Here is a 55,689-nt window from a genome sequence, read left to right on the forward strand (position 1 = left end):
GCGAGGCGATCCAGGCGCGGCCGGCCTCCCCGTTGCACTCGGACTGCGTCGTGGCCAGTTCGGAGGGCACCTCGATCTCAGGCATGATCAACACGCTAGCCGAGCGGATTTGCTAGCTGAGCCGGACGGAGCTCAGTGCCAGCAGGGCCACGTGCAGGGAGGCGCAGGACTCGACGTCGTCCAGGTCGGCGTCCAGGACCCGCTCGATGCGGCGCAGGCGTTCGTAGAAGGCGGGGCGTGACAGGTGTGCCTGCTGGGCGGCGACGGCCTTGTTGCGGCCCGACTCGAGATAGAGCTCCAGGATGCGGGTGAGATCGGAGCCGCGCTGCGCGTCGTACTCCAGCAGCGGCCCGAGCTCGCGTTCGACGAACGTCTGCAGCCGGGCGTCGTCGCGCAGCAGGTGCAGCAGGCCGCGCAGGCGCAGGTCGGGCAGCCGGTAGAAGAGCCGCCCGCCGGAGCCGCGGCACGCGACGTCGGCGACCTGCTCGGCCTCCAGGAACGAGCGCCGCACATCGCGGATCGACTCCACGACCGAACCGGTGGCCATCACGGTGTCGCCGCCGGACTGCTTGCGGATGCGGGTGGCCACCTCGTTCAGCGCGGTCTCGACGTCGGCACGGACGGGCAACGACGCGAGCACGCCGACGCGGGCCTGCGCGCCGCTCTCGTCGAGCACGCCGACCAGGGCGGCGAGCCGGGCGTCCTTGCAGGCGGTGGCGGCCGCCTCGGCGAGCTCGCTCAGCTCGGCCGGAGGGGCGGCGGTGCCGCTGCGCGGCCGGAGCACGACGCCGAGGAGGCGGCGGCCGGACAGGGGCACGCCGAGCGCGCGGGCGCGGGCGGCGGCCTCCTGCGGGTCGGAGTAGGAGTGGGCCAATATACGAGTGATGATCGTGCCGTGAGCCTGGCGTTCGATGCTCTCGGCGTGCCGGTCCAGCAGCCGGCCGAGCGCGAGCGTGGTGGCGGCGCGCTCGATCAGGACGGTCTCGCGCGGTGTCGGGGGCGCGTCGCAGGTGAGGATCAGGCGGCCCCAGTCCTCGCCGCGCGCGCCGACCATGGTCACCAGCCAGCCGGACGCCTCGTCGTACGCGGTCCGCTGCTCGGGCCGGACGGCGCGGGAACGGGTCTCCCAGGCCGACAGCAGCTCGGCCGGGTCCTTGCCGTCGGCGTCGGCGGCCAGCACCTGGTGGGAGAGGTTCTCCAGCACCACGGGATGGCCGCCGAGGGCCGCCACCTGCCGGACGACCTCGTCGGTCGACGCGCCCTCCACCGACAGCTGGGTGAAGATCTCGTGGAGCTCCTCGGAGGCGCGCAGCTCGGCCATCTGGTCCTGCAGGATGCGCGCGTGCACCGACTCGGTGATGTCGACGAACGCGGGTTCGTGCGCCAGCATCACCACCGGCAGGCCGTGGTCCTCCGCCGCCGCGATCAGCGCGGGCGGCAGCTCGCTGGCGTAGCGGCGGCCGAGCTCGACCATGAGCCCGCTGACGCCGACCTCTGACAGCTCGCCGATATAGGTGCGCAGCCGGGCGGGCTCGTCCGGCAGCGCGATGCCGGTGGTCAGCACCAGCTCGCCGCCGTGCAGGAGGTGCGCGATGTCGGTCACCTCGGCCACGTGGACCCAGCGCACCCGGTTGTCCAGACGGTCCTCGCCCGCAACGACGCGCGGCTGGCCGCGGCGGACCGCGTCCAGCTGGAGCACATCGGCGAGGGTGGGCAGCATCGTCTGGATCATAACCCGGCATTCTGTCAACTCAAGAGGTCGGGATGATTACACCTTGTAAAAAGCAGCAGACCGTCAATCCAAGGGCTCCGGTCTTGACACTCTGCGGGTAGTCCGGCGGGGGACCGATGGCGAGACTTGGGGCATGCCGGATAACGAGAACCTCCTCCGGCGCCACCGGGCCGTGATGCCGGACTGGCTGGCGCTGAACTACGAACGCCCCCTCGAGATCGTCAGCGGCAAGGGCAACCGTGTCACCGACGCCGACGGGCACAGCTACCTCGACTTCTTCTCGGGCATCCTCACCAACATGCTCGGGTACGACGTGCCCGAGGTCCGCGAGGCCGTGGAACGGCAGCTGGCCACCGGGATCGTGCACACCTCCACGGCGTACCTGCTGCGCGGCCAGGTCGAGCTCGCCGAGAAGATCGCCCGGCTGTCCGGCATTCCGGACGCCAAGGTCTTCTTCACCAACTCGGGGACCGAGGCGAACGAGACCGCCCTCCTGCTCGCGGCGTACACCCGCCGCAGCGACCAGATCCTCGCGATGCGGCAGGCGTATCACGGCCGGTCGTTCGGCGCGATCGGCGTGACCGGCCACCGCGGCTGGAAGAACACCTCGTTCTCGCCGGTGAACGCGCATTTCCTGCACGGCACCGACCGGCATCTGGCGCAGTTCGCGGGGCTGTCGGACGAGGATTACATCAAGGTCTGCGTCGAAGACCTGCGCCACGTCCTGGCGACGGCGACGGCCGGCGACGTCGCGGCGCTCATCGCCGAGCCGATCCAGGGGGTCGGCGGGTTCACGATGGCTCCTGACGGGCTGTTCGCCGCCTACAAGGAGGTCCTGGACGAGCACGGCATCCTTCTCATCTCCGACGAGGTGCAGACCGGCTGGGGCCGTACGGGGTCCAGCTTCTTCGGCATCGGCAATCACGGCGTCACGCCCGACATGCTGACGTTCGCCAAGGGACTGGGGAACGGCTTCGCGGTCGGCGGCGTGGTGGCCCGCGGTGAGCTGATGGACGCGCTGCCCGCGGTCGGGCTGTCCACGTTCGGCGGCAACCCGATCTCCATGGCCGCCGCCAACGCCACCCTCGACTACGTGCTCGACCACGACCTGCAGGCCAACGCCGCCAAGCAGGGCGCGGTCATCATCGGCGGCCTCAAGGACGCCGCCGCCCGGCTGCCCGTGATCAAGGACGTCCGCGGCAAGGGGCTGATGTTCGCGATCGAGCTGACCGACGCCGCGACCGCCGCCGCACTCATGGAGGAGACCCGCAAGCGGGGGCTGCTCGGCGGCAAGGGCGGCCTGTACGGCAATGTCGTCCGCATGGCACCACCCCTCACCCTGACCGCCGCCGAGGCCGTCGAGGGCCTGACCATCCTGATCGACTCCCTGGAAGCGTTGAACGGATCATGAGCAGCAAGCACGTCACCCACTGGATCAACGGCAAGCCCTTCGACGGCGCCGTCTTTGCGAGCGCAGCGAGTGAAGACGGCCATGCCGTTGCCGGGGGGTCTGGGGGGTCGTCCCCCCAGAATGAAGTCGCCGTTGCCGGGGAATCAGACCGGCGGGGGGACATCTACGAGCCGTCGACCGGGCGGCTCAGCGGGGCCGTCGACTTTGCCGGGCCGGCCGAGATCGACGCCGCCGTGGCCGCCGCGAAGGCCGCCTTCCCGGGCTGGCGCGACACCTCGCTGGCCCAGCGCGCCAAAATCCTTTTCCGTTTCCGCGAGCTGCTGACCGAGCACAGGGACGAGCTGGCCCGTCTCATCTCGTCCGAGCACGGCAAGGTCGTCTCCGACGCGGCCGGAGAGGTCGCACGAGGCCTGGAGGTCGTGGAGTTCGCGTGCGGCATCCCGCACCTGCTGAAGGGCGGGTTCTCGGAGAACGTCTCGTCGCGGGTGGACGCCTACTCGATCCTCCAGCCGCTCGGTGTGGTCGCCGGGATCACCCCGTTCAACTTCCCGGCGATGGTGCCGATGTGGATGTTCCCGGTGGCGATCGCCTGCGGCAACACGTTCATCCTCAAGCCGTCGGAGAAGGACCCTTCCGCCTCGGTCAGGCTCGCCGAGCTCTGGGCCGAAGCGGGCCTTCCGGACGGGGTCTTCAACGTGCTGCACGGCGACAAGGTCGCGGTGGACGGGCTGCTGCACCACCCGGACGTCAAGGCGGTCAGCTTCGTCGGCTCCACCCCGATCGCGCGCTACATCTACGAGACCGCCGCGCGCAACGGCAAGCGGGTGCAGGCGCTGGGCGGCGCCAAGAACCACATGGTCGTCCTGCCCGACGCCGATCTGGACCTGGCCGCCGACGCGGCGGTCTCGGCGGGCTTCGGCTCCGCGGGAGAACGCTGCATGGCGATCTCCGTGGTGGTCGCCGTCGATCCCGTGGGCGACGAGCTCCTCGGCAAGATCAACGAGCGGGTGGCGCGGCTGAAGGTGGGCCCCGGCGACGACCCCGAGTCCGAGATGGGCCCCTTGGTCACCCGCGAGCACCGTGACAAGGTCGCCTCCTACCTCGACAGCGGGGTCGCTCAGGGCGCGACCCTGGCCGTCGACGGCCGCGAGACCCAGATACCGGGGGAGGGCTTCTGGCTGGGCCCGACCGTCCTCGACCACGTCACGCCCGAGATGAACGCCTACAAGGACGAGATCTTCGGCCCGGTCCTGTCGATCGTCCGCGTCGGCTCGTACGAGGACGCGATGGGACTCCTGGACGCCAACTCGTACGGCAACGGCACGGCCATCTTCACCAACGACGGCGGTGCAGCCCGGCGGTTCCAGAATGAGGTCGAGGTGGGCATGGTCGGCATCAACGTGCCGATCCCGGTGCCGATGGCGTACTACTCGTTCGGCGGCTGGAAGGCCTCGCTCTTCGGTGACAGCCACGCGCACGGCATGGAGGGTGTGCACTTCTATACCCGCACGAAAGCTGTCACCGCCCGCTGGCTCGATCCGTCCCACGGCGGCGTGAACCTGGGCTTCCCCACGAACGGCTGAGATGGCGGGCCAGTGACTTCTCACCGGCCCGCCATACGCCGTCTCCGCGCGCCCTGAGACCGGACGAACTGCATCAGATTGCACAAAATAGATTGAAATAACTTTGCCGGACCGGCCTCACCGGGCTGTCACGGCGGCGCACGTAAGTGATTGACGGTGACGATGTGACTGGAGAGAGGTAGCGCCGGGTCACAGGCCGTCGCCGAATGTGAGAAACGGCAGGTCCCCGGCGATGGGATTTTCTGTCGCGCGCATGTTTTCGTCGTCAATTTTCGTCTTTTCCGCTTCGACAAATAATAGCTACAAGTATTGACTCGCTCTGTGACCGGCGACACAATCTGACTGTCTCAATTAATTGAGGCAATTACAAAAAGGTCAGAGTCCGGAGTCAAGGCTATGGCTGACGATCACGCCGCTGAGGTCGCCGCCCTCAGAAGGCGTTATCCGAGCTGGACCATTTGGTTCGGTCTGTTCACCGGCCACTGGTGGGCGCTTCCGCCCCGCGACAGTGACGTGAACGAGTTCGTCGAGGCCGAGACCCCCCAGTGGCTGATCGCACGCATCGAGGTGATCCAGAACGCTGAGCCTCCGCAGCCGATGATCGAGAGCACTCCCCGGACCTCGTACGACTCCCGCCGGGACGCGCGACGCCCCTCGAATCTCCTCCGTCTCGAGGGCGTCACACCGTCGCCGTTCCGCCGGGTACCGGTGGTCGCGTGGCCAGGCAGCACTGCAAGGTGATCCGCTGTTCCCCAACCTCGGCCACGTAACGCCGGTGCCGTCGCGGCCCCGGGAAGGACAGTAGCCCGCGCCATATCCCTCTCCAGCAACCTCCGTGTGTGGCGCGGACGCCAGCACCCGCTGTCCCTCCCGGACCGCGACGGTTTTGTTTCCGCGGGGTAAATGACATATTTCAATGTCTGGAACCTGCCTTTATTGATCCCGTCAGATGAGTGAAGACGGCTCTTTTCAATGGACTCGGCTACGCTTCATTGAATGACTGGCGTTTGGCTTGTCCCACAGGGCGTCCACGGCAATAAATGACGGCCGGGGGCACCGCGGGCTCCGCGACGCGCTACGCTGCGCCGACGGGACCGTGCAGAGACGGACAGTGGCGGGAGCGGAGATGAGGCTGCGGGCCAAGGTGACCGCCTCGGTGGTCGCAACGGTTCTGGTCATGGCGCTGAGCGCCTGCAGCGAGGACGAACCCGCGGGCACCACGCAGGTGGCGGCCACCGTGGGCCAGGGCGAGGGCCTGCTCAACCTCGTGACGATGAAGGGCCTCGTCGAGAACGGCTCCAACGACCCGCGCGTGGACTGGGTGCAGCCCTTCCAGGAGCGCACCGGCTGCAAGGTCGCCTGGAAGGAATTGAAGACCGCCCAGGAGCTGGCCGACTTCACCAAGAACAAGTCCCGCCGCTACGACGGCATCTCCGCGCCACCGGAGGTCGCCGGCCAGCTGATCGCCGGCGGTCAGGCGACCCCGGTCAACACCGGCCTGGTCGACGGCTACAAGAAGCTCGACCCCCGGCTGCGGACGTTGCTCAAGAAGGACGGCAAGACCTACGGCGTCCCCTACGTGTGGGGCTCGAACCTGCTCCTCTACAACACCGGCGTCGTCCAGCCCGCCCCGACGTCCTGGGCCACGCTGTACGACCCGGACGAGGCCAAGAAGTACTCGCAGCGGCTCATCGTCCGGGACAGCCCGCTGACGATCGCCGAGGCCGCGCTCTACCTCAAGAGCAAAGAGCGCAAGCTCAAGATCACCGACCCCTACTCCCTGACCCGCAAACAGCTCGACGCCGCGACCCGCGTACTGACGAAACAACGCCCGCACGTCAAGCTCTACTGGGAGCAGCCCGCCGACTCGATCAGCGCACTGGCCGGCGGCGAGTCGGTGCTGGGCGGCGTGTGGCCCTACCAGGCGGACGTGCTGGGCCGCGCCGGAAAGGCCGTCCAGGCGATCGCCCCCTCCGAGGGCGTGACCGGCTGGATGACCGCGTGGATGATCGGCGCCCGCCCCGAACACCCCAACTGCATGTACCAGTGGCTGGAATGGACCGTGTCCACCGACGTCCAGGAGCAGGTCGCCGGATGGAACGGCCTGGCCCCCGCCAACCCGCAGGCCTGCGCCCCCGACCGGCTCAAGACCGCGTTCTGCAACGCCAACCACGTCGGCGACCGGAACTACCTCAACAAGGTCATCTTCGCGCACACCCCGGCCAAGGCCTGCGGCAGCCCAGGCGGCGAAGAAGGCCGCCGCGACTGCACCGACTACGCGGAGTGGACCCAAGCCTGGATCAAGGCCACCAAGGCGATCAAGTAGCCGCCGGCACGGCACCTGCAAGGTGGTCGAGTAGCGCGCTCGCCGTAAGACGATCAGGTGGCAGACGGGCGCGCAGAGCGGTCGAGTACCAGACCAACGACCCCAGCCCGCACGCGAGCGCGCTAACGGGTCGTGAAGCGAGCCGGAGGCGAAGCTTCACGAGAGATCGCGAAGCGATGTCGCGCTCGCCGCTTTTGCGGTTTGACCCCCGAGCCGCCAGGCGAGGGGGTCAAGGCCGAAAAAGCAATTAAATGAGGCGCGCCCGACCGCCCCCAGTCGGGCGCGCCTCTCCGGGTGGTCCCGGGCCTCCCCCCGAATGCCCGGGTCACCCTTCCTCCTGGAGAGATTCCAGCGGCGTCGGCCTAGTCGGCCGTCGCTCCAGCCAGGGCCGGTGTCGTCACCGGGCCTCCGGCGTTCGTGGCCGGCTCCGTGAAGTGCTCACGGGGCCGCGGCAGGGCGGTTGCGCAATCGGCGCACGCGAACACACCTGGACCGTCCGGCAGGCGGCCGACCCGCACGCGCGGGCGCGGCCACTTCTTGTGGCAGGCGACGCATGCGTCGCCGTTGCGCTGCGCGGCGCTCAGAGCGCCGGGGTCGAACTTCAGCTCGCCCCTACGGTCCATCGCTCACCCCCCGTGACCGGAGCCTTCTTCCACGTACTTCCTTTATAAGAGGGGAAGGGTGTTGAAGCTGTTACAGCAGGTGCAAGGCCGGGCAAAGTCTGTGCGTGTCGGCGGCGGTCTCAAGATCGATGGCCGATAGTGGGCGTTCGCGCAGGTCACAACATTGTTCAGCTGTTCTGGGCGCGCTCGTAGATGCGCCGTACGGCGTCGCCGAAGCGCGGGCCGTACATCGTGCCGTGGTCGTCGGCGAACTTGAAGCTGCTCACAGAGGTGACCACGCCGGTGCCGGTCGCGGGGTCGAAGCCTGACAGCCAGGGGCCTCCGCTGGCGCCGCGTGTGAGGTCGCAGCGCAGGCCGTGGCCGGTGGTCTCCCCGCGGGGGTCCGCAGTCGGGCGGCCGCCGCAGTACGCGAGACGTTCGCCGTCGTAGGCGCCGGTGGACGGGTAGCCGAACGCGAAGGACCGCCCGTCGGGGCCGCCGAACGCGATGTGCTGCCCGCCGGTGAGGTCGACGACGTGCCGGCCGCCCGAGGGGGCCACGGCCACCATCGCCACGTCGTAGTCGCCGTCCCCGCCCTGGGACCACGGGTCGGGCGTGAACATGCGGCGTGCGGTGAAGCCGCCGAAGGGGCCGGTGCCGTCGCGGTAACCCGGCACGAAGATCCAATTCTCCGCCCAGGCGCCCCGGCCCGCCTTGACGCAGTGGCCCGCGGTGACCACCACGTCCTTGTTGGCGCTCCGGACCGTGCTGGCCGAGCACAGGAAGTCGCGGCCGCCGATGCTGAAGAAGACCTTGCCGGTGGTGCGGCCGACCTGCCCATATGACATCCACCGCGAGCCCGTGGTGGAGCGGGCGGCGGTCGCCGTCATCCGCTCGGGGGTCCAGTAGCGGCGCACGTGCCGTTCGAGATCGGGGTCGAGCGGGACGTCATGCGTCACCACCCGGACGGCGGCCGACGCACCTGCGTCGGCCGCCGAACCGGGCGGCATCGCGAGGGCCGCGGTGACGAGCAGGAACCCGATCGAACGAGGGGCCATGCTCGCAGTGTCCAGCACTCACCGCTTACGGGCGACTACTTCGCGTGAATCCATCTGCTCGGGTCGAGGACCTAGCTCCCCTGGGCCGTGTTGTAGAGGTTCTGGGCGTCGGCGCCGAAGTACGGCCCGAACATGTACGCGTTGAGGAACGGCAGGTTGTACTTGTAGCTGTTGACCGAGTTCTGGATCCCGGCGCCGGTGCTCTCGTTGAAGTTCTGGAACCAGGGCCCGCCGCTCGACCCGCCGGTCATGTTGCACCGCAGCCCGATGGTGGACTGGCCCAGGAAGTCGTTGATGGTCGTGCCGCTGCAGTAGATGAGGCGCGAGCCGTCGTACGGCGCGGCGGCGGGGTAGCCGAAGGAGTACATGGCCTGCCCGCGGGCCTGGTTGAACGCGATGCCCTGGCCGCCGACGACGTCGGTGAGCCGCTGCCCGTTCAGCTGGTTGACGACGGCCGCGCCGACGTCGTAGTTGAGGTCTTCGCTCGCGGTCCACTGCGGGGTGGCGAGCGTGCGGGCGGCCGACCAGGTTCCGTGCGGGGTGTTGCCGTTGTTGTAGCCCGGTACGAACACCCAGTTGGTGTGCCAGGCGCCGCCGAGCCTCACACAGTGCCCGGCCGTGATGACGGTGCTCTTGTTGGCGCTGGTGACGGCGTCGCCGGAGCAGGAGGCCGTGCGGCCCTGGTAGGTGAAGAACACCCGGCCGCCGGTGCGCGTGACCGCGCCGCCGCCGGTCCAGGGGCTGCCGCCGTTCGGGATCGACTGGACGGAGACGGGCGGCAGGACCTTGGCCAGACCGCGCCGCACCTCCTCGCGGGTGGTCCGCTTCGGCTTGAACAGCTTCTCCATCGGGGTGGCGGACCGCATCCGCTGCGAGGTCCAGAAGCGCAGCACGCGCTGCTGGTCCGCGGCGGCCGTGGCCTGGGTGCGCACCGAGGGGCCGGGGGGAGCGGCGGCGTGGGCCGGTGCCGCTAGGAGAGGGGTCACGAGCGCGGCGCCGCCGAACGTGGCGAGCGCCAGGGAGCGGAGAGGGGAGCTGCGCTTCATGTGGTCTCCGTTGCGTCGAGGGGGGCAGACGGTGACCGGACGGTACTTTCACAGCTCATGGCCCGGCTAGTGGCATAAGTGGACAAACAGGGTGAGAAAGATTCGCATTTCTCCCCATTCACCCATGTGGACACAGTGTTGCCGGGCCACAGCGGAACGCATTCGCCTCATGATGGCCGACAATGGTCCCGTGATGCGCTCCTCAGACGTGGTCGTGCTGGGCTCCACCGGCTCGATCGGCACCCAGGCCCTCGATGTGATCCGCCGCAACCCGGACCGGTTCCGGGTCACCGGACTGGCCGCCGGGGGCGGCCGGGTCGATCTGCTCGCCGCCCAGGCACTGGAGTTCGGCCCGGAGGTCGTCGCGGTCGCGAAGGCCTCCGCGGCCCAGGACCTGCAGCTGGCCTTCTACGCCGAGGCGCAGCGCCGCGGCTTCTCCGCCGGCGAGTACACGATCCCGAAGATCGTCGCCGGTCCGGAGGCGGTGGCCGAGGTCGCCGCGTGGCGGTGCGACGTGGTGCTGAACGGGGTGACCGGAGCGCTCGGCCTCGCCTCGACGCTCGCCGCGCTGGACGCCGGCAGCACCCTCGCGCTCGCCAACAAGGAGTCGCTCATCATCGGCGGCCCGCTGGTGAAGAAGCGTGCCCGGCCAGGCCAGATCGTGCCGGTCGACTCCGAGCATTCGGCGCTGGCCCAGTGCCTGCTCGGTGGCGGCGCCGAGGAGGTACGGCGGCTGGTGCTGACCGCCAGCGGCGGCCCGTTCCGCGGCCGGAGTCGCGCCGAGCTCACCGGCGTGACACCCGAAGAGGCCATGAACCACCCGACCTGGGACATGGGCCCGGTCATCACGATCAACTCGGCGACCCTGGTCAACAAGGGCCTGGAGGTCATCGAGGCGCACCTTCTCTTCGACGTGCCCATGGACCGCATCGCGGTGATGGTGCATCCGCAGTCGGTGATCCACTCGATGGTCGAGTTCGTCGACGGCTCGACGCTGGCCCAGGCCAGCCCGCCCGACATGCGGCTGCCGATCGCGCTCGGCCTGACCTGGCCGGAACGGGTGCCGAACGCCGCGCCCGCCGTGGACTGGACCAAGGCCCATACCTGGGAACTGTTCCCGCTGGACGACGAGGCGTTCCCCGCAGTGGCGCTGGCACGCCTGGCGGGCGAGGCGGGTGGCACGGCCCCCGCGGTCTACAACGCCGCCAACGAGGAGTGCGTCGAGGCCTTCCGCGCGGGACGGCTGCCGTTCCTGGGGATAGTCGACACCATCGCGCGGGTAGTGGATGAGCACGTCGTTCCGTCAGGCGAGCTGACGCTGGACGACGTGCTCGCGGCCGACGGGTGGGCGCGGGCCAGGACGCGAGAACTGACGCGGGAACTGACCGGACTCGACTGACCTCCGGGGGAGAGCGTCCCCGGCAAAGGGGGCCTTCCGATGGCCTTTCTCCTCGGCGCCGTGGCGTTCGTCATCGCGCTGCTGGTCTCGGTGATGCTGCACGAGGCCGGTCACCTGGTGCCCGCCAAGCGCTTCGGGATGAAGGCCTCGCAGTACTTCGTGGGCTTCGGGCCGACGTTGTGGTCGTTCCGCCGCGGGGAGACCGAGTACGGCATCAAGGCCGTCCTGCTCGGCGGCTTCGTCAAGATCGTGGGCTATACGCCGCTGGAGGAGCTCGACCCCGCCGACGAGCCGCGCGCGTTCTACCGGCAGAAGGCCTCGCACCGCTCGATCGTGATCGCGGGCGGCGTGGTCATGAACTTCCTGTTCGCGTTCGTGTTGCTCATGGCGATGGCCATGACGATCGGCATCCGGCAGCCGGGCACGGCCACCACGACCGTGGACGAGGTCACCACGTGCGTTCCGGCGAGCCTGAGTGAGCCGTGCGGTGACGGCTGGCCGCAGTCCCCGGCCGCCGCGGCGGGACTGCGCGCGGGCGACCGGGTCCTGTCGTTCAACGGCCGGCGGGTCGGCGACTGGACGGAACTGCGCGACGCCATCGACGCGGCCCGGCCGGGCCAGACCGTGCCGATCGTCGTCGAACGCGGCGGGCGGCAGGCGACGTTGCAGGCCCGGCTGGCGGAGGTCGGCGGCGAGTCGTTCCTCGGCATGCAGGCCGCGGTCGTCGGCCAGGGGTACGACCGGACCGGACCGATCGGCGCGGCCGTGTTCGCGGGGCGCGCCATCGGGCAGACGGTCGCGGGCATAGGCCAGGTCGTCGTCGACCTGCCCGCCGCGATTCCCAAGCTGTTCTCGCCCGAACGTGCGAGCACGCCCGGCGGACAGGTCGGCAGCGTGGTGGGCGCGACCGACGTGTCGGGCCAGATCTTCTCGTCGGAGAGCTCGTGGCGCGACAAGGCCGCGCTCTATCTGTCCCTGGTCGTCTCGGTGAACATCTTCCTCGGGGCGCTCAACGTGCTGCCACTGCTGCCGCTGGACGGCGGTCACCTGTCGGTCGTCGCGTACGAGCGGCTCCGCGCCTGGTACGCGCGGCGGCGCGGGCGTCCCGATCCCGGCCTGGTCGACATGACCAAGCTGCTCCCGGTCACCTACCTGGCGGTCGTCCTGCTGATCGGTCTCGGCGTCCTGCTGATCCTCGCCGACCTCATCAATCCGCTGCGGTTGCCAGAGTGACCGGCGTGCTGCCGCAACGGGCACCGCTTGGTTACTTACAGTGTCTATGCGGTTACGAGATTTGTCCCACGTGTACGTCATGGCAGTGGTGTCGGCCGCCTAGGCTAGTGGGGGGTTAACAGAGGAGAGGGATGAGCGTTTCACTCGGAATTCCGGTGGTCCGTGGCGACGGTGGCGGGGAGGGGGCAGCCCGGCAGGTGGCGCCCCGCCGCAAGTCCCGGCAGATCATGGTCGGCAGCGTGCCGGTGGGCGGCGACGCCCCGGTGTCGGTGCAGTCGATGACCACGACGCTCACGGCCGATGTCAACTCCACGCTGCAGCAGATCGCGGAGCTGACCGCGTCGGGCTGTCAGATCGTGCGGGTCGCGGTGCCCTCCCAGGATGACGCGGACGCGTTGCCGGCGATCGCGCGCAAGTCGCCGATCCCGGTGATCGCCGACATCCACTTCCAGCCCAAGTACGTGTTCGCGGCGATCGACGCGGGTTGCGCGGCGGTCCGGGTCAACCCGGGCAACATCAAGAAGTTCGACGACAAGGTCGGCGAGATCGCGCGTGCGGCGAAGGATGCAGGCACGCCGATCCGGATTGGTGTCAACGCGGGGTCGCTGGACAAGCGGCTGCTGGAGAAGCACGGCAAGGCCACGCCCGAGGCGATGGTGGAGTCGGCGCTGTGGGAGTGCTCGCTGTTCGAGGAGCACGACTTCCGCGACATCAAGATCTCGGTGAAGCACAACGACCCGGTCGTGATGATCGAGGCGTACCGGCAGCTGGCCGCGGCGTGTGACTACCCGCTGCACCTGGGTGTCACCGAGGCCGGTCCGGCGTTCCAGGGCACGATCAAGTCCTCGGTCGCGTTCGGTGCGCTGCTGTCGCAGGGCATCGGAGACACGATCCGGGTATCGCTGTCGGCCCCGCCGGTCGAGGAGGTCAAGGTCGGCTCCCAGATCCTGGAGTCGCTGGGCCTCAAGCAGCGCGGCCTGGAGATCGTGTCCTGCCCGTCGTGTGGCCGCGCGCAGGTGGACGTCTACACGCTGGCCGAGCAGGTCACCGAGGGCCTCAAGGGCTTCCCGGTGCCGCTGCGGGTCGCTGTCATGGGCTGTGTGGTGAACGGCCCGGGCGAGGCGCGCGAGGCCGACCTCGGCGTGGCCTCCGGTAACGGCAAGGGCCAGATCTTCGTCAAGGGCGAGGTGGTCAAGACCGTGCCGGAGTCGCAGATCGTCGAGACCCTCATCGAGGAGGCGATGCGCATCGCTGAGGAGATGGGCATCGAGATCGCCGAGGACGGTTCGGTCAGCGGGCCGGGCGCTGAGGTCGTCGTCAGCTGACAACTGATCGGTCAGGGCCCACGGGATCATCCCGTGGGCCTTTTTCGTGTTGTCCGGATGCGCGTTCGTGCTGTCCGGATCCCCACTGAACGCCGCGTCTGACCGCAATGTCGCGGATCCCGCGTTCATGGTGAATCGCAGGAACTTGTCACGATTGTGCAACCACTCTCCCTCTTCTCTCGCCTCACAGGTGTCCCAATCGCCAGGATCTTTCCGTTATGCCGCATGCCGGGCTCACTGACGAGCCCGCGCGGAACGAAGGGGACTCCGTGAGGAAACTCGTAGTGATCACCGCTGCGGTCGCGGGCGTCGGGCTCGTGGGGACCGCGGTGGCCGCCACGGCGGGGACATCGGCCCCGAGCCCGAACGCGACGCAGGTCGCGGCCGCGGCGGGACGCATCGCCTGGAAGCCGTGCCCGGCCAAGGACCCTGTCCTCGGCGAGCTGCTCAAGGGGCTCGAATGCGGCTCGTTGCAGGTGCCGCTGGACTACGCCCGCCCGAAGGGCAAGAAGATCAAGCTTGCGCTGACCCGGGCCAAGGCGACCGACCTCAAGGGTTACCAGGGCATCGCGCTGCTCAACCGCGGCGGCCCCGGTGGTTACGGCCGTGACCTGCCCACCCGCTTCGCCACCGGCAGCAACGGCCTCCCGAAGACGATCGGCGCGCAGTACGACTGGATCGGGTTCGACCCGCGCGGTGTCGCGGGCAGCGAGCCGAAGCTGTCGTGTGACCCGAGCTACCTCTACCCGGGCAAGGCGCGCGCCGACTACGTGGTGCGCACCGCCGCCCAGGAGCGTGCCTGGCTCAAGCGCGCCAAGGCCTACGCGGCCAGCTGCGGCAAGAAGTACGGCGCCACGCTGAAGCACATCAACACCAAGAACGTCGCCCGCGACATGGACGCCATCCGTGCGGCGCTCGGCAAGAAGCAGACGAACTACTTCGGCTACTCCTACGGCACCTACCTCGGCTCGGTCTACGCCTCGATGTACCCCAACCGGGTGCGCCGCATGGTGCTCGACAGCGTCGTGCGGCCGAGCGGCGTCTGGTACGAGGCCAACCTCGACCAGAACGTGGCGTTCGAGAAGCGCGCCGAGATCTTCTTCGCGTGGATCGCCAAGTACGACTCGGTCTACCACCTGGGCAAGACGAAGAAGGCGGTCGAGGCCAACTACTACAAGGGCCGCGCCAAGATCAAGAAGAAGCCGGTCGATGGCAAGATCGGCCCGTCGGAGTACGACGACATCTTCCTGCCCAGCGGCTACCGCAACTACTTCTGGGTGGACCACGCCAAGGTCATCGCCGACTGGGTGCTGCGCAACGACCCGAAGGGCCTCCGGGAGAACTTCGCCGAGCCGGCCTGGCTGGACCAGAACAGCTACGCGATCTACGAGGCCGTGCAGAGCCGTGACGCCGCCTGGCCGCGCAACTGGGCTCGCTGGCACAAGGACCACGCGCGGCAGTACCGGCAGGGCGCGACGTTCCTGACCTGGGGTAACGCCTGGTACAACGCCCCGAGCGCGTTCTGGGCGGTCCCCGGCGGAAAGCCGCAGAAGGTCGGTGCGAAGATGCCGAAGATCCTGCTCACGCAGCCGCAGAACGACGCGGCCACCCCGACGCCCGGCGCGTACGAGGTGCACCGGCTGTTCCCGAACTCCCGGCTCGTGCTGGAGCTCGGCGGCAACAACCACGGCACCGCGCTCACGCCGAACGCCAACCAGTGCATGAACGACTGGGTGTCGAAGTACCTCGCCACCGGTGCGCTGCCCGGCTCCAAGAAGGGCGCGGACGCGACCTGCAAGGCCAACCCGGCGCCGAACCCGGCGGCCGTGTCGGTCAAGTCGGCTCCCGCGGACGACCCGGTCGCCCCGATCCGCCGATAGCAGGTCCGTTCGGCCGGTAGCAGGTCGATTCAGCCGGAAGCAGGTCGGTTCAGCCGGAAGCAGGTCGGTTCAGCCGGAAGCAGGTCGGTTCAGCCGGAAGCACGGCCAGCCGGTCGGTGACACGGCCATTCGAGCAAAGGGCCCCCGCCCGCGCGCGCCGCGCGGACGGGGGCCCTTTCCGGGCTAAATGTCACGATTCGGCATCCTCGCCCAGGAACCTCTGTTGTCACTTCAGCCCCAACCGTCACAATCTCCACCTGTTACGCATAAATCAGCTAATCACCGGCAATGCTCCCGCGTAGTCACTACGGCGTGACGGCTCGCCGGTGATCAAGGGGGTTCGGTGAAGAGGCTCGTACTCATCACGGCTGCCACGGTCCTGGGGGTGGGCGGCACCGCCGTCGCCGTCACGGCGGGCACCGGCGGCACCGCGCGCGACGCCGCGCCGGTCGCGGCGAAGGGCATCGCCTGGGCCGCTTGCACAGGCTCACTGGCCGGCAAGGCCGAGTGCGCCCAGGTCCAGGTACCGCTGGACCACCGCAAGCCCAAGGGCAAGAAGATCTCCATCGCGGTCTCCCGCGTGAAGCACACCGACACCAAGAACTACCAGGGTGTGCTCTTCGTGAACCCGGGCGGCCCGGGTGGCTCCGGCCTCGCCTACTCGGATGGCCTGAAGCGCTGGCTCGCCGGCGTCGGCCACGCGAATGTCGCGGCCAAGTACGACATCATCGGCTTCGACCCGCGCGGCGTCGGTTCCAGCAAGCCCGCGCTGACCTGCGACCCGAACTTCTCCAACCCGATCCGCCCGGACTACGTCCCGCGGAACGCCAAGGAGGAGCGCGCCTGGATCGCCAAGTCGCGCAAGTACGCCGCCGACTGCAAGAAGAAGTTCGGCTGGCTGCTGCCGCACATGCGCACCACCAACGCGGCCCACGACGTCAACGCGATCCGCGCGGCGCTCGGCGCCCCGAAGATCAGCTGGTACGGCTTCTCGTACGGCACCTACTACGGCGCCACGTACGCCACGCTGTTCCCCAAGCGCGTGAAGCGCATGGTCCTCGACGGCAACGTCAACCCGAAGACCGTGTGGTACGACGCGCAGCTGGAGCAGAACAAGGCCTTCGAGCGGAACATCAAGCTGTGGTTCCGCTGGACCGCCAAGTACGACTCGATCTACAAGCTGGGCAAGACCCAGAAGGCCGTCGAGGCGCGTTACTACAAGCTGCGTGCGGCGGCCAAGAAGGCGCCGATCGGCGGCAAGATCGGCCCGTCCGAGCTTGACGACATCGTGCTGAGCGCCGGCTACAACACCGCCTACTACGTCCCGTTCGCGCAGGCGCTGTCCGCCTGGTCCGCGAAGAAGGACCCGAAGCCGCTGCTGGAATGGCTGAACCCCGGCGGTGAGGACAACGGCTTCGCCGTCTACAACGCCGTCCAGGGCGCCGACGCCAAGTGGCCGCGCAACTGGAGCAAGTGGCACAAGGACGCGGTCCGGCTCTACAAGCAGGGCTACCGCTTCAACACCTGGAGCAACGTCTGGTTCAACGCTCCGGTCGCGTTCTGGCCGGTCAAGGGCGGCCCCGCCCTCAAGCTGAAGAGCAACAAGGCGCTGCCCGGCATCCTGATGGTGCAGTCCGAGCTCGACGGCGCGACCCCGGTCGCCGGCGGCTACGCCCTGCACAAGGTGTTCCCGTCCTCCCGGCTGATCCTTGAGCGCGGAGGCAAGACCCACTCCAACACGCTCAACGGAAACAAGTGCCTGGACGACCAGGTCGCGGCCTACCTCGACACGGGCAAGCTGCCCAAGAGCCGTCGCGGTGCCGACGCCTACTGCAAGGCGGTCCCGGCGCTGAACGACCCCAACCCGAACGCGGCGAAGGCCGCCTCGGGCTACGCGGGCAAGGACCTTCCGGTCGGCCGCCCGTAACGCACGACGCTCGAACGTGAGGACCTCCCTGGCCTTCCAGGGAGGTCCTCCGTTTTCCGGCCTCCTGTTTTTCCGGCCTCCCGTTTCCGATCTTCCCGTTTCCGGCGAGAATCGCGGGATGTACGTGCGTGCGGTTCCCGCGCGACCGTCGCCAGTAGAACTTCTGGGGTGCGCAATGTTGTCGCCGGAGCGGCCGCAGCCGCCGTGGCCATCGGAACCCTGACCGGACCACTCACCCCGCGGGCAGCCGCGGACATGGCCGCCGATACGGCTGCCGATACGGCCACTGATACCGCCGCCGGCATGGTCGGCAGGATCAAGTGGAAACCATGCCCGAAGTCCGATCCGGTGGAGAAGGACAGGCTCAAGGGGCTGGAGTGCGGCAAGCTGGCCGTCCCCCTCGACCATGACCGCCCGGGCGGAGACAAGATCACCCTCGCGCTGACCCGCGCGCGGCACACGGCCGGGAAGTTCCAGGGGGTGATGCTGCTCAATCGCGGCGGGCCCGGCGCGCACGGCCGTGACATGGCCGCCGTGCTTCCCGACGGGCTGCCCAAGAAGGTCGCCGCGGCCTACGACTGGATCGGCTTTGACCCGCGCGGCGTCGGCGCCAGCAAGCCCGCCATGGTGTGCGACAAGACCTACCAGAACCCAGGTCGCCCGCGGCCGGACACCGTCCCGGCCTCGCCGGCCGCCGAGAGGGCATGGATCGAGCGGGCACGGGCCTATGCCGCCGACTGCGCGAAAAAGTACGGCTCGCTTCTCCCGCACATGGCGACGGTGAGCTCGGCGCGCGACCTGGAGGCCATCCGAGTCGCGCTCGGCCAGAGCCAGATCAACTATTTCGGCTACTCGTACGGCACGTACCTCGGCGCGGTGTACGCCACCATGTTCCCTGACCGTATCCGGCGGATGGTGCTCGACAGCGTCGTCCGCCCCAGCGGTGTCTGGTACGACAACAACCTCGACCAGAACGTGGCGTTCGAGAAGCGCATCCGCGTCTTCTTCGCTTGGATCGCGCGGCACCACGCGACGTACAAGCTGGGGCGGAGCACCAAGAAGGTTGCCGCCGCCTACGCCAAGGCCCGGCGGAAGCTCACGGCCAAGCCCGCGGGCGGCCGGGTGGGCCCCACCGAGCTGGACGACATCTTCCTCGACAGCGGGTACGGGCAGCAGAGCTGGCCCACGAACGCCCGCCTGCTGTCAGCGCTGATCGTCAAGCGTGACCCGCGGCCGCTCGCCAAGGCCTGGCAAGCCCCGGATTGGCTTGAGCAGAACAACTACGCGGTCTACACCGCCGTGCAGTGCCGGGACGCCGCCTGGCCGCGGGACTGGGCCCGGTGGCACCGCGACAACTGGCACCTCTATCGCTCGGGGTACCGTTTCGAGACCTGGAGTAACGCCTGGTACAACGCACCCTGCGCGTTCTGGGCGCATCCCGGTGGCCCGGCCCCGGAGGTCCACGGAGCACCGGACCTGCCGCTGCTGCTCGTCCAGGGCACCGAGGACGCCGCCACGCCTTATCGCGGCGCGCTGGAAATGCACCGGCGCCTCCCTGGATCCCGGCTGCTCGTACAGGCAGGCGGGGGCGATCACGGGGTGGCGCTGACCGGCCACCGCTGCATCGACAAGGCCGTCGCGAAGTACCTGGGTAACGGCTCGCTGCCCGCCCAGCGGCCAGGTCCGGACGCCTCCTGTCCCGCCGGGAAGCCACCTGAACCAGGCCCCCAGGCCCAGCGGCACCCGCTGAGGAGGGAGCCGGTGGACCCGTACCGGTGGCAGACGTCATAGGCTTGTTGGCGTGGTGCTGACAGTGGAGAGGCCGCACCGGCTCCTGCCCCGGTTCTGGAGCCGGTAAGCCGTGCGGATGCTGGGGTCGCTGCCGGTGCGGGTCTTGGATGACCGGCACCGGGACGAGGTCATGGCGATCCTCGACGCCGATCCGGTGGCGAACGTCTTCGTCAGCTCGCGCGTGAACGCGGTAGGTCTCGACTCCGGCCGTCTCGGTGCCCAGATGTGGGGCTACATGCGGGACGGCCGGCTGGCCTCGCTCTGCTATGCCGGCGCCAACCTGATCCCGGTCGCCGCTGACTCCCAGGCTGTCCGTGCTTTCGCCGAACGCGCGCAGGCACAGGGACGGCGGTGCTCGTCGATCGTCGGACCCAAGAGCGCGGTGAGCGAGTTCTGGGAGATCCTGGCGCCCTACTGGGGGCCCGCCCGCGCGGTCCGTGCGACCCAGCCCGTCATGGCCACGTCGACGGTGCCGCCGGTGGTCGCCGACCGGCATGTGCGGCGGGTCCGCATGGAAGAGTTCGACGTGATCTATCCGGCGTGCGTGGCGATGTTCACCGAGGAGGTCGGCGTCTCGCCCAACGCCGGCGACGGCGGCGTGCTCTACCGCGCCCGGGTGGCCGAGCTCATCCGCGCCGGGCGAGCCTTCGCCCGCATCGAGGACGGCCGGGTGCTCTTCAAGGCCGAGGTCGGCGCCGTCACCCCGTACGCCTGCCAGGTGCAGGGCGTCTGGGTGCCGCCGGACCTGCGCGGGCAGGGACTGTCGGTGGCCGGGATGGCGGCGCTGATCGAGGAGTCGCTGCGGTCCATCGCGCCGACCGTCTCGCTGTACGTCAACGACTTCAACGCGCGGGCGCGCGCCACGTACCGGCGCGTCGGCTTCGATGAGATCGATACGTTCATGTCCGTTCTTTTCTAGACATATCAGGTCACTTCGCCAGACCAGGTACGATCCGGGCCGTGGAGTTCGCCGGTGCGCTGAGACAGGCCGTCCAGGCGAGCGGCCTGACCCTCGAGCGGATCCGGCACAGGCTCGGCCAGCGCGGCCTGCCGGTGAGCGTGGCCACGCTGAGCTACTGGCAGCGGGGCCGCAGCAGACCGAGGTCCCGCGCGGTCGTGGCCGCGCTGGAGGAGATCCTCGGGGTGCCCGCCGGCTCGCTCACCGGACTGCTGGAGGCGGCCGACCACGGCGCCCACCCGGTGCGCCACGGCGGCGGCGGTGCGGGCCGCACCGGCGCGGGACGGCTCGAACGCGGCCGTGCCGCCGGCGACCTGTGGCCGGACCCGGAACGCTACGCCCGGGTCGTCGGCCAATTGGACCGGTCCGGAGACCACCGGCTCGAACGGCTGAGCACGCACGACGTCTACCGTCTCGACGCCGACCGGCGGCCCGGGAGGTTGTCGGTGCGCACGGTCCTGCGGGCCGCGGGCGACGACGTCGACCGGGTCGTGTGCGTGCATCCGGCGGGGGAGGGGCAGCCGGAGGCCGAGCTGACCGGGCTCCGCTACTGCCGCCCGGGACGGGTGCGGGCCGAGGAGGGACTGCTGGCGTTCGAGCTCGTCTTCGACCGCGTGCTCGCGGCGGGCGACACGGCCGTCGTCGAGTACGAACTCGACCTCCAGGCGGGCCCGGGGACGGGCCAGGCCGACGAATACACCCGGCGGTTCGCCCGGCCGATCCGCGATTACCTGGCCGTCGTGCAGTTTCATGAGGAAATGTTTCCCGCGCGTTGCTACGGGTTCTCTGGGGAATCTGCGCACGCCCCGCGGGAACGACTCGGCGAACTCTGGATCGGCACGTCGGGCAGCGCGCATATGGCGGCGGGAGACGTGCGTTTCGGCATCCTGGGCCTCGAATGGGAATGGGACTGACCCCGGGCGCCCTTTGGCAAGATCTCCCCTGATCACGGCCACGCGTCGTCGTTGTTTGTGTACTTTTACGCTTGGCAGCACGTTCCTGGGGATTTACAGTGAGCGCTGGTATAGCAAGTGCTGTTGTCAAGGCCGAGGGCGGGGGCCGGCCCAAGCCCTTCCGGAGGCCGATAGCGGTGCAGACAGTCACGGAGGAAGACCTCCTCCAAATGCTGCAGTACGGCCCCTTCAACGTGGCCCTGCATGCGGCGATCCAAGCACGCGGGCTCAGTCTGGAATCCCTGCGGCGACGACTCGACCAGCAGGGCATCGCGGTCAGCCTCTCTACCCTGAGCTACTGGCAGCGGGGCCGGACACGTCCCGAACGAGCCGATTCACTCCGCGCGGTACGCGGTCTCGAGGTCATCCTCGAACTGCCCCGCCACTCACTCCTGACCCTTCTCAAACCGTCCGGCGAACGCGCGGCCGGATCCTGGCTGCCGGTGGAGGAGCTCTGCCCCGAACCCGGCGTCCGCGACCTCATGGCCGACATCGGCGAACGCGGCGAACGCCAGCTGACCGGCCTCAGCCTGCACGACCTGTACGTCGTCGGGCGCGGCCGTGACCTGCGCGAGGTCCGTACCCGTGCGGTCTTCCAGGCGCAGCAGCGCGGGGTCGATCGCTGGATCGCCGTCTACCACCATCCGCATCGCGTCATCCCGTCCTCCCGGACGGCACGCGGGTGCCGGTTCGGGCGGGTCCGGGTGGACGAGGCGAGCGGGCTGATCGCCGCCGAGCTCCTGTTCGACCGGGCGCTCGCCCGCGGCGAGACCTACCTGCTGGAGTACGGCTTCGGGTTCGACGAGCCCGGGCCGGAGGTGACCGAGGAGGGCCGCGGCTTCCGCACCCCCCAGCACGAATACCTGATCGAGGTGAGGTTCCACCCGGCATCGCTCCCGGCCCGCTGTTATCGCACCTGGCGGCCGGACGCGCAGACGGCCCTGAAAGACCTGACCGACCTGAGGATGTCGAGCTACCACAGCGTGCACTTCATCGACTTCGGCATGGCCACCGGCTATCACGGCATGCGATGGGAGTGGGATTAGCTCTGCCGCTAGCTAGGTGACGAGGAGGCCTAGGAGGCGGTCCAGTTCGGCGGCGGGGTCGGTGGTCAGGCCGGCGTGTACGGGACCAGGCTGGACGATCGTGCTGCGCGGTGCCGTCAGCCAGCGGAAGCGGGCGCCGGGCGGCTCGTCTGCGGCCTGCCCGGCCCGGTCGCCGCCGCAGCAGAGGGCGTCGACCGCCTTGAGTGCGTGGCGGACGCCGTCGAGGTCGAGGGTGGGGTCGAGCGCGCGCAGGCGTGCCTCGTCGAGATGGATGCGGCAGTCGAGGTAATCCAGCGCGCGGCAGTAGACGACCACGCCCACGTTCATGAGTTCGCCGCGTTCGACGCGTGGGATCACGCGCAGCGCCGCGTATTCGAAGACGGTCCTGTCGCTCATGCGGGACCGCCCAGCCAGCCGGGGCGCTTCTCGCCGCGACGGGACTCCGTGTCGGCCTTGGAGTCGCTGAGGTCGAGCGAGGGCAGCCAGTCACGCGGCTTGCCTACCCGTGTGAGAAGGATGTCCACATATGCGGCGCGAACATCGTGGGGGGTCGCGAAGCCCGGCTCGTTCTCCAGCCAGCGGTCGGGGACCAGCGCGGCGACCTCGCGGAGGAGGTCCTCGGTGATCTTCGGGGCGAGCTCGGCCTCGGCGCCGGGCAGGTCGTCGGCGAACGGGGTGAGGACGTGGTCGTCCACGTCGTAGGGGCCCGTGAACAGGCGGGCCGCGTTGGCCCAGGCGTGGTGGAAGATGAGGCTCGCGCCGTGGTCGATCAGCCACACATCGCCGTGCCAGACCAGCATGTTGGGGTTGCGCCAGCTGCGGTCGACGTTGCCGATGAACGCGTCGAACCACACCACGCGCGACGCCCATGAGCGGTCCGGCTTCCAGCCCAGCGGGTCGAAGCCGAGCGAGCCCGGCAGGAAGTCGACACCGAGGTTCCAGCCGGTGCTGGCCTTGAGCAGGTCCTGCACATCGGGGTCGGGCTCGTGCCGCCCGATCACTGGATCGAGATCGATGATCATCTGGTCGGGCACGCGCAGCCCGAGGCGGCGGGCCAGCTCGCCCGCGATGACCTCGGCGATCAGCGCCTTGCGGCCCTGCCCGGCGCCGTGGAACTTCATGACGTACGTGCCCAGGTCGTCGGCTTCGACGATCCCCGGCAGCGACCCGCCCTCACGCAGCGGGGTCACGTACCGGATGGCGGTGACGAGAGGCAACACGCCGATCACGCTATCGGGTGGCCGCTCGGCGGCGATAATCGGTGACATGTTCGAGGTGACGATCGATCTCTCGGTGCCGATCGGCACCGGGATGCCGGTGTATCCGGGCGACCCCGAGGTCGAACTGTCCGCCGCGCTGACGGTGGCGAAGGACGGCGTGAACGTGCAGCGGCTGCACCTGGGGTCGCAGACCGGGACGCACGTGGACGCGCCATTCCATATCGACGACTCATTGCCAGGGCTCCACGAGCTCCCGGGCGGCGGCGTCTTCGTGGGGCCCGCCGAGATCGTGGACGTCCGCGGGCTGCCGCCGCGAACGGCCATCGGGCCGGAGGTGCTGCCTGCGCGGCCGGCCTTCACGGGCTCCATCCTGGTCTTCGCCACGGGGTGGTCGCGGTACTGGGGAACGGACGAGTATTTCGCCCATCCCTATCTGGCGCCCGAGACGGCGGCGGCCATCGCGTCGCAGGAGTACAACTGGCTGACGGTCGGCATCGACGCGCCGAGCGTGGATCCAACTCCTGAGCCGGGGTCGGAGGCGTTCACGCTGGCCGCGCACCGGTCGCTCCTCGCCCGGGAGGACGCGGCGTTCGGCGGGCCGATGGTCGTCGAGAACCTCACCAATCTGGACCAGGTCCTGGAGGCCAAGGCCGACGGCTATCTCATCTCGATGATGGTCTTCCCGCTCCGGTTGCCGGGCGACGGCGCACCGGCGCGCGCCGTCGCCCACGGGCTCTCGGACACCAAGGACACGCCCTAGCGTCCGTGGCGGGTCAGGCTCCGGCGAGCAGGGTGCGGTGCTGCTCCATCAGGTCGATCATCGGGCGGGCGGGGCGGCCGGTGAGGCGCTGGACGGTGTCGGTCACAGCTTCGCCGTAGCCTGCGCGCAGGGACACCCCGAACGACACGATCATGCCGCGCACCTCGTCCGGGACCCCGGCGGCGCGCAGCTGCTCGTCGAGCGTCACGTCGTCCACGCTGGCGTAGCCGAGGGGACGGCCGGAGACCTTGCTCGCCAGCGCGGCGATGTCGGCGAAGCTGAGCGACTCCGGCCCGGTGACGTCGTAGGCCTTGCCCTCGTGACCGGACGAGGTCAGCACCGCGGCGGCGACGGCGGCACAGTCGTCACGGTGGACGAAGGCGCCGCGGGCGTGGTCGGTGTTGTCCACCAGGACGCCCCGGGGGATCGCGGGCGGCACGATCTGGGTGACGGGGGTCTCGGCGTACAGGCCGTTGCGCAGATACGTCACGTCGAGTCCGGAGTCGTCCAGCAGTTCGTGCGTGCGCAGGTGGTCGGGCACCACGGTCGACGGGCAGTCCGGGTCGACCATGACGTAGGAGGTGTAGACGATGTGCCGGACCCCGGCTGCCGAGGCCGCCTCGATGGCGTTGCGGTGCTGGGTGACGCGGCGGCCGAGCTCGTGCAGGCTGATCAGGAGCATCCGGTCGGCGCCCTCGAAGGCCGCCGGCAACGACTCGGGCTCGTCGTAGTCGGCGTGCCGCACGGTCACGCCGTTGCCGGAGAAGTCGGCCAGCGCGTCCACGTTCCGGGTGGTCAGGATGACGTCGCCGGCCGGGACCCTGTCCAGCACGTACCGCGCGGTCGCGCGGCCGAGTTGTCCGGACGCGCTTGCGATGAGAATTCTCGTTACCATCCCAAACCAACCATCCCAAATCAATCGATTGCCGGGGCCCGGGGCCTTCTTCGGATTTCGATACGGTGTGCGTAACGTTAGGGCGTTCGCCGCCATTGCCGCTACCGCTGGAGAATCCGCGACCGTGACCCAGCCACATGATCCCGCCTCGGCGGAGCCGGAGTCCGCGCCAAGCCATCGCACTCCGTGGCTGGACGCGACCCGTCCGTCACCTGCCCGTGTGTACGACTACCTTCTGGGCGGCAAGGACAATTTCGCGGCCGACAGGATCGCCGCGGAAAAGATGGTGGCCGCCTTTCCTTCCATCCGGATCGGTGCGCAGGAGAACCGCCGGTTCCTGCTCCGCGGTGTCCGTTATCTGGCGGATGAGATCGGAATGCGACAGTTCTTGGATATCGGCACCGGCATTCCCATCTCGCCCAACGTGCACGAGGTCGTCCAGTCCGTCACGCCCGCGGCGCGGGTCGCCTACGTCGACAACGACCCGGTCGTCCTGGCGCACGCCCGCGCGCTCCTGGTCTCGGGGCCGGCCGGCGAGGTCGGCTACCTGGAGGCGGACATCCGTGACCCGGGCTCGATCATCGGCAGCACCCTGGTCCGCCACATGCTGGATTTCGACGAGCCCGTCGCGTTGGTGCTGAACGCCGTCCTGCACTTCATCCCCGACGACGAACGCCCCGACGAGATCCTCCGCACCCTGATCGGCGCACTGCCGCCCGGCAGCCACGTGCTCGCCAGCCACCTCACCCCCGAGCACAACGGGCGGCTGCGGCAGGCCAGCGACGGCTACAACGACGACGGCGTGCGCACCCGGCCCAGGACCCGGGCGGAGTTCGAACGACTGGTCTTCATCGACCAGGGGCTCGAACTGGTGGAGCCGGGAGTGGTGCTGGTGTCGCAGTGGCGCCGGGACCCCGACGACCCTCCCGTCCCCACCCCCGCCGAAGTCTCCGCCTACGGCGGCCTTGCCCGCCTGCCCTGAGCGCACCTGCGGGCATCCGCAGATCCGCGCGCCGATCACATCTTGGCGATGACCTCGCCGGCGAAGCGTTCCATGGTGGCGACCTTGAGCTCCAGGCCCTCGCCGTGCTTCGCCTTCTCGTCCCGGGACGCCAGCCACCACGGCGCGGCCATCGTGCCGTTCACCCCGCGGTCGGCCCACTTCCTGTAGAGATCGGCCGAGGGCATCGCGCCGATGGGCGCGATCACCTTGAGATCGTCGAGGGTGCGGCCGTGGTCGGCGAGGAAACCGCTGAGGCGGTTGAGCAGGTCCCCGAGCTGGTCCTCGGAGTAGATGCGGTTGCCGATCCAGCCGTCGCCGACGCGGGCCGCCCGGCGCAGCGCGGCGTCGCTGTCCCCGCCGATGTAGACCGGGACGGGCTTGGACGGAACGGGCGCGATGCTGAGCGGGCCGAAGTCGTAGAACGTGCCGTGGTGCTCGACCATCCCGCCCTGCCAGAGCGTGCGCAGGGCGGGGATCATTTCGTCCAGCCGCTTGCCCCGGGTGTGGAAGTCCTGGCCCGTCTGCAGGAACTCGTCCTTGCACCAGCCCACGCCCACGCCGAAGATCGCCCGGTCGCCCGACAGCGCCGCGGCCGTGGAGACGGCCTTGGCGACCGTGAAGAGATCGCGGGCGGGCGGGATGTAGACGTTGGTCGCGAACCGCACCCGCTCGGTGACCGCCGCCATCGCCCCGATCGTCACCCACACATCCGGCCAGTGGGTGTCGGGCTTGTACGGCGGCGCGCCGGTGTCGGAGTAGGGGTAGGACGCGTCGTAGTCGGTGTAGAAGATGTGATCCGAGATCGCGACCGTGTCGTATCCGAGGCGGTCGGCCGCCCGGGCGAGCCCGAGGAACTCGCCCGTCTCGACGAACGCGGCGCCAAGCCAGAACTCCATGGTGTCAGTCCTGGAACTCGGGAATGACCTTGGTGGCGAACATCTCCAGGTTGCGCTTGACCGTGTCGAGCGGCAGCACACCCTGCTGGCCCTGCATGAACAGACCGAACCACTCCAGGTCGGGCATCCGGTCGAGCATGCGCTGGATGCCGCGCTTGACGTCGTCCGGGGTGCCGAGGAGGGCCATCTCCACCTCGTTCATGCGCTTGAAGTCGCCCTTCTCCGGGGAGATGGGCTTGTGGCTGTCGTCCTCCTTCTTGCGCAGCACCTCCAGGTAACCGAAGGGGCCGAAGAACGAGGCGAAGTCCTTCTGCATGCCCTTGCCGTAGGTGGCGATGGCCTCCTCGCGGGTGTCCGCCATGCCCACGATCTTGAGGATGCCGGTGTGCTCGCCGAGCTTGTAGTCCTTGCCCTGCCGCCCGCACTCCTCCTGGTAGAGCTTGGCCTTGGCCGCGTGGTCGTCGGGGTTCGGGGTGAACATCCAGGGCATGATGCCCTCCTGCGCTGCCCGGATGACCGACCGGTCCGAGACGGTGAACGGCTGCCACAGCTCGGGGTGCGGGTACTGGTACGGCTTGGGGCAGATCGACACCGACTGGATCACGCCGTTCTCGTCGATCTCGCCGGGCGCGCCGAACGTCTGCGTCCACTCCTGCGCGGGCCAGCCCTCGATGCCGCTGAACGGGGCGGGGATCTCGTAGTCCAGCACGTCGCTCTTGTAGCGGACGGTGTCCTGCTCCCACGCCATCTTCATGATCTTCAGGACCTCGCCGAACACGTCGAAGTTGCGCGTGTCCGACTTGGAGCCGTCCGAACGGGCCGCCGCCGCGTGCCAGCGCTGGCCGAGCACGTTCATCCACCGGTTCTGGTAGCCGCGGGCGACGCCCAGCCGCAGCCGGCCCTTGGAGAAGTGGTCCAGCAGCGCGACGTCCTCCGCAGCGCGGATCGGGTCCCAGGCGGGCAGCACGATCCCCAGCGGGGCGAGCAGGATCCGCTCGGTGCGGGCCGCCAGGTCGGTCAGGAACATCAGCGGGTTGACCGAGAACTCAAAGCCTTCGGAGTGGAAGTGGTGCTCGGTCATCATGAGCGCGTCGAAGCCGACCTGGTCGGCGTGCACGGCGATCTCACGGACCTCGTGGAGCAGCTTCTGGTACGACTCGACGTCGCGTCCGATCGGCCGCTTGGCCTTGGCGTTCTCCTCGGCGGCCCAGCCCGACCCCGGGATCTGCGGGTTGAGGAAGATGGAAAACTTCACGCGGGCTTCTCCTTGTCGAGCTTCTCGATTTCCTCGAGCCGGTTCTTGACGACGAGCAGGAATTCGGCCGGCCGCTCTTCGTGCAGCCGGTGCCCGGCCCCGGGCCAGGCGATGGCCCGGGAGGCGGGATGCTTGAACAGTTCGGTCTCCCAGGCGGCGCGTTCGGGCTCGGCCCAGCAGGTCAGGACGGGGCAGGCACGGCGGGCGAGATAGGCCTCGGACGCCGGGCGCGTGCCCCAGTGGCCCTCGTCGGTGAACATCGCCGGGAACGCCTGCGCGAGCACGTGCTCCGGGGTGGCCTGGATCTTGCGGGCGTGCGCGGTCCGGAGGTGCCGGGGGGTGGCGGCGGTGTAGAGGACAGGTTCCATGCCGAGGACCGTCGCGACCGGATCCTTGCGGAGGGCCTCCACCATCCCGGGGAAGAACTGCGCGATCTCGGCGGGCTGCCCGTACGCGGGGTCGACGCACACCAGCGACCGCACCCGGCCGGGGTGCTCCACGGCCAGCGCGCTCGCCACCATCCCGCCCATCGAGTGCCCGATGGCGATCACCTGGTCGACGCCGAGCCGGTCCAGGAGGCGGGCGAGGTCGGCGGCGAGCTCCTGCGGGCGGTAGCCGGTCTCCGGGGCGGAGGAGTGCCCGTGGCCGCGCAGGTCGGGTGCGATGACCCGGTGACCGGCGGCGGTCAGGCCGGCGATGTGCCAGGCCCAGTCCTGGGAGTCGGCGGCGTACCCGTGCACGAGGAGGAGGGGCGTGCCGCCCGCCCGCGTGAGATCAACTCCTGCGGAACCAGCTGCTGCGGAGGGGGCGTCGTCGGTGTAGAACAGACGAACATCACCCAGCTCAGCAAATGGCATGGGCACCCCTCCGTGGCGATGGACCGAACAAGCGCACGCTACATCAATTCGCACTAGCCGAGCAATCGCTTGGTCGAGTACAAAGCATGTGACGGATGTCGCGTATGAGGGAGAGGCATGGGATGCGGCTAGGGATCACGATGTTCGCCACGGACCGGACGATGGCGCCGCACCACCTGGCCAGAGAGGCCGAGAGCCGGGGCTTCGTCTCGCTCTACATCCCCGAGCACACCCACATCCCGGTCTCGCGGGACACCCCGCCACCCACAGGCGTGGACTCGCTGCCTGAGGAGTACGCGCGCACGCTCGATCCGTTCGTGGCACTGGCCGCGGCGGCGGCAACGACTGAGCGGATTCGGCTCGGGACGGGCGTCTGCCTGCCCGCGCAGCGCGAGCCGATCGTCACCGCTAAGGCCGTCGCCACACTCGACCAGATCTCGGGCGGGCGATTCGTGCTCGGGATCGGATACGGGTGGAATCGCGAGGAGGCGGCCGACCACGACGTGCCCTGGAAACAGCGGCGCGGCATCGCCCGCGAGCACGTGCTTGCCATGCGTGAGCTGTGGACGAAGGAGGAGGCGTCCTTCAAGGGGGAGTACGTGTCGTTCCAGCCGAGCTGGTCGTGGCCCAAGCCGGCCGGGCACGTCCCCGTCCTGCTGGGCGGCGCGCCCGGCCCCCTGCTCTTCTCGCACATCGCCGAGTACGGCGACGGATGGATGCCGATCGGCGGGGCGGGCATCCGCGAGGCGCTGCCCGCGCTGCGCGCCGCGTGCGAGAAGGCGGGCCGCGAGACCGTGCCGGTCATCCCGTTCGGGACGTTGCCGACGGCGGAGAAGCTCGACTACTACGCGTCCCTTGGCGTCCAGGAGGTCGTGCTACGCGTCCCCGCCGCTGGGCGAGACGAGGTGCTGCCGGTGCTGGACGAGTACGCGACGACCTACCTGCGAGACCAGTGAGTCACGCCCTAGCGGATCATGCGGAAACAGAGCCAGGTCGGGAACTGGTAGTAGAGGCCCTTGCCCGCCTTGACCGCACCCAAGATCAGCACCACGTACTGCGCGAAGGCGTGGAAGACGTAGACGGGCACTGCGATCAGGAACCAGAGCGGCTGGTCGAGGAGGATCGCGATCGGGATCGCGACCACCAGCGGAACCAGCATCTGGATCAGGGCGGTGATCTGGTAGTTCAGCGCCTGGGCCGCGTGGAATCTGACCAGCGCGGAATGCTTGCGCTTGACGAAGTAGATGATCAGCGGGGCCAGGAAGCCGACGATGATCGTCCCCACGTAGCTCATGATCGCCCAGGTGCTGTCGTCGCCGCTGGGCTGGACGCGCGGCCCCTGCGGTACTCCGGGCGGCCCGTACCCCCATTGCGGGTCGTACGGCCCGCCGGGCGGCGGTCCGCCTCCCGGCGGCGGCCCATCCCCGGGCGGTCCGTAGCCCGGAGGCTGTCCGTACTGCGGCACCTGCCCGTACCCGGGCGGCGGGGAGTCGGAGGGCGGCTGCCCGTACCCGGGCGGCGGGGGGTCGGAGGGCGGCTGCCCGTAGGGCGAGGGGTGCGGCGGTGGTTGGTCGGTCACGGAAGTGTCCTCTCGCTCCTACGTGAGATTGTTCTGAAATCTACTTGAACTGGACGACCATGCGTGGCGTCTCACAGTCAGCGGAAGGGGGCGAAGCCATGCCCATGGTCGAAGAGATGCGCCCTGACGATCCCGTGCGCCTCGGGCCGTACCGGCTCTCGGGCAGGCTGGGTGAGGGCGGGCAGGGTGTCGTCTACCTGGCCGAGGCGCCGGACGGCGGCCAGGTGGCGGTCAAGCTGCTGCGCGGCCACCTGGGCGCGAACTCCGAGGCCCGGGCGCGGTTCATGCGCGAGGCCGAGACGGCCCAGCGCGTGGCACGATTCTGCACGGCCTCGGTGCTGGACGCCGACGTCGCGGGCGACCAGCCGTACATCGTGAGCGAGTATGTGAGTGGTCTCTCGCTGCGGCGCGTGGTCGCGGCCGAGGGCGCGCGGGTCGGCGGGGAACTGGAGCGCCTCGCGGTCGGGACGGCGACGGCGCTGGTGGCGATCCACCAGGCGGGCGTCGTGCACCGCGACTTCAAGCCGCACAACGTGCTGCTGGGACCGGACGGCCCGCGCGTGATCGACTTCGGCATCGCCCGCGCGCCCGACGGGACGACGGTCACCGGGAGCGGGCCGCTGGGCACGCCGTGCTACATGGCGCCCGAACAGGTCACGGGGGAGCGGGCCGGACCGGCCGCCGACGTGTTCGCGTGGGCGGGGACGATGGTGTTCGCGTCCTGCGGGCGGCCACCGTTCGGGGACGACTCGATGCACGCCGTGCTGCACCGCGTCCTGCACGAGGAGCCGGATCTCGGCGCGCTGACCGGTCCCCTGCGCGAGATCGTGGCCGCCTGCCTGGCCAAGGATCCGGCGGCCCGGCCGGAGTCCGGCGAGGTGCTGCGCCGGTTGCTCGGTCAGGTCGAATCGGGCGCCACCAGCCCGATACCGCCTCCGCCTCCGTTGTCGCGGGATACCGAGCGCGTCCCCGTGCCGCACAAGCCGCGGCGGACCCCGGGCGTCGTCGCCGTATCCGGTGCGGTGATCGCGGTCGCGGCCGTCGCCGTGGTGAGTGTGCTCGCGTTCGACGGCCTGGGACGTGGTGGCGGCACGCCGAATGGGGACTCCACGAAGTCGACGTCCAGCCCTCCGTCCGGCTTCACCGACCCGTTCGCCGGGAACTGGACGGGCAGCTTGCGGCAGAGCGACGGAAAGATCCTGCGCGCCCTCGTCGTCCTGCCGAAGGGCGGGACCAGCGGACAGGTCACCTATCCGAACGAGCAATGCTCGGGCGTGCTTTCCCTGACCGGGACCGCCGATAACGCGCTGACTCTGCGCGAAGTGATCACAACGGGCGCGGAGCACTGCATCAACACCGGCACCGTCAACCTCACACGCCAGCCAGGCGGCACCCTCTTCTACAGCTACACCGGGACCGAGAAGAGCCAGACCTACACGCTCATAGGGCCGTTGACGCGCAGCTGAGGGCGGTCAGTCGAAGACGATGACCGAGCGGGCGACCGCGCCTGACCGGACGTGCGCGACGGCGTCGTTGACGGCGTCGAGGGGGACGCGTTCGCTCACCAGGCCTTCGAGGTTGAGGCGGCCGCGCCGGTAGAGGTCCACGAGCAGCGGCAGGTCGCGGGCCGGGGTGGCGTCGCCGCCCTGGGTGCCCATGAGGCGGCGGGAGCCGAAGAGCTGGCCGGGCGGGATCTCCAGGTTCTTCCCGGCGGCCGGGCTGCCGACCATGACGGTGGTGCCGCCGGGCTGGGTGGCGGCGAACGCCTTGGTCAGCACCTCGGCGATGCCCGTGACGTCGAACGCGTAGTCGGCGCCGCCACGGACGATCTCACCCACCTGCTTGGGGAGGTCGTCGGACAGGACGGTGTGCGTCGCGCCGAACTCCTCGGCCAGCGTCAGCTTGGACTCGACGACGTCCGCGGCGATGATCGTGGTCGCTCCGGCGAGCACGGCGCCCTGGATCACGTTCAGGCCGACGCCGCCGGCACCGACGACCAGCACCGAGGAGCCGGGCTCGACCCGGGCCGTGTTGAGCACGGCGCCCACGCCGGTCACCACGCCGCAGGCGGTGAGGGCGAGCAGGTCGAGCGGCGCGTCCTTGGCGACCTTGACGCACATGGCCTCGGCGACGACGACCTTCTCGGCGAACGAGCCGATGCCGATGTAGGGGCGGACCACCTCGTCGCCGGCCGAGAGGCGGGTGGTGCCGTCGCCCATCAGGCCCATGATCGCGGACATCCGGCTCTTGCCGCTGCACAGGTGCGCGTTGCCGCGGGCGCAGTTGCGGCAGCGGCCGCACGGCCCGTTCATCGCGACGATCACATGGTCGCCGGGCTTCACGGCGGTCACTCCCGGCCCGACCCGCTCCACGACGCCCGCGCTCTCGTGTCCGAGCACGCAGGGCAGATGCGACACGACCGGGCTCTTGCCGTCGATGGCCTTGATGTCGGAGCCGCAGACGCCCGAGGCCGCCACCTTGACCAGCACCTCGCCGGCCTTGGGGTCCTCGACCGTCACCTCGGCGATCTCCATCGGAGCGCCGAACCTCCGCAGCAACGCCGCGCGCATCACCGTCATTGATGCCGACGGAGTCGGCTCGGGGGGTGTGGGGGGTCGGCCCCCCTCGGGAGATGCCGTCAAGTCGTCTCACCTTCCGTGTCGCGCCGCCGGAAGCGCGGCCAAGGTCACGCTAACACCAAGCACTTGCTTGGTCGAGATCGTTGACACGCTCTCCGGGTCGAACTTACGCTCACGCCCAAACGAGCGCTAGGTCACATCGGTGCCGTCGGCTCGTCCGTGTTGCCTGTCACCCCCGGAGGCGCGACATGAAGACATCGGTTCTCACGACCTCGGCGATACTTCGGACGGCGGCGGTGGCGGCGTCCGCCGTACTGCTGGCCGGGTGCGCCACCAGCAACGAGTCCTCGTCGGGATCGGGCTCGGCCGGGGTCACCGATTCGGCGGTCAAGGTCGGCGGCGTGCTCACCAAGACCAGCGCCACCGGCTACTCGACCGGCGGCGCCGAGCTCGGCGCCAAGGCCCGGTTCGAACGGGCCAACGCGGCGGGCGGCGTGCACGGCCGCAAGATCGAGTTCGTCGGGGTCGAGGACGACACGATGACGCCGGACAAGGGCGCCGCCGCCGCCAAGAAGCTCGTCCAGAAGGAGAAGGTGTTCGCCGTCCTGCCGGTCAGCGCGCCGCAGTTCGGCGGCGCGGAGTTCCTGGAGCAGCAGAAGGTGCCGTGGTTCGGCTGGGCGACCGGCCCGTTCTGGTGCGGCAAGGAGAGCGCGTTCGGCTTCAACGGCTGCCTCGCGCCCAAGCCGGGCGAGAAGACGCAGACGTGGTGGGGCAACCAGGTCGCCGCGCAGCTCGGCGGATCCAAGGGCAAGAAGGTCTGGGTGCAGGCCACCGACTCCACGGCCAGCAAGTACGGCATCTCGACGATCTCCAAGTCGTTCAGCGCCTCGGGCTTCGACATCGCGGGCTCGTCGGCCGCGCTGCCCGCGCAGGCGCCGCCGCAGGACTGGTCGCCGTACGTCAACAAGATCATGAAGAGCGCCGGCGGCAAGGCGCCCGACGTGGTGGTGTCGGTCATGGCCGGCGGCAAGTTCAACTCCGGGCTCTACGCGGCGCTGAAGCGGGCGGGCTACAAGGGCCTCATCACCGACGCGACCTCGTACGACCCCAAGGTCCTGGCCGATCCGCAGACGAAACAGGCGCTGGAGGGCGTCTACGCGGCCCCGCAGTTCGAGCCGTACGAGTCGGACGCCCCCGAGGTCGCGCAGATGAAGGCCGACGTGCAGAAGGTCGGCGGGACGCTCGACCAGCACACCGCCACCGGCTACTGGTCGGCTGACGTCTTCCTGAAGATGCTTGAGAAGACGGGCAAGGACCTCACCCGTGACTCGTTCTTCAAGGCGGCCAACGGCTTCTCGTACGAGAACAAGGGCTTCGGCCGCATCCAGTACCCGGCGGGCAAGACCGAGTCCAACGGCTGCGGTGCCCTCGTGAGGCTGGAGGGCGGCGCGTTCAAGGTCGCGCAGAACCTCAAGTGCTACGACAACACGACCCTCTGACGCAAAGGACCAGGGGTGAGTGAACTCGTCGGGTATGTCCTGAGCGGCCTGGTCACCGGCGCGATCTTCGCGCTGATGGCGTCCGGGCTGACACTCTCGTACTCCGCCACGGGCGTCTTCAACTTCGCGCACGGCGCGATCGGATTCCTGACCGCGCTGGTCTTCTTCGAGCTGACGACCGGGCTCGGCTGGCCGGTGTGGCTGGCCGGGCCGGTCACCGTCGCCGGGGTCGCCCCGCTGCTGGGGTACGCGCTGCACCGGTTGATGTTCCGCGGCCTGGCCTCGGCCGGGGAGACCGCGCAGATCGTCGCCACCATCGGCCTGACGATCGCGCTCCCGGCCCTCGGCCTGTGGACCGTGGACGTGCTCGTGGACACTTTCGGCGCGGACCTGCCGAAGGTGACCGAGGGCGCCGCCGCCCGCGGGCTCGGCCCGCGGCCGGTGGAGACCTGGAATCCGTTCGGCGGCGTGACGATCGACTCCGACCAGCTGACCACGTTCGTCTTCGCCGTGCTCGCCGCGGTCGCGTTGTGGGCGGTCATGCGGCACACGCCGCTGGGCCTGCGCATGCGCGCCACGGTCGACCGGCGGCGGCTGGCCACCCTGCGCGGCATCGACGCCGACGCCGCGTCCGCCCAGGCCTGGATGCTCAGCTCCACCCTGGCGGGGCTGGCCGGAGTGCTGGCCGTGCCCGCTCTCGGCCTGGACTCCAACGCGTTCACCGTCCTGCTCTTCGCCTCCGCGACCGCCGCCGTCTTCGGACGCCTCCAGTCGATCCCGATCACGTTCGCCGCGGGCCTCGCGCTGGGCGTCGTGCAGAACCTGGTCGCGGGCTACGCCGACTTCGCCGAGAAGGTGACGGGCTTCCGCACGGCCATCCCGGCCATCCTCCTCTTCGGCGGCCTCCTCGTCCTCGGCCGGACCCGGGCCCGCGTGGCGGGCTCGATCGCCGAGGACGCGCCGCCGCCCGACTATCTAGCCGACCTGCCGCGCTGGCGCCGCGTCCTTCCATGGACCATCTCGGTTGTCGCCCTGCTCATCTGGACGTTCACCGTCGGGGACGACTATTGGGTCGGCCTGGTCGCCCAAGGCCTCGTCCTCGCCCTCATCTTCTGCTCGTTCGTCGTCGTCACCGGAATCGGCGGCATGGTCAACCTGGCGCAGGCCAGCTTCGCCGCCCTTGCCGCGCTCGCCGCCGGCCTGGCCTTCAGCAAAGGCCTGCCCTTCCCCCTGGCCGTCCTCCTCGGAGTCCTGGCTGCAGTAGCCGCCGGAGTCCTCGTAGCCCTCCCAGCCCTACGCCTGGGCGGCCGCGTCCTAGCCCTCGCCACGCTCGCCCTGGCGCTTCTCGCAGACCAGGTGCTGTTCCAGATCGACGCGTTCAGCAACGGCACCGTCGGCTGGAAACTCCCCGCGTTCTCGCTTGGCTTCGCGGATACCAACGACCCTCGCGCGCGCGTGGTCATCCTCCTGGTGGTCATCGGTCTCGTCGGCCTGCTGATCCGCAACCTGGAACGATCCGCGTCCGGCCGCGCGATCCTCGCCGTCCGCTCCGCGCCCACCGCTGCGCTCTCGGTCGGAATCTCCGCGACCCGAGCCAAGATCACCCTCTTCGCGCTCGCCTCCGGCATCGCCGGGCTGGGCGGCGTCCTGTACGCCACGTTCAACGGCCAGATCACCGCCACCGACCTGCCCGCGCTGACCGGCTTCGTCTGGCTGGCCGTCGTCGTGCTCCAGGGCGTCCGCCGCGTCGGCGGCGCCGTCCTAGGCGGCCTCATCATGGCGCTGTTCCCTGAGGTGCTCGACAACGTCACCGACTCCGCCTACGTCGGGATGATCCTCTTCGGTCTCGGCGGCATGATCCTCGCCAAGCATCCCGACGGCGTGCTCGCCCAGATGGCCGAACGCCGCTACCGCCGCCGCAAACGCACCGAGAAACAAGCCGAGGCCGTGCCTGCCACACCTCGACCGGCCCAACCCGACGCGGTGCTACGCCTGGAGGGAATCGTCGCTGGATATGGCGACGCCACCGTTCTGCGCGGCGTCGACCTGGCGGTCCCGGCCGGAAAGGTGGTCGCACTCCTCGGCGCGAACGGCGCGGGCAAGTCCACGACCTGCGCAGTCGCGGGATCGATGGTCCCCACCGCGGGCCGCGTCCTGCTCGACGGCGAGGACATCACGAACTGGCCTGCACACAAACGGGCTCGCGCGGGCATCTATCTGGCCCCCGAGGGGCGCGGGGTCTTCCCGTCCCTCACGGTCGAAGAGAACCTCACGACCTGGCTGCCGTCCGCCGCCGACCGCGAGCAGGTGTACGAGCGGCTCTCCCATCTGGCCGACCGCCGCACCGTCCCGGCCGGGGCCCTCTCGGGCGGCGAGCAGCAGATCCTAGCCCTGGCCCCCGCCCTCGTGAGACCACCGCGCGTGCTGATAGCCGACGAACCGTCCCTCGGCCTCGCCCCGCTCATCGTCGAGCAGATCTTCGAGCTCTTCGGCGAACTCCGCGACCGGGGCATCGCGCTCCTCGTCGTCGAGGAGAAGGCCAGCGAGGTGCTCGCGCTCGCCGACACCGTCGCGTTCATGCGGCTCGGCCAGATCTCCTGGACCGGCCCGCGCTCCGAGGTCGACGAAGAGCGGCTGACCTCCGCCTACCTCGGCCTCGCAGGAGTGGGGGAACAATGATCGACATCACCGGCGTCAGCGTGCGCTTCGGCGGCGTCCACGCCCTCACGGACGTGGGTTTCACCGTGCCCGAAGGGGAGACCTGCGGCGTCATCGGCCCGAACGGCGCAGGCAAGACCACGCTCTTCGACGTGGTCACCGGCCTCCGCCGCCCCACCGCCGGCTCCGTCCACCTCAACGGCGCCGACGTCACCACCACCAGCGCAGTCAAACGATCCCGCCTCGGCCTGCGCCGCACCTTCCAACGCCCCCAGGTCTTCGGCCGCCTGACGGTCCTCGACAACGTCCTGGCCGCCGTCGAATGGCACGGCGGCGGCGGAGGCCTGGCCGCCGACCTCGTCGGCTGGCGCACTCGCCGCCGCCTCGAAGTCTCCCGCCGCACCAAGGCCCTCGAGATCCTCGACCGCTGCGGCATCGCCGACCTCTCCACCGCCTACGCCGCCGACCTCCCCATAGGCCAGCGCCGCATGGTCGAACTCGCCCGCGCGATCATCGACGACCCGGACGTCCTCCTCCTGGACGAACCCACCTCAGGCCTGGACGCCGACCAAGCCGCCCTCTTCGCCGCCGTCGTCCGCGACCTGGACGCCACCATCCTCCTGGTCGAGCACGACGTCGGCTTCGTCATGGAGGCCTGCGAACGCATCGTCGTCCTCGACCTGGGCAAGGTCATCGCCGACGCCACCCCCACCCAAATCCGCGAAGACCCAGCAGTAAGAGCCGCCTACCTCGGCTGACCCGAATAGTCCCGGCGACCGGACCTGAGCCACCTGACCAGTCACCCGTCCCGCACGTTCAGCTCGCAGGTATCGGGCTCGGGAAGAGAGATAGGCCCCGCGTCCTCCAAGAAGAGTCATGCGGGGCGTTCTCGTCTGTCATGGAGTCTCAGGGACTACCAACGAAAGCCCCTGACCTGGGCAACGGGTCGAGAGTTCGTCGGGGGCGGAGTAGGTCAGGCCAGGTCGTGCTGGCTCGCCTTGATCCGGCGTGTGAGCGCGCGCCACGAGTCGGCGTCGATGATCAGCTTGGGTCCGTCCGGGTCTTTGGAGTCCCGCACGGCGACGGCGGGAGCAAGGCCAGCGACCTCGACGCATGCCGATTGCTCAGTACCGCTGCGGCTTGATTTCCGCCACACGGGACCAGTCACGTGAACGCCTCCATCACCTTGCGGACGAGGTCCGACGACGGACCTTCGATGAGCGCCTTTGCGCTAATGCGCTCGTACCTTATTTCATACGACCTAACGTCCGGTGGGGAGGACACCAAACGTCCGGCTCCCGGTGACTCAGTGTAGGCGACCTCTCCGAAGTCATCTCCGTTGAGGAGCTGGAAGGAGCCGCTCAGCCCAGCGTGTGCGCCAACATGCCATGAGCGTGGCACCACTCGGAGCACGATGTTTTGCCACTCGGCGACGTCGAGTAGGCGTGACAGTTGGGCCCTCATGATCTCGGGGCTTCCGACGGGCCACTCAATGGCGTTCTGGGAAAGAATTACCGTCAGGTGTGGCGCGGGTTTCTTGGTGAGGAGTTCTTGACGCTGCATCCGCTCGATCACGACCTTCTCGGGATCTGGCTCGATACCTGAGAGGATCAGCGCCCGCGCGTAGTCCTCGGTCTGGAGGAGACCCGGGATGACGTTCGCTTCGTAGATCTTCGCCATCCCCGCGCGTTGTTCAAGCTCGACGTACTGCGCGAACCATTGCGGATCGTGTCCGATGCTTGCGTACCAGACAAGCAGGGTGAACAGATCGCACGTATCCCACGCCTTGTCGAGGATCTCAGCCTGTTTCCAGTCGAGCCTCTCCTTGCCAACCTCTATCCGAGACACCTTGGCCTTGCTGACCTTGAGAACGCGGCCAAGCGCCTCGCCCGAAAGTCCCTTCTGGACTCGAAGAGCGCGCAGGTAGACGGCGATGAAGTCCCACATGCTCGCCTTCGGATTGGGCAGCTCCTCCGGTGACCGCTTCCTCGCCATCCGTAACACTCTCCGTCTCAAGATGTCTCAGAACACATCTGGACACGGGACAAAGTACGTCGTCGGGGCCACTCTCGTCAGTAGATAACGAGAAGTCACAACATGTGGACAGCAGGTGACGGCCCATGAGTTCCGGTAGGCGCTCCCCCTCCGACGTCCGAGCCTTGGACGCGCTTCGCGCTGACTTCCCCGGGTGGCGATTCATCCTCAGCAACCGGCGCCGATGGTGGGCGCTGCGTGGACCGTTGCCGCCCGATCGGATCAATGAAGTCGACGCGTGTGACGCGGACACTCCGGCGGAGCTCCGCACCGCGCTCGGAGAGGTCGGCCAGTGACGGCGCAGATGGCACGTACCGAGACGGAACACCAGGCGATGTCGGCAGTGGAGCGGACGGCGGCGGTGCGAGGGCTGGAACGAGAGTTCCCCGGGGTATCCGCATGGTATGGGCGGTTCACGGGCCGGTGGTGGGCGATGCTCCCCAACAAGCGGCGGCTCGTTGAGGCGCTGAGCCCGGCGGAATTGGCGACAGCGATACGGCAGGGGGCGGGGTGGCCGTGGCCATGAACGGTGCGGGCGGGTGGGTGCCGGTCGAGGCAACGTTGATCGTCGCGCGCCGCAAGGTCGCCCAACTCGGGCTGTCTCAGCACGCTTACCGGCCGTATCCGTCTTCACCTGTCCGGCCGGAGGGAACCACCCCGTTGGACGTGGCCTCCGGCACTCACGAAACCTCCCGCCCTCCCACGGAAGGACCGTTCGCGATGAGCGAGAACCCCTTGGTCAACCCGCGCGACCGCTTTCCCCTCGGGCTCCCTGGACACACGGTGCCTGTCAGCTCGGAACCACCCACTGAGACCCGTAGGCCCTGGGGGATGGACCACGCCGTCACCCCCGCCCCGATCCGGTTCATGGGCAAGCATGAGAAGCCCACTAGCACCAAGAGCGTCAACAAGCCGACCGAGTACACCGACGACAGCAAGACCCGCAAGGACACTGTGACCGAGACCGTGACCGATTGATGAACGCTCACACGGTGCTCATGCTCGCCGAGCATGACGACGGCGAAGCGGTGTACGTCTCCGACGCGCTCGCGATGCGAGGTGCGCGCGTCGTGCACTTCGACACGGCATGGTTCCCGTCCCGAGCCGGCGTCAGTGCCCGCCTTGGGCTCAATGGTTGGCACGGTGAGATCACCACCCCTGACGGGGTTGTCCGGCTAGAAGATGTAACGGCGGTGTACTACCGCCAGTCTCAACCGTTCACCTTCCCCAAGAGCCTGAGCGAGCCTGAACGGCGGTTCGCCACCGTCGAGGCCCGGTTCGGTTTCGGCGGACTGTTCATGTCGCTCCCCGCCCGTTGGGTCTCGCATCCTGCGCGGGTCGCCGACGCCGAGTATCGGCCGCTTCAGATGGCCACCGCCGCACGGTGCGGATTCACCACTCCGGCGAGCCTGCTCACCAACCACCCCGACGACGCTCGCGACTTCACTTGTTCCGGCGACGGCGCCGTCTACAAAGCGACAATGCACAAGCTGATCAGCGAGGACGACCGGGTCAAGCTGATCTACACGACCCCCGTTGACCCGACCACGATCGACGACCGGGTCACCACAACGTTGCACCTCTTCCAAGGCAACATCCCCAAGACCCACGATGTTCGTGTGGTCGCGACCGGCGGCGGGCACCTGCACGCCGTCGCAATACACACCGATGATCCGGACGCCCGTCAAGACTTCCGGACCAGGTACGACACGCTGACATACGAGATCACCGCCGTTCCCGTCGACGTCGCTCGCTCTTGTCACGCTTTCCTGAAGACGCTTGGTCTGGAACTGGGCGTATTCGACTTCAGCGTGACCGGCGACGGGACATGGTGGTTCCTGGAATGCGGCCCCGGCTCGCAATGGGCATGGCTGGAAGAGGAGACCGGGGCACCCATCGCCGATGCCATCGCCGACACCCTCACGGGAGTACCCGCATGACCAACTCCGACGACTGGAAAGCTCACGCGGCGGCACTTATCGACCAGCTTGCCGAGCAAGGTATCGCCACCGATCCGGCATGGCGGCAGGTGGTCGCAACCGTTCCCCGGCACGTGTTCGTGCCCACTTTCTACAGCGACGACGACCCGCCCCAACTCCTCACCGCCGACGACCGCCGATGGCTGGACTTGGCCTACTCCGACGACACCCTCGTGACGCAACGCAAAGAACACCCCGATCAACCCGGCTTTGCATGGTCGACCAGCTCCAGCACCCGCCCCAGTCTCATGCTGCGAATGCTGCACATCCTTAACGTGCACGACGGCATGAACGTTCTGGAGATCGGTACTGGCACCGGATACAACGCCGCGTTGCTGTCCGAACGACTCGGCTCCGCGCGCGTCACCACCGTGGACATAGACCCGGAACTGACCGACGCCGCACGGGTTCGACTCGCACAAGCCGGATACACCCCGACCGTCGCCCCGCACGACGGACCTCAGGGCTACCCCCCGAGAGCACCATACGATCGGATCATCGCCACCGTCGCGACCGAACAAGTGCCACGCCCGTGGGTCGAGCAGACCCACCCCGGTGGGCTCATACTCGCCGACATCCGACCCCGCGGAATGACGTGGGCGGGAGCACTCGCACGCCTCACCGTCGCCGACGACGGAACAGCAAGCGGACCCCTGATCTCGTGCACCTGGGGATTCATGTCCACCCGCCCCGACGTCGCGCGGCCCGGCACACCTGACATGGTTCCCATCGACGCGACCACCGTGCACACACGGACCAGCGAGATCGGCAGCGACGCACTACGCACTCCCGGCTTGTCTCTGCTGATATGGCAGCGCCTTCCCGGCATCAACGCCTTCCCCGGCCCTGACTCAACCCAGATCACCACCCCGGACGGATCATGGGCCAAAGCCACCAAGACCGCCCCCGCCAAAATCGAACACGGCGGACCAGCCGACATCTGGACCCAGGTCGAGCAGGCTCACAAATGGTGGACCGACCACGGACACCCCGACGTCGAGTCGTTCGGACTCACCGTCAGCCCCAATGAGCAACGCCTCTGGTACCAAGCACCGGACGCGGAAAGCTGGCCGGCGCCGGACAGCCCCACAACATAGGCAAGTACGGTAGGGGACTTGCCACCACAACAAGCCGCCTGAGTCAACGAGCTTGCCGTTCTCCAATGCGCTTTCGCGCGTGCTCGACGCGGTGATGGCGGCGCGGCCTCGGCCGCCGAGGCGCCCCTCGAGTTTCAGGTCGCTTCTTTCAGCGGAGGGGGATGACGAACTCTGTGACGATGGGTGGATTGATCTCGTGTTCGCGAAGGCCGGTCACGCCATAACAGCGGGCGCGCAGGGTGTCAGCTGTCACGTCGATGCGTAGGAAGCTCTTGAAGAATGGGGGCAGGGCGTTCTGTGTGGTCTCGACAAAGTAACGTTCGCTGATCTTGCGTACGGGCAGTCGCTTCCAGCCGAGAGATCGCCTGTGCGCGCGTGGAACGCCCATCAGCGCGGCGATGTAGCGGGCTCGGAGGCCCGGGCGGACACCTTCGTGGTCGGGGTGGGAACGCACCGTGGTTCTCAGCCGCTGTGAGATCACTGCGGCAGCCTCCCGGCGGTCAAGGTCGAAGAAACGTCGCAGACCGAACCGTCGTAGGCGCGAGCCGTACATGCGGCTGTAGAAGAGCAGGGAATCGCTCCGCAGTGGATAGCAGTCGAAAGTCTCTTCGGGGACGTACTTGGTGCGGCCAATGGTGTGGGTGGCGTGTATGAACGCCCCGGAGCCGCCTGCGACCAGGTACTGCACTGTCCGACTGCCGGCATCGTCATCGACGACGTGGACGGGGTAGCGCTGGTAGTTGTGAACGCCTCCGCCGATCACAGCGATGTAGTTGGAATCGCGAACGATGTCGTCGATGGTCCCGCCGCCGTCTTCGATGTAGCCGGGCCGATGGCGATTGTCGGCGTAGATGGGATTGGCGGTGATCAGCAGTTTGGCCTTCGGCCCGGTTGAGACTTGCCGGAGCCAGTCCGCCTGGTCACGGTCGATCGTTCCGTCGATGCCGGTGTCGATCCCGACGATCCGCAGATCGGGGCTGTCGATCATCCAGTATGGGCCCGGCTGAAGTGCCTGTTGGGCGGCGGCGGATCGCAGGCGGCGAGCGTCGGCCAGGGCCGGGTCGTCCCCGGAACTCTGCAGCGACCGATCGCAGAACACGCCCATGAACTCGACCAGGCCGTCGCGCCAGTCCTGCGCACCGGGCACGGCGTAGATCGGCGCCTGGTAGGCCCGGTAGGGGGCGAAGAAGCCCGGCCCGGCCGAACCGGCGTCCGAAGCGGGTTGCAGCGCGTCCCCGCAAATGATCATGAAGTCGGTGTCAGCGCCGACTTTCAGCAAGCCGGGTACGACCGCGTACTGGGAAGGGCCGCCTGCCCCGCCGGTGCTGCCGAGCACCAGGAAGGAGAACTCATCGCTGTCGCGGTGATGAACGACTTGGTCGCCTGGCAGTCCTACCCACTGACGCCTGAGGCGGAGAACATGCGTGTCCCCTGTCCATCTGCTTCTGTAATCAGCAAGCTCGCTCAGCAGTCCCAAGGGAAAACGATCGAACAGAGGTGACCGTCGCCGCCTGGCCGGATAAGGCGAGGCTGCGGCGATGCGGGAGTACAGGCCCGGTGACCCGGACCACGGGTCGGCTCCATTGCCCATGGACAGCTCAGGCACTTGGATCCGTGATGCCCGCTGGTATGGGATCGGGAAGGAGACGGCCGACCCGTCAGCGGCCGTCCGGACGCCCAGCAGGATGAACGAGACCTCACCCGCGGCATCGTCCACACCATGAAGCCGATCGAGCACCTGGCGGAGGTTGTTCTGCGCTGCCGCCATCCCGATGTCGACAGCCTGACGCAGCTCGACTTCGGCACGTTCGAAAAGGCCGATCTCAGCCAGATGCAGCCCGTAGTTGTTGCGAGCCGCGACAACGTGTGAGGACAGGGCGTTGAGGAACCAGCCCTCGGCTTCTTCGAAGCGTCCTGTCGTCGTCAGCAAGACAGCCAGGTTGCTCATCGCCTCCGGCGTGTTGGCCATAGTACGGAAAGCCCGCTCTGCGTCGGCGGCATTGGCGGCCTCGTCGAATCGAAGGCAGCCAAGGTTGTTGCCCGCTTCGGCTGAGCCCGCTTCGGCCGCCCGCGCAAACAGATCGACCGCCACGGCATGCTGCCCGCGCTCCAGGAACAAAGCAGCCAAGTTGTTAGCAGCGGCGGGAAGGCCGGCAGCGGCTTGAAGAAACGGTTCGGCTTCCTCGGAATCGCCGTGATCCCACAACAGCGTGCCGAGCGCGAACAGCAAAGCGTTATCGCCTGGACGTTCCGCGACACCTCGGCGTAGGGCACCGACCGCCAGGTCGGCGTGCCCGAACTGAAGAGCCGTGGCAGCGAACTGCAGAACGTCCTCAGGGCTGACCAGGTCATGTGCGGTCCGCCAGAACGACTCCGGCAGATCGAACGGCTCATCCTGTACGTGATCGACGAGGTAGTCGAAGGGCTGGAAGAGCCCGTCCGCGGTCCTTCGCAGACAGGCGACGATGTCGTCCTCAACGATCGTCGCCCACTCCAGCGCCTCCTGCGTATTTGCGAGAGGCGCATCCAGGAAGTGAGCAGCGAGGCGTTCGAGTGCAGTCTGGGTGAAGGTACCGCCGTGGCCCAGCGCACGAGCGTAGACCGCCGCGGACACCAGCGCGGCCCCCTCGGGCTGGTCGCCGTCCTGGCCTCTGCGCCACCGGTCGAGCGCGACGCCACCACCAGCGAGATACTCCGCCAGCCGGACCACCGAGCCGCTCTGCAGCGCAGCGTCGATCATCGCGTCGTCGCGATGCGCTTCAGCCCGTTCCAGCTCCGTGCTCGTCAGCTCCCGCACCAGCCGGACCGGTGGCCGCAGTATCCCGAGTACTTCGGCCGCAGACCGGTTGAGCGTGCCGTCCGGTGCACTGACGCCGGCCAACGCCCGAGTCCTGACGGTTGCGACGATGAACACACCGTTGCCTTCGGCCAGCCGCGTCAATGTCCAGCGGTCCAGTTGGCCCGGCCCGAGATAGGTCTCCAGATCGTCGAGCCAGATCACCGTGTCGCGCAGCCGCACGTCAGCCTCGGCCAGCTTGCTGAGCGAATCCGGGGCTACAGGAACAAGCACCCGCAGACCAGGCTGCCCAGCGGCAAGCCGGCATACGGCCTGCCAGGCGGTACGCGTCTTGCCCGATGCCGAAGGCCCCTGTAGCAGTACAGCACGGCGAAGCGACAGCGCAGTGTCAATGTCGTCATCGGCGTCCCGGCCGATGTAGGCAGCCCGGCTACCGCGTTCGCGGCCCCGCGCATCGGGGCCTTGGGGGAGGGTGCGGACTTTCGGCAGCCGCCCGCGTCGGCTCGCGTTCAGCGCATGCGCCCGGAGCAGTTGCGCCCGCCCTGTCCTGGTTTTGACGCCGAGCAGAGCCACTGCAGCCACCACCAGCAGGGCGGTCGCTGTCCAAACCGTCGGCACCCACCACGATGCCTTTACCTGCACGGTGCTGGTCGCCAGATTCCCCACCAGCGCGAGAGCGATCCCCAGCAGCAAAGTCGCCACCGCATAAGCCAGACCGCGGCTGCCCTCGTCATCACCCGCGCCGCTCACTCCACAATGATCACGGCCAGCCCGTGTGGCGACAACACATCTGGGCAAAGACTCCAAGCCGTTACCGGCCACCGAATGCCCGCCGCCAACACCAGCAGAAACCATCCGGCCAGGCCCGAGTACCGATTCCAGATCCACGGTAGCGGCGGCGAACTGCTCGCCAACTTGGTTGACGGACCTCTGCTGCTCACGCCGCTGTGTGAGTTCGATCTTGGACTCTTCCACCGGAGGCCGGCTCATGGCACCGGACTGCGGGAGTTCCACCGTGCAGCCGCATGGCTGGACGGCGACCAGTTCATTCGCCTGATCCTGTGCCGCCTGGACCTGGCCACCACACAACGGACAAGCCTTGTCCGAGCGCGAGCTTGCCTCGTTCGAACGCGCCGCTGTAGCAGCAGTCGAGCAGCAGGGACGATGTGGCGGGAGGCGCAGCGCGTCATCTGCTCGTTCACGAACGTCGCCGCGAGTGCGGCGACCGCGATGCGGACAGTTCCGGTGCAACCGGAGGGGTGGGGGCGGGGTTTGGGTGGGCATGAGTGATTCGCTTGCGGTGCTTGAGGCGTTCTATGCCGCTGAGACCGAGTACGTGGCGGGACGGGCCGACTTCTCGGGGATGGCCGCTCATCTGGATCCCGGGGTGGTGATGTATCAGGCGGAGTGCTTGCTGTACGGGGGTGAGTGGTCAGGGCACGAGGGGTTTGAACGCTTCATGGGGGAGATGAGCCGGGCCTGGTCGTCGCTGGAGATGCTGGAGCAGCGGTTCGCTGTGGACGGGAACGCGGTCGCGGTCTACAACCGCGTGGTCTTCCGGGCGAGGGAGAGCGGGCGGGAGCTGGAGACCTCGGTCATGCAGTGGATCGGGTTCAAGGACGGGCTCATTACCGAGGTGCGGCCGTTCTACCTCGACACGCGGGCCGTGCTGGAGGTGCTACGGGCTCGGTCGTGAGGGGCTGTCGTACGATGACGGGATGATGATCTTTTCTGCTGCCAAATGCTGATCGAGCCTGGCGTTGCAGCGGCCTTCTGTCTGGCCGCGCTCATCATGGCCCTCGCTCCCGGGCCCGACATGTTGTTCATTGCCGCAACCGGCCTCGCTCAGGGGCCGCGCGCTGGAGACGCCGACCCGTCATCCCAGACCTCGTACGACTGGTGGACGTTGGCGGGCGGGCCCCGGCGCCACACCGCGCCTTCTCCCGCGTTCTCTCCGCGTCTTAGCCGGTGTGAGGCAGAACGTCCGTGGGCGCCTGGGCGGGGTTCTCCGAGAACATGTACTTGAAGATCTTCCAAGAGCCGTCGACGTTCTTCAGCACGAACAGTTCGCGGAAGTAAGACTTGGTCTCTTGGCCGTTGGCGAGGTGAACGACATCGACCGGTTGCTCGGAGCGGACGATCGCCACCCCGTCGAGCTCTACGACGTCGACGATCTGCAGCTCTACCTTCATGGAGATGGTCGCGAAGGTGTCGTCATAGAACTGGGAGATGGCCGCCCGGCCAGACAAGCTGGGGATCTGGTCGGGGACGATCTCGGCATCATCGGTATAGAGGGCCAGAACGCTGGACTTGTCCCCGGCCTGCAACGCGATTCCGTATGCCGTCACGGTGTCGGACGGACTTGAACTGCTGGACATGCTGATTCCCTTCTTCGACGGTTCGGTGGGTGCGGCGCAGTGGGCGCCGACGGTTGTCAGGCCGCCGCGGCATCGACGCGGAGCGGAGCAAGGGCACGGCTCCACGCGACGAGTTGGTCGACCATCGCCTCGAACTGGGCCACGGCTTCGCCGTTGCGTCCGGGTCGGGTGCTGCCGAGGATGATGCCGATCCGGAGCATGCCTGGTCTCCTTAGGGTTGCGCCGGCGTCGCCGACCGCTCCCGGACAGCCACCGCCGTGCTGGCCAACCGCCGGCTGGTAGGCCCGCGGGCTCAGTAGGCGACGGTGAACCGGCGGCCGGCGTGCTGCGGCCGTTCGATCTCGTCGACCACCGCGACGGCGAAGTCCTCCGCGGAGATGCGGCTCTCCCCCGCGTCGTCGGTCAGCAGGTCGTCGGCGGCCGTGCGGTAGGTCCCGGTGCGATCGCCCGGCTCGATGTGGGCGGCCGGTGTGACGTTGGTCCACTGGACGTCGGAGACCGTGCGGTAGTAGTCCAGGGCATCGCCGTGTGCGTGCATGATCTGCAGCAGGAACTCGGGCAGGCCCTCGGCGTCCCACACCTGCTTGCCGTCCGGGGTGCGCAGCGACCCTGCGCCGCCGACGGCGATCAGCCGGGGTGCGTTCGTGCCCAGCGAGCGCAGGCCGTCCACCAGCGCCTCGGCCGCGGGCTTGATCGTGGCGATGGCGCCCGGGCCGTCGCCGCCACCGACCGCGCTGACCAGCACGTCCTGGCCTTTGGCCGCGGCCACGACCGATGCGGCGTCGAGCACGTCGCCCTCGCCGACCGTCAGGTTCTCGTGGTCCGTGCTGATCTTGGCCGGGTCCCGGACGACCGCGGTGACCTCGTGTCCGCGGCTCAGGGCTTCCGCCGCGATGCGGCTGCCGATCGTTCCGTTGGCTCCGAAGACGGCGATTCTTGCCATTTCTGCTCCTCCTTGGGGTTCTTGCTTGTAGTTTTCCGTCGATCTGGGTGTGCGAACAGGTAGATTGCGGACTAGTCATGGTGAGAAACAGACATCCGATCCCGCTGATCGGGTTCGCGCCGCCCGAGGGCACGCCGCTGCCCGGGCTCGAGGTGATGACGCTCGCCGATCTAGCGGCCCGCGCCGGCTCCGCCGACCTGAGTGCACCTCAGCAGCCGGAGTTTCACCTGCTCTTCGCGGTCACCCGCGGCACGCTGCGGCACAGCGTGGACTTCACCGCGTACCGGGTCGGCGCGGGTTCGGTCCTCTGGGTGCGACCGGGGCAGGTCCAGCAGTTCGGCGACCTGACCGCGGCCGACGGCGTGCTGGCCGCGTTTCAGGCCAGTTCGGTCGATCCGGCGACTGCGGCCGCCGCACGGCTGGACGACCCGTTTGGCCGCGCCGTCGCCTCTGCCGCGGACCCCGGCACGGTCGCGCTGCAGCGGTCCGTCGCTCACCTGGCCGCGGAGTCCGCCGATGCGGGCGGCCTGCCGGTGGACGCCCGGCGCGACGTTCTACGCAATCTGCTCGCCGTCGTCGCGGTGCGGGTGGCCGCGCTGTGTGCTCAGCCGGTGAGCGCGGCCGACACCACCTTCGTCCGGTTCCGCGCCCTGGTCGAACGGGACTTCGCCCGCACTCGGCGGGTTGCGGAATACGCCGGCGCGCTCGGCTACTCCGCCCGCACGCTGAGCCGGGCGACCCAGGCCGCGGCCGGTGTCGGCGCGAAGGAGTTCATCGACCGCCGGGTCACCCTCGAGGCGAAACGGCTGCTCGCGCACGCCGACCTGCCCGCGGCGTCGATCGCGACCCGCCTGGGCTTTGCCGACCCGACCAACTTCGCCAAGTTCTTCCAGCACCGGACCGGGCTGCCGCCGGGCGCCTTCCGGGCGTCCGTCCGTTAGTCGCGCAGGTCCAGGCCGATGTCGAGGGCCGGCGAGGAGTGCATCCTGGCGCGGTGCCGGGACCCGGCCCCGGAGGCCGACCGTGACGACCCTGACCGCCACCGAGCTGACCACCCGCCTGGCCGAGGCCCTGCCCGCCGCCACTGCAGGACCAGGACGAGTTCGACGGCGACTACGCCCACGTCCTGCGCGAACTGGCGCGCGCGACGCAGTTCTTTGTTCTCGGCGCGCTCTTCATTGCCGTGGGTCTGACGGTTGACGCGTCTGCTGGTCTTCTTGCCGGCCGCCTGGGCGACTTCATCCGTACTCGGCCCTCGGTCCAACGCTGGCTCCACCGTGCCTCCGGCACGGTCATGGCCGCACTCGCCGCACGTTTGGCCACTGACACCTAGCCGAGACGGCCTTGGAGGAAGGCGCGTTCGGCTGGGTTTTGGGTGCGGGCCAGGGCAGCTTTGTAGGCTGCGGCGGCTTCGTGGGCGCGGCCCAGCCGGCGGAGTAGGTCGGCGCGGGTCGAGTGGAAGAGGTAGTAGTCGTCCAGGGGGAGGGTCTCGACTACGGATAGGGCGGTCTCGGGGCCTTCTAGTTCGGCGATTGCTATCGCGCGGTTGAGGGCCGCGACCGGGGTGGGGGCGATCGTCATGAGGTGGTCGTACAGCTGGACGATCTGCCGCCAGTCGGTGGGCGGCGGGTCGGTGTGGACGGCGTTGATCGCGGCTTGGAGTTGGTACGGGCCGGGCCGGTTGCGGCGGAGGCAGCGGCGGACGATCGAGCGGCCTTCGGCGATGAGGTCGTGGTTCCAGAGGGCGCGGGCCTGGTCGGGGAGGAGGATCAGCTCGCCGGAGGGGGTCGTGCGGGCGGGGCGGCGGGCCTCGGTGAGGAGCATGAGGGCGAGAAGGCCTGCGGCCTCGGGCTCGTCCGGCATGAGCTCGGTGAGGAGCCGGCCCAGGCGGATGGCCTCCGCGCAGAGGTCTTGGCGGGTGAGGTGGCCCTCGTTGAAGATCAGGTAGATGACCGCTAGGACCGCGCTGAGACGGTCCGGGAGATCCGCGTCGCGGGGCACGCGGTACGGGATGCGGGCGTCGCGGATCTTGCCCTTGGCGCGGACGAGGCGCTGGGCCATGGTGGGCTCGGGCACAAGGAAGGCGCGGGCGATCTCGGGCGTGGTCAGGCCGCCCAGGAGGCGGAGGGTCAGGGCGACACGGGTGTTCAGGGCTAGTGCGGGATGGCAGCAGGTGAAGATCAGGCGCAGCCGGTCGTCGCGCACGGGTCCCTCCTCGGCAGGGTCGTCCTGGGCATGGAGGAGCGCCGCCTGGGCGTGCTTGTCGTCGCGCACGGACTCGCGGCGGAGGCGGTCGATGGCGCGGTTGCGGGCGGTCGTGATGATCCACCCGGCGGGACTGGGCGGCAGGCCGGTCGACGGCCAGCGCTCGGCCGCGGTGGTGAACGCGTCCTGGACCGCCTCCTCGGCGATGTCGATGTCGCCGAAGACGCGGACCAGGACGGCCACGGCGCGGCCGTGCTCCTCGCGGAAGACGCGTTCGATGTCCATCAGCCTTGGAACGGGCGGACCTCGATCGGAAGGGTCGTCGCCTCGGCCAGCTTGCGGCCCCAGCCGAGCGCGGCGTCGAGGTCGGGCGCCTCGATGATCGTGAATCCGCCGAGGAACTCCTTGCCCTCCACGAACGGGCCATCGGTCATGAGGACGTCACCGTCGTTCGCGCGGATGACCGTGGCGGTGCTCGGCGGGTGCAGGCCGCCGGCGAAGACCCAGGCGCCCGCGTCGTGGAGTTCTTTGTTGAGTGTTTCGAGTCTGCGCGTCACCTCGCCGAGGACCTCGGGCGGCGCCTCGCCCTCGGGCTGGTAGACGCTGAGCAGGTATTTCATCGTGTGCTCCTTCCCTTCTCGCCTTCTATACGAACGGCCACTGCCTGGATCGACATCAATAAGGTGTCGGAACGCTTGAGATGCGAACGATCTGCGAAAAGTGCGAGAAGACGACGCTGGCACACGGCGACGAGGCGTTCATATGCAGCTTCGAGTGCACCTTCTGCCCGGCGTGCACGGCCGAGATGGACGCGGTCTGTCCGAACTGCGGCGGCGAACTGGTGAGGCGGCCGCGGCGGGGGTGATCTAGAATTCGGTTCGGTTTTTCTGCGGACCGGGAGGTTGGATGACAGGGGCCGGGGCGGCGATGCGGCGGGTGCTCGAGTCAAGGGAGCGTGCGTCTTTGGACGGTGAGCAGGTGGCCGCTCTGGCCGAGCTGGCCCAACGGGTCCGCGAGCTCAACGAGGCCGTGGTGCACACCGAGGTCGAGGTCGACGAGGTCGCCGCAATCCGGGACGAGGTGGCGGCGCTCACCGCGCGGCTCTCGGCGGCGCGGCGGGAACATCCGCCGCTCGTAGGGGTGGGGGAGGACGGGACGGTGCGGCAGCTTGCCGGGCCGGTCGGCGGTGTCCTGAACCCGATCGCGCCCCCGGTGGCGATCGCGGTGCAGCCGGACGGGACGGCGCGCGCGGAGTTCATCTTGAACGTGTTGTACGAGGGCCCGCCGGGCTTTGTGCACGGCGGCGTGTCGGCGATGATCCTCGATCAGCTGCTGGGGGTCGCGGCGACGGCGAACGGCACGCCGGGCATGACCGCGACGCTCGACCTGCGCTACCGGCGTCCCACGCCGCATGGGGTGCCCCTGATCGCGGAGGCGAAGGTCGACCGAACGGAGGGACGAAAGACGTTCGTGGACGCTCGGATCATCGGGCCGGACGAGCGGACCACGGTCGAGGCGACGGCGACGTTCGTGATGCCCCTGAGGTGAGCTCAAGATCGGTAGGCTGGCGCGCGTTCTCCACGGCAACTCAAGAGAAGAGTGGGTCATGTTCTCGACTCGCCTCGGCCTCGTCTCGGTGGTCGCGCTGGCCGTCCTGCCCGGCCAAGCCGCCCAGGCCTCCGCACAGCGTGCGGCCGACCCACTCAGGGGCCACCGGTTCGTCTACTCGAAGGCCGACGGCCAGTACCACGTCTACAACGCGCGCCGCCGGCACGTCGCCGAGCTGACCGTGGGTGCCCGTACCGCCCTCGTCCACGGAACGAAGCGGACGTTCCGCGAGAAGACCACCAAGGCGACGGTCGGTACGGACGCCTGGGTGCGCAAGCTGCGCGCCCCGTTCGCCACCGCGCAGATCCGCAAGGCGGCGTTCCGCAAGGAGCTGGCCGGGCTGATCAGTTCGAAGTCGCCCGACATGCTCGCGATCGCCATGCAGTACGTCGTGGACGCGCCCGCCAAGAAGAACGCCCAGGGCCTGCGCTACGCGGGCGACGCGCACTACGGGCCGATGGTCGACGGCAAACGGCAGGAGGGCTCCGACTTCAACGACTACCTCGGCATCACCTGGCGGTACTTCGACAACAGCATCGACAAGCCGGAGAAGGCGCAGTACGGCTCGCTCGACTGCTCGGGCTTCGTCCGGATGGTCGCGGGCTACCGCATGGGCTGGCCCCTGGAGAACAAGCAGTACACGCGTACGCGCCTCCCGCGCAGGGCAGTTGAACTGGAGCGGTACGCGCCGGGCCGGGTCGTCATCCCCAACAAGGGCAAGAAACCCGCGAGCCTCGCTCAGCTCCAGGCGGGCGACCTGCTCTTCTGGGACGCCGACAAGGGCGACGGCAAGGCCGTCGACCACGTCGGGATCTTCGTCGGCAAGGACTCGCAGGGCGCCTACAGGTTCATCTCCAGCCGCAAGACCGCCGACGGCCCGACCCTGGGCGACGTGGGCGGCCGCTCGGTGCTCAACCGCAAGGGGGCGCTCTACAGCGACAGCTTCCGTTCCGCCAAGCGGATCTGAGCGTGAAGGGGCTGCGGAGGATCTTCCGGCGGCGCCGCGAGGACGAGCTGGCGGAGATCGACGCCGAGATCACCGCGTTCGGTGAGGCGCTCGCTCGGCATGCGTTCGTCCCGGAGAACGGGGATGCAGACGAGGCGCTGCTGGCGGACTACGGACGCGCTCTCGACGCGTACGAGCAGGCCAAGCGGGACTTCGTGGGGGACCGCGACCGCGCGGACGCCTCGGACGTGCTCCGGGCGCTGGACGAGGGACGTCACGCACTGGCCTGCGTCGACGCGCGGTTGTCCGATCAGCCGCTGCCGATGCGGCATCCGTTGTGCTTCTTCGACGCACGCCATGGCCCGTCTACTGAGCAGGTCGACTGGGCGCCGCCCGACGGCGCCGCCCGTCTCATCGACGTCTGCGCGGCGGACGCGGTCAGGCTGAGGGAGGGGTTGCCGCCGATCGCGACCGGGCGGTCTCCCAAAGCGGTGACGGCGCCGCGCCCCCAACCCGTTCCTGGTCCTGCCCCCGTTCGCAGTCCCAAGCGTCCAGGCGGCGCTGCCAAGGCCAAGGCGGAGCCTCCCTACACGATGTGGCCGAAGGGCCTGGACAAGGCACAGCGTGCCGAGGGACAGCGCGGCGCGAAGGTGACCCTTCTCCGCCCCTACCTCAACCGCCCGCTGTTGCTGGTGGTCCGTCTTCAGGGGCACGGCAAGCATCGCGTGGACCTGGTCCAGGAGTTCGGGACCAGGGCGCTCCTCCGTGACAAAGGCCGGACCCGCCTCGTCGTGCCCCTGTCGCCTCGCGAGGTCCGGGAGGTGCGGGTGCACATCGAGACCTCCGACAGATGGTGGGCCTGGCTGCTCCCGGTGGACGCGGCGCCCGTGGTCTCCGAACGGTTCAGCGGCCGGGGCTGGTTCGTCTTCCGGTACGAGGGCGAGCCCAGGCGGATCTCCATCGAGCACAAGGGCCGGGGGGCCTACTCGCTCAGCACGCTCACACCCGCCCTTAACCAGGGAGAGCCGATCCTGACCGGCATGGGCACGACCTACGCCGAGGGCGACCTGCCCGGTCCCGCCTTGGTCCACCTCCGTGCCGCAGGCGAATGGACGGTCCGGTTCATGTGAAGTGCTGGCCGGCGTTGACGTCGATGGTGGCGCCGGTGGTGGCCTTCGCCTGGTCGGAGGCGAGGAAGATGACGGCCCGTGCCACGTCCTCCTCCGAGGCGATGCGGCGCAGGGCCATCGCTGCGGTGTCACGCGCCAGGATCTCCTCGTACGGGACGCCCTCGGCCTCGGCGCGGGTGCGCATCCAGTCGTCGAGGACGTCGCTGGCGATCCAGCCGGGCGCCACGCAGTTGACCCGGACGCCGGACGGCCCGAGCTCGTCGGCGAGGCAGTGCGAGAGCAAGTGGACCCCGGCCTTGCCCGCCGCGTAGTCGGACCGGCCCGCGTACCCCATCCGGCTGGACATCGAGGTCAGGTTGACGATCGAGCCGCCGCCCGCGGCGACCATGTGCGGGGCGAGATGGCGGCAGGCCAGCAGGGTGCCGTACGTGGCGATCTCGACCGCCGAGCGCCACAGCTCCAGGTAGTCGTCGTCCATGTCGAGGACGTTCTTGCGGTGCGTGCCGGGGAACGCGGCGTTCACCAGCACGTCCACCCTGCCGAAGCGTTCGATCACGGCGCCGGCGAGATGGCGCACCTGGTCGGGCCGCGAGACGTCGGCAGGGACGGCGAGCGCGTCGCGGCCCTCCGCGCGGACGGCCTCGGCGATCGACTCCAGGGTGTCCTTGCTGCGCGCCGCGACGGCGACGTCGGCGCCCTCCCGGGCCATCAGGACCGCGAGGGTGCGCCCGAGGCCCGGGCCCGCCCCGGTGATGACCGCGACCTTGCCCTCCAGCATCATGGGCATTAGCGTACCAAGCGCTAGTTAGGTTACTTTCCGGAGGTCGCGTGGATCTCACCTTCACCCCGCATCAGCAGGAGTTCCGCGCCGAGGTACGCGACTGGCTGGCCGCCAACGCGCCCGCGGAACCGCTGCCCTCGATGGACACCGCGGAGGGCTTCGAACGGCACCGCGAATGGGAACATCGGCTCGCCGAGGCACGGCTCGCGGTGGTCTCCTGGCCAGAGGAGTACGGCGGCCGCGGCGCGGACCTGATCGACTGGCTGATCTTCGAAGAGGAGTACTGGGCCTCCGGAGCGCCCGGGAGGGTGAGCCAGAAC

The 55,689-nt window shown here is 69.0% G+C and carries 54 protein-coding genes (2 of these 54 cut by a window edge); 31 read left to right on the top strand and 23 right to left on the bottom strand.

Translation table 11 applies throughout. The annotated features are described in order from the left end of the window. Both ACH34W_RS34565 and ACH34W_RS34570 read right to left on the bottom strand, forming a co-directional pair. A protein-coding gene (locus ACH34W_RS34565) for an aminoglycoside phosphotransferase family protein (RefSeq protein ID WP_395965347.1) crosses the window boundary here: on the bottom strand, positions 1–85 show its 5' portion. 833 nt of this gene lie to the left of the window's left edge; the window shows 85 of its 918 coding nt (coding positions 1–85); its start codon is at positions 83–85; its stop codon lies beyond the left edge, outside the window. A 27-nt stretch (positions 86–112) separates the two neighbouring features. Continuing rightward, positions 113–1,720 carry a PucR family transcriptional regulator gene (locus ACH34W_RS34570; RefSeq protein ID WP_395965476.1) on the bottom strand — a complete coding sequence of 536 codons (1,608 nt, stop codon included), beginning with the start codon at positions 1,718–1,720 and terminating at the stop codon, positions 113–115. Positions 1,721–1,865: 145 nt separating this feature from the next. Here ACH34W_RS34570 and ACH34W_RS34575 point away from each other — a divergent pair, with 145 nt between their 5' ends. From ACH34W_RS34575 to ACH34W_RS34590, 4 genes are all read left to right on the top strand, one after another. Further along, positions 1,866–3,143, top strand: coding sequence for an aspartate aminotransferase family protein (locus tag ACH34W_RS34575; RefSeq protein ID WP_395965348.1), 1,278 nt, complete (start codon positions 1,866–1,868; stop codon positions 3,141–3,143). Further along, positions 3,140–4,726 (top strand): CoA-acylating methylmalonate-semialdehyde dehydrogenase, encoded by a 1,587-nt coding sequence (locus ACH34W_RS34580; protein WP_395965349.1) that lies wholly within the window; start codon positions 3,140–3,142, stop codon positions 4,724–4,726. Before ACH34W_RS34575 ends, ACH34W_RS34580 begins: the two co-directional genes overlap by 4 nt. 396 nt (positions 4,727–5,122) lie before the next feature. After that, on the top strand, positions 5,123–5,467 hold the full coding sequence (locus ACH34W_RS34585; RefSeq protein WP_395965350.1) for a hypothetical protein: 345 nt from the start codon (positions 5,123–5,125) through the stop codon (positions 5,465–5,467). A gap of 385 nt (positions 5,468–5,852) precedes the next feature. Then, positions 5,853–7,052: an extracellular solute-binding protein gene (locus tag ACH34W_RS34590; RefSeq protein ID WP_395965351.1), complete on the top strand. Its 1,200-nt coding sequence runs from the start codon at positions 5,853–5,855 to the stop codon at positions 7,050–7,052. Positions 7,053–7,414: 362 nt separating this feature from the next. On the opposite strand, the gene ACH34W_RS34595 is transcribed toward ACH34W_RS34590, so the two are convergent. From ACH34W_RS34595 to ACH34W_RS34605, 3 genes are all read right to left on the bottom strand, one after another. Beyond that, the gene (locus ACH34W_RS34595; RefSeq protein ID WP_395965352.1) at positions 7,415–7,675 is read right to left on the bottom strand and encodes a hypothetical protein; all 261 of its coding nucleotides are present in this window, start codon (positions 7,673–7,675) and stop codon (positions 7,415–7,417) included. 167 nt (positions 7,676–7,842) lie between these two features. Then, on the bottom strand, positions 7,843–8,712 hold the full coding sequence (locus ACH34W_RS34600; RefSeq protein WP_395965353.1) for a trypsin-like serine peptidase: 870 nt from the start codon (positions 8,710–8,712) through the stop codon (positions 7,843–7,845). A 71-nt stretch (positions 8,713–8,783) separates the two neighbouring features. Next, entirely contained in the window at positions 8,784–9,758 is a 975-nt protein-coding gene (locus ACH34W_RS34605) for a trypsin-like serine peptidase (protein ID WP_395965354.1), read from the bottom strand. Between the two features lie 193 nt (positions 9,759–9,951). Here ACH34W_RS34605 and dxr point away from each other — a divergent pair, with 193 nt between their 5' ends. The 9 genes from dxr (at position 9,952) to ACH34W_RS34650 (ending at position 22,270) form a co-directional block, all read left to right on the top strand. Beyond that, positions 9,952–11,157: a 1-deoxy-D-xylulose-5-phosphate reductoisomerase gene (gene dxr / locus ACH34W_RS34610; RefSeq protein ID WP_395965477.1), complete on the top strand. Its 1,206-nt coding sequence runs from the start codon at positions 9,952–9,954 to the stop codon at positions 11,155–11,157. 39 nt (positions 11,158–11,196) lie between these two features. Further along, the gene (locus ACH34W_RS34615; RefSeq protein WP_395965355.1) at positions 11,197–12,390 is read left to right on the top strand and encodes a M50 family metallopeptidase; all 1,194 of its coding nucleotides are present in this window, start codon (positions 11,197–11,199) and stop codon (positions 12,388–12,390) included. A 131-nt stretch (positions 12,391–12,521) separates the two neighbouring features. Beyond that, entirely contained in the window at positions 12,522–13,715 is a 1,194-nt protein-coding gene (gene ispG, locus ACH34W_RS34620) for a flavodoxin-dependent (E)-4-hydroxy-3-methylbut-2-enyl-diphosphate synthase (RefSeq protein ID WP_395965356.1), read from the top strand. A gap of 269 nt (positions 13,716–13,984) precedes the next feature. Further along, positions 13,985–15,595 (top strand): alpha/beta fold hydrolase, encoded by a 1,611-nt coding sequence (locus ACH34W_RS34625; RefSeq protein WP_395965357.1) that lies wholly within the window; start codon positions 13,985–13,987, stop codon positions 15,593–15,595. A gap of 343 nt (positions 15,596–15,938) precedes the next feature. Continuing rightward, a complete protein-coding gene (locus ACH34W_RS34630) occupies positions 15,939–17,522 on the top strand; it encodes an alpha/beta hydrolase (protein WP_395965358.1) in 1,584 nt (527 codons plus the stop codon). A 168-nt stretch (positions 17,523–17,690) separates the two neighbouring features. Beyond that, complete coding sequence (locus ACH34W_RS34635) at positions 17,691–19,313, top strand: alpha/beta hydrolase (protein WP_395965359.1); 1,623 nt, start codon at positions 17,691–17,693, stop codon at positions 19,311–19,313. Positions 19,314–19,389: 76 nt separating this feature from the next. Then, positions 19,390–20,232 carry a GNAT family N-acetyltransferase gene (locus tag ACH34W_RS34640; protein WP_395965360.1) on the top strand — a complete coding sequence of 281 codons (843 nt, stop codon included), beginning with the start codon at positions 19,390–19,392 and terminating at the stop codon, positions 20,230–20,232. A gap of 41 nt (positions 20,233–20,273) precedes the next feature. Next, positions 20,274–21,185 (top strand): helix-turn-helix domain-containing protein, encoded by a 912-nt coding sequence (locus ACH34W_RS34645; RefSeq protein WP_395965361.1) that lies wholly within the window; start codon positions 20,274–20,276, stop codon positions 21,183–21,185. A gap of 176 nt (positions 21,186–21,361) precedes the next feature. Next, entirely contained in the window at positions 21,362–22,270 is a 909-nt protein-coding gene (locus ACH34W_RS34650; protein WP_395965362.1) for a hypothetical protein, read from the top strand. Between the two features lie 12 nt (positions 22,271–22,282). On the opposite strand, the gene ACH34W_RS34655 is transcribed toward ACH34W_RS34650, so the two are convergent. Beyond that, complete coding sequence (locus tag ACH34W_RS34655; RefSeq protein WP_395965363.1) at positions 22,283–22,666, bottom strand: DUF3037 domain-containing protein; 384 nt, start codon at positions 22,664–22,666, stop codon at positions 22,283–22,285. Then, positions 22,663–23,490 (bottom strand): HipA family kinase, encoded by an 828-nt coding sequence (locus tag ACH34W_RS34660; RefSeq protein ID WP_395965364.1) that lies wholly within the window; start codon positions 23,488–23,490, stop codon positions 22,663–22,665. Before ACH34W_RS34660 ends, ACH34W_RS34655 begins: the two co-directional genes overlap by 4 nt. Before the next feature lie 46 nt (positions 23,491–23,536). Between ACH34W_RS34660 and ACH34W_RS34665 the strand changes: the two genes are divergently transcribed. Beyond that, on the top strand, positions 23,537–24,250 hold the full coding sequence (locus ACH34W_RS34665) for a cyclase family protein (RefSeq protein ID WP_395965365.1): 714 nt from the start codon (positions 23,537–23,539) through the stop codon (positions 24,248–24,250). Positions 24,251–24,263: 13 nt separating this feature from the next. Here the strand turns inward: ACH34W_RS34665 and ACH34W_RS34670 are convergent, their stop codons facing one another. Beyond that, entirely contained in the window at positions 24,264–25,145 is an 882-nt protein-coding gene (locus ACH34W_RS34670; RefSeq protein ID WP_395965366.1) for an SDR family oxidoreductase, read from the bottom strand. Positions 25,146–25,269: 124 nt separating this feature from the next. Here ACH34W_RS34670 and ACH34W_RS34675 point away from each other — a divergent pair, with 124 nt between their 5' ends. Next, a complete protein-coding gene (locus ACH34W_RS34675) occupies positions 25,270–26,127 on the top strand; it encodes an SAM-dependent methyltransferase (protein ID WP_395965367.1) in 858 nt (285 codons plus the stop codon). Positions 26,128–26,162: 35 nt separating this feature from the next. Here ACH34W_RS34675 and ACH34W_RS34680 read toward each other — a convergent pair whose 3' ends face one another. The 3 genes from ACH34W_RS34680 to ACH34W_RS34690 are packed head-to-tail and all read right to left on the bottom strand — an operon-like array spanning position 26,163 to position 29,156. Then, on the bottom strand, positions 26,163–27,044 hold the full coding sequence (locus tag ACH34W_RS34680; RefSeq protein ID WP_395965368.1) for a TIGR03619 family F420-dependent LLM class oxidoreductase: 882 nt from the start codon (positions 27,042–27,044) through the stop codon (positions 26,163–26,165). 4 nt (positions 27,045–27,048) lie between these two features. Further along, a complete protein-coding gene (locus tag ACH34W_RS34685; protein ID WP_395965369.1) occupies positions 27,049–28,299 on the bottom strand; it encodes an LLM class flavin-dependent oxidoreductase in 1,251 nt (416 codons plus the stop codon). Further along, positions 28,296–29,156, bottom strand: coding sequence for an alpha/beta fold hydrolase (locus ACH34W_RS34690; protein ID WP_395965370.1), 861 nt, complete (start codon positions 29,154–29,156; stop codon positions 28,296–28,298). Before ACH34W_RS34690 ends, ACH34W_RS34685 begins: the two co-directional genes overlap by 4 nt. Before the next feature lie 122 nt (positions 29,157–29,278). Here ACH34W_RS34690 and ACH34W_RS34695 point away from each other — a divergent pair, with 122 nt between their 5' ends. Continuing rightward, complete coding sequence (locus ACH34W_RS34695; RefSeq protein ID WP_395965371.1) at positions 29,279–30,112, top strand: LLM class F420-dependent oxidoreductase; 834 nt, start codon at positions 29,279–29,281, stop codon at positions 30,110–30,112. Positions 30,113–30,120: 8 nt separating this feature from the next. Here the strand turns inward: ACH34W_RS34695 and ACH34W_RS34700 are convergent, their stop codons facing one another. After that, positions 30,121–30,735 carry a DUF4870 domain-containing protein gene (locus ACH34W_RS34700; RefSeq protein ID WP_395965372.1) on the bottom strand — a complete coding sequence of 205 codons (615 nt, stop codon included), beginning with the start codon at positions 30,733–30,735 and terminating at the stop codon, positions 30,121–30,123. Between the two features lie 98 nt (positions 30,736–30,833). On the opposite strand from ACH34W_RS34700, the gene ACH34W_RS34705 reads away from it, so the two are divergent. Next, the gene (locus ACH34W_RS34705; RefSeq protein ID WP_395965373.1) at positions 30,834–32,201 is read left to right on the top strand and encodes a serine/threonine-protein kinase; all 1,368 of its coding nucleotides are present in this window, start codon (positions 30,834–30,836) and stop codon (positions 32,199–32,201) included. A gap of 6 nt (positions 32,202–32,207) precedes the next feature. On the opposite strand, the gene ACH34W_RS34710 is transcribed toward ACH34W_RS34705, so the two are convergent. Beyond that, positions 32,208–33,314, bottom strand: coding sequence for an alcohol dehydrogenase catalytic domain-containing protein (locus tag ACH34W_RS34710; protein WP_395965374.1), 1,107 nt, complete (start codon positions 33,312–33,314; stop codon positions 32,208–32,210). Between the two features lie 248 nt (positions 33,315–33,562). Here ACH34W_RS34710 and ACH34W_RS34715 point away from each other — a divergent pair, with 248 nt between their 5' ends. From ACH34W_RS34715 to ACH34W_RS34725, 3 genes are read left to right on the top strand one after another with little or no spacing between them, the layout of a single operon-like run. Further along, entirely contained in the window at positions 33,563–34,813 is a 1,251-nt protein-coding gene (locus ACH34W_RS34715) for an ABC transporter substrate-binding protein (protein WP_395965375.1), read from the top strand. A gap of 15 nt (positions 34,814–34,828) precedes the next feature. Beyond that, a complete protein-coding gene (locus ACH34W_RS34720; RefSeq protein WP_395965376.1) occupies positions 34,829–37,492 on the top strand; it encodes an ATP-binding cassette domain-containing protein in 2,664 nt (887 codons plus the stop codon). After that, positions 37,489–38,229, top strand: a complete 741-nt coding sequence (locus ACH34W_RS34725) for an ABC transporter ATP-binding protein (RefSeq protein ID WP_395965377.1) — start codon at positions 37,489–37,491, stop codon at positions 38,227–38,229. Before ACH34W_RS34720 ends, ACH34W_RS34725 begins: the two co-directional genes overlap by 4 nt. A 215-nt stretch (positions 38,230–38,444) precedes the next feature. On the opposite strand, the gene ACH34W_RS34730 is transcribed toward ACH34W_RS34725, so the two are convergent. Together ACH34W_RS34730 and ACH34W_RS34735 are read right to left on the bottom strand one after the other, a co-directional pair. Beyond that, positions 38,445–38,639, bottom strand: coding sequence for a DUF397 domain-containing protein (locus tag ACH34W_RS34730; RefSeq protein ID WP_395965378.1), 195 nt, complete (start codon positions 38,637–38,639; stop codon positions 38,445–38,447). Next, complete coding sequence (locus ACH34W_RS34735; protein ID WP_395965379.1) at positions 38,636–39,466, bottom strand: helix-turn-helix domain-containing protein; 831 nt, start codon at positions 39,464–39,466, stop codon at positions 38,636–38,638. The genes ACH34W_RS34730 and ACH34W_RS34735 overlap by 4 nt, the downstream gene beginning before the upstream one ends. A gap of 125 nt (positions 39,467–39,591) precedes the next feature. On the opposite strand from ACH34W_RS34735, the gene ACH34W_RS34740 reads away from it, so the two are divergent. From ACH34W_RS34740 to ACH34W_RS34755, 4 genes are all read left to right on the top strand, one after another. Next, positions 39,592–39,801, top strand: coding sequence for a hypothetical protein (locus tag ACH34W_RS34740; RefSeq protein WP_395965380.1), 210 nt, complete (start codon positions 39,592–39,594; stop codon positions 39,799–39,801). Positions 39,802–40,225: 424 nt separating this feature from the next. After that, a complete protein-coding gene (locus ACH34W_RS34745) occupies positions 40,226–40,483 on the top strand; it encodes a hypothetical protein (RefSeq protein WP_395965381.1) in 258 nt (85 codons plus the stop codon). Continuing rightward, positions 40,483–41,445, top strand: a complete 963-nt coding sequence (locus ACH34W_RS34750) for an MvdC/MvdD family ATP grasp protein (protein ID WP_395965382.1) — start codon at positions 40,483–40,485, stop codon at positions 41,443–41,445. The genes ACH34W_RS34745 and ACH34W_RS34750 overlap by 1 nt, the downstream gene beginning before the upstream one ends. Continuing rightward, the gene (locus tag ACH34W_RS34755; RefSeq protein ID WP_395965383.1) at positions 41,442–42,581 is read left to right on the top strand and encodes a methyltransferase domain-containing protein; all 1,140 of its coding nucleotides are present in this window, start codon (positions 41,442–41,444) and stop codon (positions 42,579–42,581) included. The genes ACH34W_RS34750 and ACH34W_RS34755 overlap by 4 nt, the downstream gene beginning before the upstream one ends. A 148-nt stretch (positions 42,582–42,729) precedes the next feature. Here ACH34W_RS34755 and ACH34W_RS34760 read toward each other — a convergent pair whose 3' ends face one another. Beyond that, positions 42,730–46,128, bottom strand: coding sequence for a tetratricopeptide repeat protein (locus ACH34W_RS34760; protein ID WP_395965384.1), 3,399 nt, complete (start codon positions 46,126–46,128; stop codon positions 42,730–42,732). A gap of 532 nt (positions 46,129–46,660) precedes the next feature. On the opposite strand from ACH34W_RS34760, the gene ACH34W_RS34765 reads away from it, so the two are divergent. Then, positions 46,661–47,074 (top strand): nuclear transport factor 2 family protein, encoded by a 414-nt coding sequence (locus tag ACH34W_RS34765; protein ID WP_395965385.1) that lies wholly within the window; start codon positions 46,661–46,663, stop codon positions 47,072–47,074. A 265-nt stretch (positions 47,075–47,339) separates the two neighbouring features. On the opposite strand, the gene ACH34W_RS34770 is transcribed toward ACH34W_RS34765, so the two are convergent. The 3 genes from ACH34W_RS34770 to ACH34W_RS34780 all read right to left on the bottom strand — a co-directional run bounded on the left by ACH34W_RS34770 (position 47,340) and on the right by ACH34W_RS34780 (position 48,699). Then, positions 47,340–47,756, bottom strand: a complete 417-nt coding sequence (locus ACH34W_RS34770; RefSeq protein ID WP_395965386.1) for a YybH family protein — start codon at positions 47,754–47,756, stop codon at positions 47,340–47,342. A 56-nt stretch (positions 47,757–47,812) separates the two neighbouring features. Further along, positions 47,813–47,956: a hypothetical protein gene (locus ACH34W_RS34775; RefSeq protein WP_395965387.1), complete on the bottom strand. Its 144-nt coding sequence runs from the start codon at positions 47,954–47,956 to the stop codon at positions 47,813–47,815. A gap of 92 nt (positions 47,957–48,048) precedes the next feature. After that, complete coding sequence (locus ACH34W_RS34780; protein WP_395965388.1) at positions 48,049–48,699, bottom strand: NAD(P)-dependent oxidoreductase; 651 nt, start codon at positions 48,697–48,699, stop codon at positions 48,049–48,051. Positions 48,700–48,776: 77 nt separating this feature from the next. Between ACH34W_RS34780 and ACH34W_RS34785 the strand changes: the two genes are divergently transcribed. Next, positions 48,777–49,640, top strand: a complete 864-nt coding sequence (locus ACH34W_RS34785) for an AraC family transcriptional regulator (protein WP_395965389.1) — start codon at positions 48,777–48,779, stop codon at positions 49,638–49,640. Here the strand turns inward: ACH34W_RS34785 and ACH34W_RS34790 are convergent. The 3 genes from ACH34W_RS34790 to ACH34W_RS34800 all read right to left on the bottom strand — a co-directional run bounded on the left by ACH34W_RS34790 (position 49,637) and on the right by ACH34W_RS34800 (position 51,524). Continuing rightward, the gene (locus ACH34W_RS34790; protein WP_395965390.1) at positions 49,637–49,963 is read right to left on the bottom strand and encodes a hypothetical protein; all 327 of its coding nucleotides are present in this window, start codon (positions 49,961–49,963) and stop codon (positions 49,637–49,639) included. The genes ACH34W_RS34785 and ACH34W_RS34790 overlap by 4 nt on opposite strands. 65 nt (positions 49,964–50,028) lie before the next feature. Then, positions 50,029–51,189 carry an RNA polymerase sigma factor gene (locus tag ACH34W_RS34795; protein ID WP_395965391.1) on the bottom strand — a complete coding sequence of 387 codons (1,161 nt, stop codon included), beginning with the start codon at positions 51,187–51,189 and terminating at the stop codon, positions 50,029–50,031. Beyond that, positions 51,189–51,524 carry a YciI family protein gene (locus ACH34W_RS34800; protein WP_395965392.1) on the bottom strand — a complete coding sequence of 112 codons (336 nt, stop codon included), beginning with the start codon at positions 51,522–51,524 and terminating at the stop codon, positions 51,189–51,191. Before ACH34W_RS34800 ends, ACH34W_RS34795 begins: the two co-directional genes overlap by 1 nt. A gap of 80 nt (positions 51,525–51,604) precedes the next feature. Between ACH34W_RS34800 and ACH34W_RS34805 the strand changes: the two genes are divergently transcribed. From ACH34W_RS34805 to ACH34W_RS34820, 4 genes are all read left to right on the top strand, one after another. Then, complete coding sequence (locus ACH34W_RS34805; protein ID WP_395965393.1) at positions 51,605–51,769, top strand: DUF1272 domain-containing protein; 165 nt, start codon at positions 51,605–51,607, stop codon at positions 51,767–51,769. Between the two features lie 98 nt (positions 51,770–51,867). After that, positions 51,868–52,452, top strand: a complete 585-nt coding sequence (locus ACH34W_RS34810) for a PaaI family thioesterase (protein WP_395965394.1) — start codon at positions 51,868–51,870, stop codon at positions 52,450–52,452. A gap of 58 nt (positions 52,453–52,510) precedes the next feature. After that, complete coding sequence (locus ACH34W_RS34815) at positions 52,511–53,479, top strand: NlpC/P60 family protein (RefSeq protein WP_395965395.1); 969 nt, start codon at positions 52,511–52,513, stop codon at positions 53,477–53,479. 2 nt (positions 53,480–53,481) lie between these two features. After that, entirely contained in the window at positions 53,482–54,588 is a 1,107-nt protein-coding gene (locus tag ACH34W_RS34820) for a hypothetical protein (RefSeq protein ID WP_395965396.1), read from the top strand. Here ACH34W_RS34820 and ACH34W_RS34825 read toward each other — a convergent pair. Then, positions 54,581–55,369: an SDR family oxidoreductase gene (locus ACH34W_RS34825; RefSeq protein WP_395965397.1), complete on the bottom strand. Its 789-nt coding sequence runs from the start codon at positions 55,367–55,369 to the stop codon at positions 54,581–54,583. The genes ACH34W_RS34820 and ACH34W_RS34825 overlap by 8 nt on opposite strands. A 47-nt stretch (positions 55,370–55,416) precedes the next feature. Here ACH34W_RS34825 and ACH34W_RS34830 point away from each other — a divergent pair, with 47 nt between their 5' ends. After that, positions 55,417–55,689: the beginning of an acyl-CoA dehydrogenase family protein gene (locus ACH34W_RS34830; protein WP_395965398.1), read on the top strand. 855 nt of this gene lie beyond the right edge of the window; 273 of the gene's 1,128 nt are visible here — the first part of the coding sequence; its start codon is at positions 55,417–55,419; its stop codon lies off the right edge, out of view.

This window comes from Actinomadura sp. 6N118 (assembly GCF_044326415.1).
GTDB lineage: Bacteria > Actinomycetota > Actinomycetes > Streptosporangiales > Streptosporangiaceae > Spirillospora.

Bases quoted from the DNA above. Each gene is read 5' to 3' on its own strand.
- ACH34W_RS34570 (WP_395965476.1), bottom strand. From the start codon at position 1,720: ATGCTGCCCACCCTCGCCGATGTGCTCCAGCTGGACGCGGTCCGCCGC.
- ACH34W_RS34575 (WP_395965348.1), top strand. From the start codon at position 1,866: ATGCCGGATAACGAGAACCTCCTCCGGCGCCACCGGGCCGTGATGCCG.
- ACH34W_RS34580 (WP_395965349.1), top strand. From the start codon at position 3,140: ATGAGCAGCAAGCACGTCACCCACTGGATCAACGGCAAGCCCTTCGAC.
- ACH34W_RS34585 (WP_395965350.1), top strand. From the start codon at position 5,123: ATGGCTGACGATCACGCCGCTGAGGTCGCCGCCCTCAGAAGGCGTTAT.
- ACH34W_RS34590 (WP_395965351.1), top strand. From the start codon at position 5,853: ATGAGGCTGCGGGCCAAGGTGACCGCCTCGGTGGTCGCAACGGTTCTG.
- ACH34W_RS34595 (WP_395965352.1), bottom strand. From the start codon at position 7,675: ATGGACCGTAGGGGCGAGCTGAAGTTCGACCCCGGCGCTCTGAGCGCC.
- ACH34W_RS34600 (WP_395965353.1), bottom strand. From the start codon at position 8,712: ATGGCCCCTCGTTCGATCGGGTTCCTGCTCGTCACCGCGGCCCTCGCG.
- ACH34W_RS34605 (WP_395965354.1), bottom strand. From the start codon at position 9,758: ATGAAGCGCAGCTCCCCTCTCCGCTCCCTGGCGCTCGCCACGTTCGGC.
- dxr (WP_395965477.1), top strand. From the start codon at position 9,952: ATGCGCTCCTCAGACGTGGTCGTGCTGGGCTCCACCGGCTCGATCGGC.
- ACH34W_RS34615 (WP_395965355.1), top strand. From the start codon at position 11,197: ATGGCCTTTCTCCTCGGCGCCGTGGCGTTCGTCATCGCGCTGCTGGTC.
- ispG (WP_395965356.1), top strand. From the start codon at position 12,522: ATGAGCGTTTCACTCGGAATTCCGGTGGTCCGTGGCGACGGTGGCGGG.
- ACH34W_RS34640 (WP_395965360.1), top strand. From the start codon at position 19,390: ATGCTGGGGTCGCTGCCGGTGCGGGTCTTGGATGACCGGCACCGGGAC.
- ACH34W_RS34655 (WP_395965363.1), bottom strand. From the start codon at position 22,666: ATGAGCGACAGGACCGTCTTCGAATACGCGGCGCTGCGCGTGATCCCA.
- ACH34W_RS34665 (WP_395965365.1), top strand. From the start codon at position 23,537: ATGTTCGAGGTGACGATCGATCTCTCGGTGCCGATCGGCACCGGGATG.
- ACH34W_RS34670 (WP_395965366.1), bottom strand. From the start codon at position 25,145: ATGGTAACGAGAATTCTCATCGCAAGCGCGTCCGGACAACTCGGCCGC.
- ACH34W_RS34680 (WP_395965368.1), bottom strand. From the start codon at position 27,044: ATGGAGTTCTGGCTTGGCGCCGCGTTCGTCGAGACGGGCGAGTTCCTC.
- ACH34W_RS34690 (WP_395965370.1), bottom strand. From the start codon at position 29,156: ATGCCATTTGCTGAGCTGGGTGATGTTCGTCTGTTCTACACCGACGAC.
- ACH34W_RS34695 (WP_395965371.1), top strand. From the start codon at position 29,279: ATGCGGCTAGGGATCACGATGTTCGCCACGGACCGGACGATGGCGCCG.
- ACH34W_RS34705 (WP_395965373.1), top strand. From the start codon at position 30,834: ATGCCCATGGTCGAAGAGATGCGCCCTGACGATCCCGTGCGCCTCGGG.
- ACH34W_RS34710 (WP_395965374.1), bottom strand. From the start codon at position 33,314: ATGACGGTGATGCGCGCGGCGTTGCTGCGGAGGTTCGGCGCTCCGATG.
- ACH34W_RS34715 (WP_395965375.1), top strand. From the start codon at position 33,563: ATGAAGACATCGGTTCTCACGACCTCGGCGATACTTCGGACGGCGGCG.
- ACH34W_RS34725 (WP_395965377.1), top strand. From the start codon at position 37,489: ATGATCGACATCACCGGCGTCAGCGTGCGCTTCGGCGGCGTCCACGCC.
- ACH34W_RS34735 (WP_395965379.1), bottom strand. From the start codon at position 39,466: ATGGCGAGGAAGCGGTCACCGGAGGAGCTGCCCAATCCGAAGGCGAGC.
- ACH34W_RS34740 (WP_395965380.1), top strand. From the start codon at position 39,592: ATGAGTTCCGGTAGGCGCTCCCCCTCCGACGTCCGAGCCTTGGACGCG.
- ACH34W_RS34745 (WP_395965381.1), top strand. From the start codon at position 40,226: ATGAGCGAGAACCCCTTGGTCAACCCGCGCGACCGCTTTCCCCTCGGG.
- ACH34W_RS34750 (WP_395965382.1), top strand. From the start codon at position 40,483: ATGAACGCTCACACGGTGCTCATGCTCGCCGAGCATGACGACGGCGAA.
- ACH34W_RS34755 (WP_395965383.1), top strand. From the start codon at position 41,442: ATGACCAACTCCGACGACTGGAAAGCTCACGCGGCGGCACTTATCGAC.
- ACH34W_RS34765 (WP_395965385.1), top strand. From the start codon at position 46,661: ATGAGTGATTCGCTTGCGGTGCTTGAGGCGTTCTATGCCGCTGAGACC.
- ACH34W_RS34770 (WP_395965386.1), bottom strand. From the start codon at position 47,756: ATGTCCAGCAGTTCAAGTCCGTCCGACACCGTGACGGCATACGGAATC.
- ACH34W_RS34775 (WP_395965387.1), bottom strand. From the start codon at position 47,956: ATGCTCCGGATCGGCATCATCCTCGGCAGCACCCGACCCGGACGCAAC.
- ACH34W_RS34780 (WP_395965388.1), bottom strand. From the start codon at position 48,699: ATGGCAAGAATCGCCGTCTTCGGAGCCAACGGAACGATCGGCAGCCGC.
- ACH34W_RS34785 (WP_395965389.1), top strand. From the start codon at position 48,777: ATGGTGAGAAACAGACATCCGATCCCGCTGATCGGGTTCGCGCCGCCC.
- ACH34W_RS34795 (WP_395965391.1), bottom strand. From the start codon at position 51,189: ATGGACATCGAACGCGTCTTCCGCGAGGAGCACGGCCGCGCCGTGGCC.
- ACH34W_RS34800 (WP_395965392.1), bottom strand. From the start codon at position 51,524: ATGAAATACCTGCTCAGCGTCTACCAGCCCGAGGGCGAGGCGCCGCCC.
- ACH34W_RS34805 (WP_395965393.1), top strand. From the start codon at position 51,605: ATGCGAACGATCTGCGAAAAGTGCGAGAAGACGACGCTGGCACACGGC.
- ACH34W_RS34815 (WP_395965395.1), top strand. From the start codon at position 52,511: ATGTTCTCGACTCGCCTCGGCCTCGTCTCGGTGGTCGCGCTGGCCGTC.
- ACH34W_RS34825 (WP_395965397.1), bottom strand. From the start codon at position 55,369: ATGATGCTGGAGGGCAAGGTCGCGGTCATCACCGGGGCGGGCCCGGGC.